This is a genomic window from Janthinobacterium sp. P210005 (assembly GCF_036231865.1).
GTDB lineage: Bacteria > Pseudomonadota > Gammaproteobacteria > Burkholderiales > Burkholderiaceae_D > Janthinobacterium > Janthinobacterium kumbetense.
In genome coordinates this window covers 1,316,721-1,374,391 of the sequence record NZ_JAZARC010000001.1, presented here as the reverse complement: position 1 = coordinate 1,374,391, position 57,671 = coordinate 1,316,721, and the positions used below count along the sequence as shown (strand labels likewise).

The 57,671-nt window shown below is 61.2% G+C and carries 44 protein-coding genes and 1 tRNA gene (2 of these 45 cut by a window edge); 26 read left to right on the top strand and 19 right to left on the bottom strand.

All coding sequences use genetic code 11. The features are described from left to right. Positions 1–65, top strand: partial view of a propionate--CoA ligase gene (locus tag VPH40_RS05975; RefSeq protein WP_328572970.1) — the 3' end only. It extends 1,822 nt beyond the left edge of the window; 65 of the gene's 1,887 nt are visible here — the last part of the coding sequence; its start codon lies off the left edge, out of view; the stop codon is at positions 63–65. A gap of 44 nt (positions 66–109) precedes the next feature. Here the strand turns inward: VPH40_RS05975 and VPH40_RS05970 are convergent, their stop codons facing one another. Beyond that, complete coding sequence (locus VPH40_RS05970) at positions 110–823, bottom strand: S24 family peptidase (protein ID WP_251348237.1); 714 nt, start codon at positions 821–823, stop codon at positions 110–112. Positions 824–972: 149 nt separating this feature from the next. On the opposite strand from VPH40_RS05970, the gene VPH40_RS05965 reads away from it, so the two are divergent. The 18 genes from VPH40_RS05965 to VPH40_RS05880 all read left to right on the top strand — a co-directional run bounded on the left by VPH40_RS05965 (position 973) and on the right by VPH40_RS05880 (position 22,140). Next, complete coding sequence (locus tag VPH40_RS05965; RefSeq protein ID WP_305062233.1) at positions 973–1,383, top strand: hypothetical protein; 411 nt, start codon at positions 973–975, stop codon at positions 1,381–1,383. A gap of 24 nt (positions 1,384–1,407) precedes the next feature. Beyond that, complete coding sequence (locus VPH40_RS05960) at positions 1,408–1,950, top strand: hypothetical protein (RefSeq protein WP_289897415.1); 543 nt, start codon at positions 1,408–1,410, stop codon at positions 1,948–1,950. 335 nt (positions 1,951–2,285) lie between these two features. Further along, the gene (locus VPH40_RS05955) at positions 2,286–3,491 is read left to right on the top strand and encodes a phage tail tube protein (protein WP_305052511.1); all 1,206 of its coding nucleotides are present in this window, start codon (positions 2,286–2,288) and stop codon (positions 3,489–3,491) included. A gap of 76 nt (positions 3,492–3,567) precedes the next feature. Further along, positions 3,568–4,020, top strand: a complete 453-nt coding sequence (locus VPH40_RS05950; RefSeq protein ID WP_099667435.1) for a hypothetical protein — start codon at positions 3,568–3,570, stop codon at positions 4,018–4,020. Between the two features lie 8 nt (positions 4,021–4,028). Next, positions 4,029–4,364 (top strand): phage tail assembly chaperone, encoded by a 336-nt coding sequence (locus VPH40_RS05945; protein WP_328572969.1) that lies wholly within the window; start codon positions 4,029–4,031, stop codon positions 4,362–4,364. Positions 4,365–4,479: 115 nt separating this feature from the next. Next, a complete protein-coding gene (locus VPH40_RS05940) occupies positions 4,480–9,054 on the top strand; it encodes a tape measure protein (protein ID WP_328572968.1) in 4,575 nt (1,524 codons plus the stop codon). After that, complete coding sequence (locus tag VPH40_RS05935; RefSeq protein ID WP_328572967.1) at positions 9,051–10,520, top strand: hypothetical protein; 1,470 nt, start codon at positions 9,051–9,053, stop codon at positions 10,518–10,520. Before VPH40_RS05940 ends, VPH40_RS05935 begins: the two co-directional genes overlap by 4 nt. After that, entirely contained in the window at positions 10,517–12,445 is a 1,929-nt protein-coding gene (locus VPH40_RS05930; protein WP_305062230.1) for a hypothetical protein, read from the top strand. Before VPH40_RS05935 ends, VPH40_RS05930 begins: the two co-directional genes overlap by 4 nt. Then, positions 12,445–12,933, top strand: a complete 489-nt coding sequence (locus VPH40_RS05925) for a DUF4376 domain-containing protein (protein WP_328572966.1) — start codon at positions 12,445–12,447, stop codon at positions 12,931–12,933. Before VPH40_RS05930 ends, VPH40_RS05925 begins: the two co-directional genes overlap by 1 nt. Beyond that, positions 12,930–13,760 carry a hypothetical protein gene (locus tag VPH40_RS05920; RefSeq protein WP_328572965.1) on the top strand — a complete coding sequence of 277 codons (831 nt, stop codon included), beginning with the start codon at positions 12,930–12,932 and terminating at the stop codon, positions 13,758–13,760. Before VPH40_RS05925 ends, VPH40_RS05920 begins: the two co-directional genes overlap by 4 nt. Beyond that, positions 13,760–15,592, top strand: a complete 1,833-nt coding sequence (locus VPH40_RS05915; protein ID WP_328572964.1) for a hypothetical protein — start codon at positions 13,760–13,762, stop codon at positions 15,590–15,592. Before VPH40_RS05920 ends, VPH40_RS05915 begins: the two co-directional genes overlap by 1 nt. Before the next feature lie 183 nt (positions 15,593–15,775). Then, positions 15,776–16,630, top strand: a complete 855-nt coding sequence (locus tag VPH40_RS05910; RefSeq protein ID WP_328572963.1) for a hypothetical protein — start codon at positions 15,776–15,778, stop codon at positions 16,628–16,630. Further along, positions 16,631–18,430 (top strand): hypothetical protein, encoded by a 1,800-nt coding sequence (locus VPH40_RS05905; protein ID WP_328572962.1) that lies wholly within the window; start codon positions 16,631–16,633, stop codon positions 18,428–18,430. A gap of 68 nt (positions 18,431–18,498) precedes the next feature. Then, positions 18,499–18,927 carry a hypothetical protein gene (locus tag VPH40_RS05900; RefSeq protein ID WP_099667445.1) on the top strand — a complete coding sequence of 143 codons (429 nt, stop codon included), beginning with the start codon at positions 18,499–18,501 and terminating at the stop codon, positions 18,925–18,927. Positions 18,928–18,941: 14 nt separating this feature from the next. After that, positions 18,942–19,439, top strand: a complete 498-nt coding sequence (locus VPH40_RS05895) for a glycoside hydrolase family 19 protein (protein WP_328572961.1) — start codon at positions 18,942–18,944, stop codon at positions 19,437–19,439. Continuing rightward, a complete protein-coding gene (locus tag VPH40_RS05890; protein WP_328572960.1) occupies positions 19,436–19,762 on the top strand; it encodes a hypothetical protein in 327 nt (108 codons plus the stop codon). The genes VPH40_RS05895 and VPH40_RS05890 overlap by 4 nt, the downstream gene beginning before the upstream one ends. A 155-nt stretch (positions 19,763–19,917) precedes the next feature. Then, the gene (locus VPH40_RS05885) at positions 19,918–20,082 is read left to right on the top strand and encodes a hypothetical protein (protein WP_180278751.1); all 165 of its coding nucleotides are present in this window, start codon (positions 19,918–19,920) and stop codon (positions 20,080–20,082) included. Positions 20,083–20,640: 558 nt separating this feature from the next. Then, positions 20,641–22,140: a nucleobase:cation symporter-2 family protein gene (locus VPH40_RS05880; RefSeq protein WP_328572959.1), complete on the top strand. Its 1,500-nt coding sequence runs from the start codon at positions 20,641–20,643 to the stop codon at positions 22,138–22,140. Positions 22,141–22,181: 41 nt separating this feature from the next. Here the strand turns inward: VPH40_RS05880 and VPH40_RS05875 are convergent, their stop codons facing one another. The 11 genes from VPH40_RS05875 to VPH40_RS05825 form a co-directional block, all read right to left on the bottom strand. After that, on the bottom strand, positions 22,182–27,224 hold the full coding sequence (locus VPH40_RS05875) for a diguanylate cyclase domain-containing protein (protein WP_328572958.1): 5,043 nt from the start codon (positions 27,222–27,224) through the stop codon (positions 22,182–22,184). 60 nt (positions 27,225–27,284) lie between these two features. Beyond that, entirely contained in the window at positions 27,285–27,959 is a 675-nt protein-coding gene (locus VPH40_RS05870) for a phage baseplate assembly protein V (RefSeq protein ID WP_328573339.1), read from the bottom strand. Continuing rightward, positions 27,960–28,082 carry a hypothetical protein gene (locus VPH40_RS05865; protein WP_328572957.1) on the bottom strand — a complete coding sequence of 41 codons (123 nt, stop codon included), beginning with the start codon at positions 28,080–28,082 and terminating at the stop codon, positions 27,960–27,962. Between the two features lie 245 nt (positions 28,083–28,327). Beyond that, complete coding sequence (locus tag VPH40_RS05860; RefSeq protein ID WP_328572956.1) at positions 28,328–29,287, bottom strand: DUF4435 domain-containing protein; 960 nt, start codon at positions 29,285–29,287, stop codon at positions 28,328–28,330. Then, positions 29,287–30,627 carry an AAA family ATPase gene (locus tag VPH40_RS05855; protein WP_328572955.1) on the bottom strand — a complete coding sequence of 447 codons (1,341 nt, stop codon included), beginning with the start codon at positions 30,625–30,627 and terminating at the stop codon, positions 29,287–29,289. The genes VPH40_RS05860 and VPH40_RS05855 overlap by 1 nt, the downstream gene beginning before the upstream one ends. A 396-nt stretch (positions 30,628–31,023) precedes the next feature. Then, the gene (locus VPH40_RS05850; protein WP_328572954.1) at positions 31,024–31,491 is read right to left on the bottom strand and encodes a phage virion morphogenesis protein; all 468 of its coding nucleotides are present in this window, start codon (positions 31,489–31,491) and stop codon (positions 31,024–31,026) included. Beyond that, entirely contained in the window at positions 31,488–31,739 is a 252-nt protein-coding gene (locus VPH40_RS05845; protein WP_328572953.1) for a phage tail protein, read from the bottom strand. Before VPH40_RS05845 ends, VPH40_RS05850 begins: the two co-directional genes overlap by 4 nt. Before the next feature lie 179 nt (positions 31,740–31,918). Beyond that, positions 31,919–32,005 (bottom strand) — tRNA-Leu (locus VPH40_RS05840). A gap of 102 nt (positions 32,006–32,107) precedes the next feature. After that, positions 32,108–34,405: a TonB-dependent receptor gene (locus VPH40_RS05835; RefSeq protein WP_099668469.1), complete on the bottom strand. Its 2,298-nt coding sequence runs from the start codon at positions 34,403–34,405 to the stop codon at positions 32,108–32,110. A gap of 400 nt (positions 34,406–34,805) precedes the next feature. Beyond that, positions 34,806–35,201 carry a nuclear transport factor 2 family protein gene (locus VPH40_RS05830; protein WP_328572952.1) on the bottom strand — a complete coding sequence of 132 codons (396 nt, stop codon included), beginning with the start codon at positions 35,199–35,201 and terminating at the stop codon, positions 34,806–34,808. 11 nt (positions 35,202–35,212) lie between these two features. Continuing rightward, on the bottom strand, positions 35,213–35,425 hold the full coding sequence (locus VPH40_RS05825; RefSeq protein ID WP_010399127.1) for a hypothetical protein: 213 nt from the start codon (positions 35,423–35,425) through the stop codon (positions 35,213–35,215). Between the two features lie 267 nt (positions 35,426–35,692). Between VPH40_RS05825 and VPH40_RS05820 the strand changes: the two genes are divergently transcribed. Next, entirely contained in the window at positions 35,693–37,030 is a 1,338-nt protein-coding gene (locus VPH40_RS05820; RefSeq protein ID WP_180278752.1) for a polysaccharide deacetylase family protein, read from the top strand. A gap of 30 nt (positions 37,031–37,060) precedes the next feature. Here the strand turns inward: VPH40_RS05820 and VPH40_RS05815 are convergent, their stop codons facing one another. The 3 genes from VPH40_RS05815 to VPH40_RS05805 all read right to left on the bottom strand — a co-directional run bounded on the left by VPH40_RS05815 (position 37,061) and on the right by VPH40_RS05805 (position 38,865). Beyond that, positions 37,061–37,564, bottom strand: coding sequence for a DUF2939 domain-containing protein (locus VPH40_RS05815; protein WP_180278753.1), 504 nt, complete (start codon positions 37,562–37,564; stop codon positions 37,061–37,063). Between the two features lie 125 nt (positions 37,565–37,689). After that, positions 37,690–38,136, bottom strand: coding sequence for a DUF2939 domain-containing protein (locus tag VPH40_RS05810; RefSeq protein ID WP_328572951.1), 447 nt, complete (start codon positions 38,134–38,136; stop codon positions 37,690–37,692). A 36-nt stretch (positions 38,137–38,172) separates the two neighbouring features. Next, positions 38,173–38,865 (bottom strand): hypothetical protein, encoded by a 693-nt coding sequence (locus tag VPH40_RS05805; RefSeq protein ID WP_251348258.1) that lies wholly within the window; start codon positions 38,863–38,865, stop codon positions 38,173–38,175. Between the two features lie 227 nt (positions 38,866–39,092). On the opposite strand from VPH40_RS05805, the gene VPH40_RS05800 reads away from it, so the two are divergent. Further along, positions 39,093–39,932: a hypothetical protein gene (locus VPH40_RS05800; protein ID WP_328572950.1), complete on the top strand. Its 840-nt coding sequence runs from the start codon at positions 39,093–39,095 to the stop codon at positions 39,930–39,932. Positions 39,933–39,946: 14 nt separating this feature from the next. After that, positions 39,947–42,145 (top strand): acylase, encoded by a 2,199-nt coding sequence (locus VPH40_RS05795; RefSeq protein ID WP_328572949.1) that lies wholly within the window; start codon positions 39,947–39,949, stop codon positions 42,143–42,145. 12 nt (positions 42,146–42,157) lie between these two features. Here VPH40_RS05795 and VPH40_RS05790 read toward each other — a convergent pair whose 3' ends face one another. Continuing rightward, complete coding sequence (locus tag VPH40_RS05790; RefSeq protein ID WP_305052393.1) at positions 42,158–43,339, bottom strand: trans-sulfuration enzyme family protein; 1,182 nt, start codon at positions 43,337–43,339, stop codon at positions 42,158–42,160. After that, positions 43,336–44,727 carry a pyridoxal-phosphate dependent enzyme gene (locus tag VPH40_RS05785; protein WP_442906616.1) on the bottom strand — a complete coding sequence of 464 codons (1,392 nt, stop codon included), beginning with the start codon at positions 44,725–44,727 and terminating at the stop codon, positions 43,336–43,338. Before VPH40_RS05785 ends, VPH40_RS05790 begins: the two co-directional genes overlap by 4 nt. Positions 44,728–45,031: 304 nt before the next feature. On the opposite strand from VPH40_RS05785, the gene VPH40_RS05780 reads away from it, so the two are divergent. Then, positions 45,032–45,580: a thymidine kinase gene (locus VPH40_RS05780; RefSeq protein WP_099667472.1), complete on the top strand. Its 549-nt coding sequence runs from the start codon at positions 45,032–45,034 to the stop codon at positions 45,578–45,580. 126 nt (positions 45,581–45,706) lie between these two features. On the opposite strand, the gene VPH40_RS05775 is transcribed toward VPH40_RS05780, so the two are convergent. Both VPH40_RS05775 and VPH40_RS05770 read right to left on the bottom strand, forming a co-directional pair. Beyond that, on the bottom strand, positions 45,707–45,979 hold the full coding sequence (locus VPH40_RS05775; RefSeq protein ID WP_099667473.1) for a putative signal transducing protein: 273 nt from the start codon (positions 45,977–45,979) through the stop codon (positions 45,707–45,709). A 51-nt stretch (positions 45,980–46,030) separates the two neighbouring features. Next, positions 46,031–48,001, bottom strand: coding sequence for a methyl-accepting chemotaxis protein (locus VPH40_RS05770; protein ID WP_328572948.1), 1,971 nt, complete (start codon positions 47,999–48,001; stop codon positions 46,031–46,033). 521 nt (positions 48,002–48,522) lie between these two features. Here VPH40_RS05770 and VPH40_RS05765 point away from each other — a divergent pair. The 3 genes from VPH40_RS05765 to VPH40_RS05755 all read left to right on the top strand — a co-directional run. After that, positions 48,523–50,790, top strand: a complete 2,268-nt coding sequence (locus VPH40_RS05765; RefSeq protein WP_289910528.1) for a carboxy terminal-processing peptidase — start codon at positions 48,523–48,525, stop codon at positions 50,788–50,790. A gap of 528 nt (positions 50,791–51,318) precedes the next feature. Then, complete coding sequence (locus tag VPH40_RS05760; RefSeq protein ID WP_328572947.1) at positions 51,319–52,986, top strand: ShlB/FhaC/HecB family hemolysin secretion/activation protein; 1,668 nt, start codon at positions 51,319–51,321, stop codon at positions 52,984–52,986. 34 nt (positions 52,987–53,020) lie between these two features. Then, positions 53,021–57,671, top strand: the 5' portion of a protein-coding gene (locus VPH40_RS05755; RefSeq protein WP_328572946.1) for a YDG domain-containing protein. Its footprint extends 1,436 nt past the window's final position; 4,651 of the gene's 6,087 nt are visible here — the first part of the coding sequence; the start codon lies at positions 53,021–53,023; the stop codon falls past the right edge of the window.

The following is a 57,671-nucleotide window of genomic DNA, read 5'->3' as shown; positions in this document are numbered from 1 at the left end:
CGGGCGACCTGACGTCGATGGACGATCCGGCAGCGCTGCAGCAGATCCAGGCGGCGCTGGCGTAAGCGCCCTGCCGCGAGCGAAGTTTATCAATCGATAAACTTCGCTTTCAAATCCGGTCGCTTTCCTTGCGCACGACCCTGCCCACGATCAGGCATTCATTGCCGCGGCACAGCTTGCGGTGGTATTTGCGCTGGTCCGGGTTGTCCGACGTCAGCCACCATTCGCCGATATCGCGCGCCATGCGCTTGACCACCGGTTCGCCTTCGTAATTGATGGCAAACACGATGCCATCGGCAGGCCGGTTGTCGGCCGTATTGATGATCACCACATCGTCCTCGTACAGGGCCGGCTCCATGCTCTCGCCCTTGACCTTGATTGCCACCAGTTTGTCCGGGTGGTAGCCATTGCGCTCGACCCAGCTGCGCGGCACGCTGATGGTGCTGCCGTCGTGCGTTTCCGGTTCGATGGCAAAGCCCGTGATGCCGGCCGACAGGCGTAGTTTCACCTTGCGGATCGGGTAAAAGCGTTCATCTTCGCCATCTTCCACGACCACCGGCTGCACGCCGGCCAGCGCGCGTGCCGTCAGCGCCGCCTGGTCGGGCGCCGCGCCCTGGTCGAAATACATGCCGTCCAGTTGCAGGTCCGCTTCCAGCTTGCGCGCGATCTTTTCGCTGAAGGCGCGCCCCTCGCGGTAGGTGGGCGAGAGGATTTGCGAGATGCGCGCCTCGCTCCAGCCGCTGACGTCGGAAATTTTCTTGCGCGTGTTGTCGTAGTGCTCGCGGATCAGGGCCAGCAGGCGGTCGCGTCTGTATTGATACATATTCATCTCCACATTAAACCTGAAATTTACCGTTTGATAAATTACCAAATGCTTGACTTTAACATTAGCGATTGATAAAGTCCACTCGTTGCCTGTCGCAAACGCACTACAGCGTTTGCCGGCGGGCAGCACCACGGGAGGTCAGGCAGATGTTGAACAGCAGTCAGTTGGTTGAAAGCAGGACGGCGCCACGGCAGGGGCGCCAGTTACAGGGGCGCAGCAAGAAGTCGCAGCTGCATATCGCCCGCATCGCGCAGTACATCCGCGAGCAGGGCCAGGCCAGCGCGGCGCAGTTGTCCGCCTTGCTGGGACTCGATGCGGGCACCATGAGCCGCTATCTGCGCCACATGTGCGGCCTGGGACAGATCCACTTGGCGCAGCGCCATTGCACGGAACCGGGGCGCCAGCGGCCTGCCCTGTACGCGCTGGGGGAGCAGGACGACGACGTCGATGGCTGGGCCGAATTGCCGCCGCAAGTGCGCCGCACGGCCAGCTGGGCGCGTGGCGCGGCGCGCCGCGATCCGCTGGTGGCGGCCCTGTTTGGCCCGGCGGGTAACTGAAACAAGAATCAACGAGGAGAAATCATGGGGTTTGCAGAAAAATTCATCGCATCGCTGTCGTCGCAGAACCTGCGCGACGATGCCGTCCACCACGACCTGGACGTGATCGCGGCCGCCGCGCTGGCCGGCGACATGGGCGCCTTGCTGTGCCGCGTCAAATACGCGGACGGCACCGTCAGCCGTCTGTTCGAGGGCAATGCGGGCAACCTGGCCCAATTGTTGCGCGCCTGGACGGCGGCCGTGACGCAGAAGGGCCGCGCGCGGCGCTGGGTCAAGGCGCAGACGGCCTGGGATGCGCAGGCGGCCAACACCTTGTATCGCCGCGTGGCCGAAGCGTCGCTCGCGCATTGGCTCGACAGCAAATGCAAGGTCTGCCACGGCACTGGCGTCGTCGCTGCCATGCAGGCTGGCGCGCCGCTCGTCTGCCAGGCGTGCCGCGGCGCCGGCGAAGCGGCCATCAGCTGCTCCGGCGGCTTCGAGCTCGAACGCATCAAGGATATGGTCAGCGAACTGGAAGCCATTTTCCAGTCGCACGGCGCCCGCGCCATGCGCCGCCTCGGTCACTAAAAAGTTTTTGCAATATGCCTGGCGCTGAAAAAAATGCCCCTACAATAGAGTCTCGATCACGCAGCAACGGCAACACAGTTAACACCCGCAGTACACCACATGCTTCTCCACTCGTAATAGACGCGCTTTCGGCGCGACACCGATAGGGGAAATCAGCGCAGCGAACGGCCTTCATGGCCCCTTCGCCCACCTTCCGTCCGGTATGGCCCCGCGCCATCCGGACGCCAGCCCGCCGCCTCACCGCGTGCGGGCTTTTTATTTTCCTGGTTATCGGCAGTTCCCCCCTCAAGACCGCAGATGCGGTCTTTTTTTTCATCCCACGAAAGGTATTACTTATGGCATCGACAGCAAACGGCATCGACAGCTTGATCGTTATCAGCAAACAAAGCGCCGAAGGCAGCAAGGCTGCCGCCGGCGGCGGCCAGATTTATCCCCGCGTCACGGCCACTTTCGACACGGAAGCGGACAAATACGCAAGCGCCGAAATCGACGCCAGCCAGCAGCAGGGCGATACCCGCCTGGGCAACTTCCGCACCACGGGCGCCATCAAGGCCGAAGCGGCGTGCGGCACGTATGCGCCGCTGATGGCTGCGCTGCTGCGCCGCGACTTCACGGCAGGCGGTGTGGCTGCCGCGCAAACGACCATCGCCGCCGTCGCCACCGGCCTGACGCGCAGCGCCGGCTCCTGGCTGGCGGAAGGTTTCCGTGCCGGCAGCGTGGTGCGCATCACCGGCATGACGGCGCCGGCCGCTGCCAACAACGCGAAGAATTTCTTCGTCACGTCGGTGACGGCCACCAACCTGAATGGCCAGTTCATGGACGGCTCGGCGATGATCGTCAAGGCGGCCGGCGACTCGGTCGGCGTGGCGGCAGTCGGCAAGCGCAGTTTCACCCCGTTGACGGGCCACACCACCGACTGGTTCACGGCCGAAGTGCAGGATCCGAAGATCGGCGTGCACCGCAGCTTCGTCGACCAGCTGGTGAGCAAGATGGACATCGCCGTGCAGCCGAACGGCATCACCAGCCTGGACTTCACCCTGATGGGCAAGGCGGAAGGCCCGACCACGGCCGTGCCGTACTTCCCCACGCCGCTGGCCGCGCCGGGCACCGGTAAATTCTCGGGCGCCACGGCGATGCTGTCCGTGAATGGCATCCCGTCGCAGATCTGCACCGGCATGTCCGTCTCGCTGGACGGCCAGGTCAAGGTCGACCCGGTGATCGGCTCAAAGTACGCCACGGCCGCCTCGCGCGGCAAGGTGATGGGTTCGGGCCAGTTCACGGTGCTGCTGCAGGACGCCACCTACCTCGACTACTTCAAGTCCGAGACGGAAATCCCGCTGGCCTACGCCATGGCGTCGGGCACGGCGCCCACCGCCGACGTGCTGGCGCTGGCCATGGGCCGCATCAAGATCACCTCGGCCAAGATCGACGACGGCGAGAAGAACAAGATCGTCACCTGCGCCTTCGACGTTCTGCGCTACAAGGGCGCCGACGCGCAGCACGAAGCGACCACCTTGAGCATCCAGGACAGCGCACTGTAAGCGGCTGACGCCTGCACCGGGGCCGCCGTGATGGCGGCCCTTTTACTTTTACCCCAATCAAGAAAGAAAAATACATATGAACAACGCACAAATGATCGCCTCGGCTGGTTTTGATATCTCCCTGTTGAATGATGGCAACAAGGCTGTGGACCAGGTTCACCTGGTGTCGGTGTTGTTTGACGAAGACGGCGCGCACAAGGCGGGCTTTGACATCGTCAGCAAAAATTCTGACCAGTATCGTGCCGTGATTCGCGAAACGTCGGTGGTGGCGATCAAGCGCTCGGTGCAAAAAAGCAAGCAGATCGATGCGAAGACCGATGAAGGCGCGGCGGAATTGTATGACCTGGCGGAAAACCGCAACATGAAGATCGCCATCGCGGTGGTGGTGGGCATGCCGGGTTTCGTCGACAAAGGCGTCCCGGTACAGCCTTCCCCGGCTTTGCTGAAGGCGATTTTTGAAAAAATGCCGTCCTGGCAGGAAAAAGTGCTGGCTGCACTCGAGGCGGACGGCAATTTTTTGACGGTCTAGCCGCCGCCTTGCTGCTCTTTGCCGACGAACAGTTCGAGCGTTCGGCAATGGCGGCCGATGGCAATGCGAAAGGCGAGCACCTGGATGCCGCGAAGCGCCATCCACTCTACCGGGAGCCGCAGGCTCCCGTTCGCGCGCAACTGCCGTTTGAACTGGCGCATGTGTGGCAGTTTTTCGTGCAGATGAGCCGCAAGCGGCAAAACGGCATGGCGGCCAACCCCTTGAGCAGCCTGGATATCCTGGCATGGCAACTGCGGCATCGTGTCCGTCTGACGGCATGGGAAGAGGAGCTGGTCGATCAGCTCGACGCTGCCTATATCTCCCATCAAAACAGTTCGCTTTAGCCCTGGTTTTGCCCTGATTTTTACAGCAGAGGTGACACGGAAAACACAACAGCCGTCGCGAAGGTGGCCTCGATTGCATGGTCACCTTTGCGGTGGCTTTTTTTATGGGTAAATTATGACCGTTGAAATTGAAACATTACAGATACGCATCGATACGCTCAATGTGCGTATCGCGGCAGATGACCTGGAACGCATGCGCGAGGCCAGCGAGCGGGCTGCCAAGTCGACTTTCAAACTCGAAGATGTCACGAAAAAATACACGGAGATACTCTCCAACCTGGGTATTTCCAACAATATCGGCCAGATCGTCAAACTGTCTGATGAATATACGAAACTGACAGCGCAACTGCGCATGTCGACCAGTACCACACAGGAATATGGCGAGGCGTACGACAATGTCAAGCGCATTGCCGCCTCGGGGCAGACGGACCTTGCCGCCACGGCAGGGTTGTATGCCCAAATGAACGATGCGACCAAGAAACTGGGTATCAGCCAGGCCGAAGTGGCCGGCATCACCGAGGCGCTCAATCTTGGCGTCAAGATCAGCGGCGCCTCGGCGGCCGATTCCGCCACCGCCTTCAAGGGGCTGTCCAGCGCCTTCGCCGATGGCGCCCTGAGCAGCCAGCAATTTAACGATATCAGCCAGGCTGCCCCCGAAGTCATGGCGGCCATGGCCGCCGGCCTGGGCGTGTCGAAAGAAGCGCTCGCCGGGCTTGCCGGCGCAGGATTGATCACCGCCGACGTGATGGCCGTCGCACTGCCGAACGCGCTGGGAGAGTTGCGCAAGGAAGCTGTACAGTTCGAAACCATCGGTGGCAGCTTTACAGTCCTGAGCAATAACGTGATGGAGTTCACGGCGAGACAGGCGGAGTCGACCGGCGCCGTGCGCCTGATGACGAGCGGCCTCGAATTTCTGTCGAATAACCTGACCCTGGTCGTTGGCGTGCTCGAAACGCTGACCACCGCGAAATTTGGTTCCTGGGCTGCCGGCGTCGTCGTGGCTACGTATAGCAAGGTCACGGCCAACCGGGCCTTGCTGGCATCCACCCTGGCGGCGGCGAATGCCGACGTGACGGCGACCGCCGCCACCTCCGCACTGGCGACCGCACGTGTTGCTGAATTACAAGCGACGATACGCGCCAGTCAGGCCGACGTGGCGCTGGCGCTGACCACCAATGGTCTGATCCCAGCCCAGGCCCGTGCCACAGTTGCCGCCGAAGCCCATGCCGCTGCATTGGTGGCGCAAACGACCGCAACGCGCGCCGCATCGGTGGCTGCAGGAGTGCTGAAGGGCGCCTTGGCATTCATGGGCGGTTATATCGGTTTGCTGGTGACTGTCGTAGGGTTAGGTGTTACTGCCTGGAATATGTGGGGGAGTTCGTCGAAGGACAACGCGGAGAAAGCCGTAGAACCCATGCGCAAGAGCACCAAGGAAATCGTTGCTGAACTCGACAAGCAGATGGTCCAGCTTGCAAAGCGCAATGAGCTGGCAAAGCTGGGCGTTTCGGAGAAAGGACTGAATACCCCGGCTGGCGAACGCATGCTGGAGATTTCGACGGAAATGGATGCCGTGCGCAATCGCACGGGAAAATACCAGTCCCTGGACAAGGCCGGGGTGGACAGCAACCTGGCAAGGCTGCAGGGCGAACTGGATATGGTGCACGGCAAGCTCAAGCAGCTTGAGCAGCAAGAAGCGCCCGGCAAACCGAAGAACGGGCCCGCTACAGGCATGCCGGCGCTTCCCGCTCCGCCCACGCCTTTCGAATCCATGATGAAAGAGATGCACGGCAAGGCCCGCGACCTGAAGCGCGAAGCTGCCGGTTATGCCGAGATGAACGAGGCGCAAAAGTTCGATTTTCAGTTGAAGGAACTCCGCGAGAGTCAGACGAAAAAACTGACTGCGTCGGAGCAGGCGGGATTCGAGGTTGCGCGTAAGGTGCTTCAGGCCCGCGTTGATGAGATCGAGGTGGGCAAGCAAGCCAAGGCTGTGACTGAGCAGGCGCTGGCAGACGCGAAAGCGCTGTCCGATACACGGACGCAGGCCGTCGCCGATGCCGTCAAGGAAGCCGAGGCTGGCGAAAAGCTGGTGGTGGTGTATGGCATGAGCAAGATCGCCATCGCGCAAAACGAAATGGCGCTGCTGAAGGAACAGCGCGCCGCGCTGGTGGTGGGCAAGGAAAATGCGGCGCAGATCGAGTATTTGAATGCCTTGATCGATGCCAAGCAGCGCAGCATGACGGCGACGGAAGAATTGGCCGCCAAGGAGGCGTCTGCCGCGGCGGCCAAGAAGGCTTCCGATGACTGGGCCGCCAGCGCCAAGGACATCGAAAAGTCGCTGACTGACGCCTTCATGAACGGCTTCGAAGGCGGCAAGAACCTGGCGACCATGTTCAGGGACAAGTTGAAGAGCATGTTCAACAACCTCGTGCTGCAACCGATCATGTCGCCGATCGCAGCCGGCTTTGCCTCGTTCCTGAATCCGGGCGCGGCGCAGGCGCAGGGCAGTTTGGCCAACGGTGGCGGTATCCAGTCGCTCCTGAGTTCGGCGAAGGGCATCTACGATTCGCTGTCCAGCGGACTTTCCGGTATTGGGAACTCGGTGGCCGATGGCGTGCAGCGCGGTATCAACATGCTGCAAGGTAATTCTTATTCTCCGTTTGTCAGTGCCAATGGGTCTCTCGCCACCGGTGTGGGCGCGGCGGCAAGCGTCGCCGCCGGCGTCATGGGCGGAGTATATGGCGGCAAGATGATTTCGGGCGAATATGGCCGCAATGGTGTGGTCAATGCCGGTACGGCCGTTGGCGCAGCACTGGGAACCGTCGTCTTTCCCTTGGTGGGTACGGCGATGGGCGCGCTGGTGGGCGGCTTGCTGGGCGGAGCAGCGAACCGCCTGTTCGGCATGGGCGAGAAAAAGGTCAGCAGTGCCGGTATTTCGGGCAACCTCGGTGCCGATGGCTTTACGGGCGAGAGCTATTCGAACTGGACCCAGAAAGGCGGTCTTTTCCGCAAGAATAAGAAAGGTACGGACCGCTCTGAAGTCGATGCCGAGCTGGCGGCATCGCTAGGCGATACGTATGCGCAGATGAAGGCGGTGACGGGCGCTTTCGCCAGCACCTTGGGCGTCAACACGGATAGCCTGGCCACGCGCACGCAGTCGCTCAATATCGTCATGACCAAGGACGACGCGGCGAACCAGAAAGCGATTGCCGATTTCTTTACGGGCGTCGGTGATACCATGGCAAAGGAACTGGTGCCATCGCTGTCGCAACTGAGCATGAAGGGCGAGTCGGCGAGCGCTGCGCTGCAGCGCCTGGCAGGCCACTACGCTGTCGTTGATGGCGTGCTGGCTACCCTGGGCAGCACCTCGCAGCAGGCATTCGGCGCCGTTGGCGTGGCCTCCCTGGCGGCACGTGAACAGTTGGTCAAGGCTGCCGGTGGCGTTGAAGCACTGGGCAATCGGTCTGCATTCTTTGCCGAAAACTACCTGACCGAAGCCGAGCGCCTGGCGCCCGTGCAAAAACACGTGACGGAACAGATGGCGGCCCTTGGCTATGCGAGCGTGACCACGCGCGCGCAGTTCAAGGATACGGTATTGCAACTGGTCAATTCCGGCGCATTGGCCACCAAGACGGGGGCCGACCAGTATGCGGGCCTGATGGCATTGGCCGATGCGTTTGCGAAGACGCATGCGGCGACGGAAGACTTGACCAAATCGGAGCAGGGCATTGCCGACGAGCGTAAGGGCATCCAGGAAAAGCTCGACCAGATGACGATGACTTCGGCGCAATTGCGTGCCAAGGAGCGTACTGCCGTCGATGCCACCAACCTGGCCTTGTATGACCAGTTGCAGGCGCGGCAGGACATTGCCAGTGCCTATGAAACGGAGTCTTCGGCCCTCAAGTCCACCATCGATCGCCTGAAATCGTTTGGCGACGGCATCCGCTCGTTCAAGGATTCTCTGTTGTTGGGCAGCCTGTCGACCTTGACGCCGATGCAGAAGATGGCCGAGGCGCAGCGTCAGTATGAAGAGACGCTGGCGAAGGCGAAGACGGGCGATGCTGCGGCACAGTCGGCGCTGACAGGTACGGCCACTGCGTATTTGACGGCGAGCCAGGTCGTGAACGCTGCAAGCGCGAGCTATGCGGCCGATGCGGCCAGGGTCCAGGCCGAACTGGCTGCGCTGGCGGCGATCACGGGCACGCAGTTGAATGACGCGCAAAAGCAGCTGACGGCACTCGATACGCAGGTGGGGCAGTTGATTAACCTGAACAAGACGGCGGTCGGTATCGAGCAAGCGGTCGCTGCGCTGGGTGCGGCGTTGCGGGCAGGCGGGCAGACCGATATCACGGGCGGCATGCGGTTTGCGCCTGCTGCCGGCATGTCTGTCGCCGCCTCTTTCGGAGAAGCCGCGGTGGAAGCGCCGGCCGTCTTCGACCCCGTGCGCTACTCGTCGGCCGCGAACGTCGGTTCCGACGTCTTGGTCGCCGAAATCCGCGGCCTGCGCGAAGACAACCAGGCCATGCGAGCCGAATTGGAAGGCTTGCGCGCCGACCAGCGGGCGCAGACGGGCGCCACCATCCAGGCTACCTTTGAATCGAACGCCAACGCCGCCAGGATGGTGGTCGATGGCGTGGATAAATCGTCCAGGGCATCCGCCTGGGCCAATGCAGTGAAAGGAGAATACGCATGACCGATGCGCAATTTCAGGAATGGCTGCAAAGCTCGTCGGCCATCCGCATGGTGCTGATCGAGGCGCAGGTGAATGTGGACGGCAGCGAGGTGACGCGGTATATCTCCTCCCGGCCCTACGTCACCGGGCCGGTTGAGGTGCCGGCGAATACTGCGTACCAGCCGCTGGCCAAGGGCGGCCTGGCCTTCACGGAACAGGTCAGCCTGTCCGGCGAGGCGGGGCTGTCGGGCGGCGACATCGAACTCGATAACGCCGACGGGACTCTCGATGGCTGGCTGGATGACGTCTGGATGAACCGGCCGATCAAGGCCTGGGCCGGCGATGCATCGTGGCCGCGCGCCGATTTCCAGCTGGTCTTCGACGGCATCATCGCCGACGTGGCCAGTGCGGGGCGCGAGTCGATCAACCTGGTACTGCGCGATAAGCTGCAGCGCCTGAATACGCCGATCTCCGAAGCCAAGCTGGGGGGGGCGACGTCGAACAAGGACAGCATCCTGCCGATACCGTTTGGCGAGTGCCACAACGTGGCGCCCTTGCTGACCAATCCGGCCACCCTGGAGTACGGTTTTCTCGGCGCGGTCGAATCGACGTTCGAGGTGCGCACCAACGGCAAGCCGATCGCCGTGGCCTTGAATGACCAGGCGGGCCGCTTCAACCTGACCACCGATCCGTTTTCCACGACGATCACGGCCAGCGTGCAGGGTGACAAGGGTGGCGGCTACGCGCCGCGCATCGCCCCGCTGGTGCAGCGCATCGCCACCGCCTATGGCAAGGCGGCCGACCGTTTTACCCTGGCCGACCTGGACCTGGACAACCTGGCCGCCTTCGACGCGGCCCACCCGCAACCGGTGGGACTGTATGTTGCGGACCGCACGAACCAGGCGCAGGCCATCCAGCAACTGGCGGCCAGCGTGGGCGCCCAGGCGATCATGTCGCGCACCGGGCAGCTGCGCCTGGTGCAGATCGCGCTGCCGGCTGCCGGCGTGCCGATGGAAATCGGTCCGGAACAGATGCGCGAGCGCTCACTGCGTCCCGCGCAGCGTGTGCCCGTGACGGCGGCCGTGAAGATCGGCTTCGACCGCAACTACACGCTGCAGGCAGCCCTGACGACCAGCATTCCGCCCGCGCATGCGGATTTGTACGCCACGGAATGGCTGACGGAGACGGTGGTTGACGAGGCGGTGCGCGCACGCTATCGCCTGAGCGACGACCCGGTGCAGATCGATACGTGCCTCAAGACTCGGGCCGACGCCCGCGCGGAAGCGCAGCGGCGCTTGGCCTTGAACAAGGTGCCGCGCACCATTTATGAATTCGATGGAGAACCCGAGATGATGATGCTGGAACTGGGACAGCCCGTACAACTGCGCGCTGAACGCTTTGGCTTGCAGGGTGGCGTACCGGGCGTGGTGGTGATGCTGTCGCGCTTCTGGCTGACGGGCAGAGTGACGGTGGGGGTGCTCGTATGAGCGCCATAGTGGGGGAGCGCGACAGGCTGCTGCAGGCAACGGCAGAGCGTTTCAGTACCGTTGCCGATGGCAAGGCGATCCTGATGTCCGCCAGCACGCCCGTCTTTCGCGTCAATAGCGCCGGCGAGGGAGCACCCGGCTCGATCGCCATTACCGCCAAGCCGGTCAATGTGGTGGGCGATATCGTGTTTTCCGTATCCGCCGGCACAGCCTTGCAGGTGAACGGCAACGTGGCCACGGTCGATTTTGCCAACATGACTACCGATACGGCGCTGGTGCAGGCACGTATCCGTGAATTCGGCGTCGATTACCTCGCCAATTACATGGTCAGCAAGGTCTTCGACGGCGCCGCCGGCGAGACGGGCCTGGCGGGATTGAACACGGGCCAGGCCTTCGCTTACAAGCGTGCTGCCGCTGCGCCAGCCGATACGCCGGGCGACGTGATCTTTACCTTTGCCACGGCGGCCATCACGACGCCGGCCGGCAACGACCTGGCCAATGGCTGGTCGAAGAATATCCCGGCCGGCACGGCGCCGCTGTACGTGCGCGTGGCAGCCGCCAGTTCGCGCAATACGACGGACAAGATCGCCGCCAATGAGTGGGCGGCGGCGGTGCAACTGGCCAAGGATGGCGTCGACGGTTTGAACGTGATTTCCGTGCCCATCTATCAGCGTGGCGCGACCAATATTGCGCCGCCGCTGCCCACGGCCGTCTGCACGTTTACGTTTGCCACGGGCAAATTGGCGGGACTGAACAATGGCTGGTCGACCCAGGTGCCGTCGGCGGGCGGCGCCTATCTGTTCATGTCCGGCGCCACGGCCGTTTCAAGCGCGGCGACCGATGACATCGCCCCAGGCGAATGGGCCGCTGCTGCGCGCCTGGCCGCCGATGGCGCCCCCGGCCAGCGCGGCACGGTGACGGTGACGGCACCTGGCTATTCCATCTGGTCGGATGCGTCGGCCGTGTATGAACTGGGGCGTGCAGGCTATGGCGCACCTATGAATCGCGACGTGGTGACCTTGTATGACGCGACGCATGCGGTGACGAAGTTCTACGTTGATGGCGCCTGGATGGTGTTGGGCACGGTGTTGAACGGCAGCTTGCTGGTCGATGGGACTGTGGCGGCGAAGGCGATTGTGGGCGACACGCTTGGCGCCATCAGGGCGAACCTGGGGAGTGTGGTTGCTGGCGATTTGTACGGCACGACGCTGCACGGCGGGCCCGGCTATCCGACCAATTCTTACGCCTGGCCCAGCAATGGAGGTATGGGTTTTCACCTAAGCGAGCAGGGGCTTTTGATTGGAAACCTGCATACCGGTCGCTATGTCCAGATCGCCAGTAGTGGGTATGTGGAAATGCCTGGTCTGGTCGTCAATGAAGGAAAAGCCGAGTTTTCAGGCGAACTTAAGTCGGTGAAGGGAACCTTTTCCGGCGACCTCTCGTCGGCGCGCGTATCAGTCGGCACAACAGACAAAGCAACTGCGTTTTTCGAGCCGGAGTTTCCATCTGTTTCGCTACAGTCGTCCGCATCCGGGGTATACATCGAGGCTTCGTCGCTCAATTCCGCGGCTGTATTTAGCACGCCGGAAGTACTGTTCAAGCACAACGCGCCAGGGTGGCCTGCCGCGCGCCGTATTCGCTCCGGTCCGGTGTTTTTCTCGATCATTTGTACAGCGGTGGTCGACGATCAGCTGAGCATCTGGTACCGCGTCAATGACGGGGAGTGGATGTGGATGAGTGGTGTTGAGGAACGGCAGGGAGGCGATGCTCCTGCTGCGACTGGCTACGGGCTTACGTTGAATATTGGAGTCGGTGGCACGGTCCAGTTCGGCGTTTCCGCTACCAATGCATCGCTCAGAGCTGCGGACATGAGGAAGCTTTATCTTAAACAATGTCAGGCGACTGTGATCGCAAGGAACTTTTAATGGAAACCATCATCGTTAACAGTGACGGCACTCACACAAACGAGCGCACAGGAAACACGATACCGCCCCAACCCAGCGAGCATCACGAATACGATGCGGTGGCAGACATGTGGATAGATGCAAGAACGCTCGATGGCGTCAAAGTGCGCACTTGGGAGCGCATCAAGGCGGCACGCAGCTTGGCTGAAACCGCAGATTTCATGTGCGATGGCGTCTTGTACCAAGCGGACAAGGACCGTATCGTGGGGGCCACGCAACTGGCTTTGATGGCGCAGGCTGCCGGCCAGCCATACAGCATCGACTGGACCTTGTCGGATAACACCCATTTGACGCTCGATGCTGCCGGCATGATCGGCGTCGGCGCCGCGCTGGGGGCACACGTTGCCGAGGCGTTCGCTATCGCCCTTTACTTGCGGGGGCAGATCGCCGCCGCCACCTCGTTTGACGCGCTTGATGCCATCGTTTGGCCAGCGCAGGGGGATGCATGAGCAACTTGCGCATTATCTATGACAACGCCGCCGACCGTGCAGTGTTGACGGCATCGAGCCAGGCCGGCACCTTGGGGCCGGCCAATTTGCAGCGCGAGGGAAAGTCTCTGGTAGTGCGCTCAACCGGCGCTGCGCTGACCATCACGGCAACGTGGCCGTCACCGGAAATTGTCGGCGGCGTGGCCCTGCCGTTTTGCAACCTGACTCCAGGGGCGACCATCCGCGCACGCGGCTACATCGAGCCTGGCCACACTGCGCCTGCATTCGATACGGGCCTCATGCCAGCGTGCGAGTATGCGCGGCTGGGCATGTGGGACTGGGGCGCATTGCCGCTGGGCTTGAATGCCTACAGTTACGGCGGCGGTACGTACGCCCGCTGCTGGTTCCAGATGCGCAGCATCAGGAAGCTGGTAATCGACCTGGCCGACCCCGACAATCCTGCTGGCTACATCGAGGCCGCGCGCCTGGTAGCTGGCCCTTACTGGAGCCCCGAGCAGAACGCGTCGTATGGCGCCGGTATCACGCCGGTCGATACCAGCAGCCAGTACCGCAACGGCGCAGGCGAACAGAAGGTGGAGCGGGGCGTGATGTACCGCAAGCTGTCGCTGGCGCTTGATCACATGACGCCGCTGGACCGGGCCGAGTTGTGGCGCATCGTGCGCGGCAACGGCCTGTCGCGCCCGCTTTTTGTCAGCCTGTATCCGGATAGCGACGATGTCGAGCTGGAGCAGGCGCACCAGGTGTATGGGCGACTGGCCAACCTGGCCGCCATCACCGCGCCATCTTTCCAGGCATATACCACCAACATTGAAATTGAGGAGTTGTAATGAGCGATTTTTTTTACTATGGCCAGAAAGACACGATCCAGCGCTTGAATGAACTGGCTGGACGGGGCGCCGTGGTGGCGTCGTATGCGCCAAAGGTGGGCATGTCGCCTCTCGCTGGGCCGAATGGCTATATGAATCCGGCATGGCTTGATCCTGCGATTCCTATCAGATCAGGCGCACCTATCGGTGCTGGAACGACTGCCAAGTATGGCTTTAACTTTTTATCGCAAGGAACTGCGACCACTCGCTGGCTCCTTATCGCCACAATTAACGAAGAAGGTGAAGGGGCATATGCGAATCTTCTTATTCGCGGCGTATTCAATAATCTCTGGGCGGCGTCTACCTCAACCCCATTTACCATATTTATGGGCGTGCGAGGCGGTTTTTACGTGGACTGGCATATTGAAGGTCCGGTAATTTGGCAATCTCGGATTATGGTTGTGCGACGCGCCGATGGAAAACATGATGTTTATGCCTTTTTTGATGGTGGTGTATTTTCAACTATTTCATTCGATTTGACTGGGATAAATACAACAACGTATGCAGTACCTGTTGAGACTAACTCGACGCCAATTGGAACAATAGTATTCGATTCAGCAACACAGCCAGGAAACCCGGTTTACATTGCACCACGGTGGAAGGGCGCAACTAACGGCAAGGGGCTGCAGGTTAGTGAGCAGATTGCGGTAGGTGACGGGTCGATTACTACATCGTTCTTATCTCCGGGTGGCGTTGGTATGGCGGCCGCACAGGCTCGCGATAGCTTACGAATTGGAGTTGGTGGAGTAGCAGGAACTACTTACCCTGGCTGTTTCAGCTGGTTTACATCCGCTGGTAATAACAATGGAACACCAAACAACCTGTACAAAACCAGTTACAGGATGGCTCTAAAGGCATATGACACGGAGTCAAATTACTGGAGTAATGATCTAATATCGGTACTTGGGACAGGTGCAGTATACATTCCATTACTTAAGGCAGGATCGGCTGATACTGGCGGTACACATGTCATTGATCTTGGTGGTGTTCAAAATTCTGATATTTTTACTATCAATACTTCGGTTGGGTTTAGAAAGTGTTCCGGTGATTGGGGCAATACATCTGGTGCGGCGATGATCGTAATGGCTAATACTATTACTGGGCGTAGTAGTAATAACAAGGGCACTGTCAATACAATGGGCAATGACTATGCCGAATACATTTTCAAAAGCTCAATTTGTGGCATCATCGCCCCTGGTCAAATAGTCGGCATCACCGCCGACAATAAAGTCACCGACCAATGGTCCGATGCCGTCATGTTCTCGATCAAATCGACAGCGCCCTCGTTCGTCGGTGGTGATTCCTGGGCCAACGACGTAGGGTCGCGCCCATCGCCCCAGGCAGGGCCAGCACCAAGCCAACCGCTGCGCCGCGAAGACGTGATCACGCAGCAGCCCGTGCCCGGCACCAACCCACCGGAATATGAGGACGTGGTAACCGAACCAGGCGACACCGATGACGAGTGGGCCGAAAAGCTGACTGCCTTCGCAACTGCACTGGCGGCTCACAACACCGCCTTGCAGCAGGACGCCACAGCCATGGCCGCCTTCGACGCAGCCCTGGAAACCGAGCGCCAGAAGGTCGACCGCATCGCCATCGCCGGCCGCGTGCCGGTGAACGTGTTGGGCACGCTGCCGGGCGACTACATCGTGCCGGTGCAGGACGGCGCCGGCATCAAGGGCATCGCCGTGCACGAGGACGATCTCAGCATGAAGCAGTACCTGCATGCAGTCGGCCGCGTGATCTCGATCGAGCCGGACGGCCGGGCTTATGTGATGGTCAAGGCCGTGTGACCAGGCAGTAATCCCTCTCAAACCCGCTTCGGCGGGTTTTTTTATTTCCTTCACCAGTACCGGGATAGTCGAGACGATGCTGTCGAAGCGGTGCTGGGAATTTGCCGCCACCGAGCCTATCGGCGTTGCCACTGGGTTTATTTCACCAATCACTTACCTCATTCTGGAAGGGGCATTGCTGCCATGAGCAATCTTCGCATCATCTACGACAACGCCGCTGACCGCGCGGTGCTGACTGCATCGAGCCAAACCGGCGAACTGGGTCCGGCCAACCTGCAGCGCGACAGCAAGAATGCCGTGCTGCGCGCCAGCGGCACTGCACAGACTATCACCGCCACCTGGCCGACGCAGGAGTCCATCGCCTGCGTGGCGCTGATCTCCACCAACATGACCAGCAGCGCGCGCATGCGCGTGCGCGGCTATGCCCAGCCGGGCGACGCCGTGCCGGTATTCGATACAGGCAGCATCTTCCCGTGCCCGGCTGCCGTGCATGGCTCCTATCCCTGGGGCGTTCTGCCGCTCGGCTGGAACGCCTATCAGTGGGGTGGTGTAAACACTTGGCCCTGCGGCGGCGGCTCCGACGGCGTGACATGGTTCGCTCCTGTGCGCGTGCGCCAGATAGTGATCGACGTGTCTGCGCGACAAAGCCCGGAAGGCTACCTGGAAATCTCGCGGCTGGTGGTGGGCAACTACTGGTCACCGCAATACAACGCCGAGTATGGCGTCCAGTTGCAGACGCAGGATAGCAGTGAAAATTACCGCACGGGTGCAGGCAACCTGAAAACTGCGCTGGGCACGAGCAGCGACAAGCTGAGCATCAATCTGATGCACCTGACACCGATGGACCGCGCGCGCTTCATGCGCATCCTGCGCGAGAACGGCAAGGGCAAGGCGATGCTGTTCAGTTTGTTTCCGGAAAACCCGGATCCGCTGCTGGAGCAGGACTACATGCTGTATGGCAAAGCCAGCAATAGCGATGCGGTAACTACGCCGTACTTTGACACTTATTCTGCACCACTACAAATTGAAGGAATTTAAATGGCTGACAAATTTTATGACGGCATGCCCAACGTCAACGAGAAATTGAATGAAATGGATCGGGCGTTTGCGGCGGGGCCGTACAACGCACTGCCTTTAACTGGCGGCACCATGTCGGGACCGATCACGACGCCGAGCTTCATGACCATGGCGGTGCGTGGTCCTGGTCAGCAACAGAATGTTGGTCTAAGCAATGGCTGGTGGCGTATTGCCAAATTCAATGTGGCCGCCTTGAGCGGCGAAGCCACTATCCGGATTTCCGGCGCGACCTCGTATTCATCCTACGAAGGTTCTTCCAATGGCATCGAAACGGTGATTTTGTTGCGCTGTGATAATGACGGTAAGATTCGCGGCTCCTGGTATAGCACCGGCGATGGCAAGCATGCCGATATCCAGGGAGTAAAGATAGGCAGCGATGGCGTCATTTATGTGGGCGCGGTGCAGTTTTCCACGCTGTCCTGCTATATCGATTCAAATATGTGGTTTCAGCAAAAACTGGAATTCCTTGGTACCGAGCTGCCCAAGGATTCGTGGGATGCCATCGCAGTATATGCGCTGAGCGTTGGCGGCGCACCAGCCATGACAGTAAGGCCGGGAGCCGTCGAATTACAGACTAATTCGACGTTGAATGGCCCTAAAACCATTCATGTAGGTCTACGCGGCGGACAGCAAAGTAGCCTGCTGGTGCCAAACGGCGGCAATCCATTGTTGCCCAACACATATTACGAAGTGGGCGCGTTGGGTGTCGGCGGCATAGCCGGCGCTGCGTTTCCCGGTCGCTTCCTTTGGTCAACTTCCGCAGGAACCGGTAGTCTTTACTATCAAGGCTACAAGATGAATCTGCGGGCCTATGACGAAAGCAGCGGGAATCTCTCCGCACCCTTGCTGGGCGTTACCGGCACGGGCCAGGTGGCGTGGCCGGGCAATATGCGGTGCGGCCCCGCTTCCACGGGCGCGGCGGCGCGTGATCTCCATACGATTTACAAGGATACGATGCCGGCGGGGGAGATACTGTACGTGGGCCGCACTGGCGAACCGGCGACGGCCACCCTGGCGGTGCTGGCTGGCGCCGGTACCGCATCATGGGCAGGGAGCACCGCCGTGCTGTATGTGGGCCTCCAGACCACCGGCCGCAGCATCAATGCCGCCGGCACGATCAATGCCAGTGGCGCCGACTATGCCGAATACATGTTGAAGTCTCCTGCATGCGCCATCGTCGTCGCAGGACAGGTGATCGGCATCGGCGCAGATGGCAAGCTTACCGATCGCTGGGCTGATGCCATCTCGTTTGCCGTGAAATCCACCGATCCCTGCATGGTGGGTGGCGACAAATGGTCGCAGCGGCTCGGTCCCCGTCCGCCATCCGTGACGCGTGTACCCGATAGCGTCGAATCGCAGCTGGTCAGCGAGGCGCAACCTGCTGTCGAAGCCGTCTACGATGGCCTGACCCTGCTCACGCCAGCGATTCCCGCCAAGGCTGCCGTATACCGCGAGGTGCCGCTGGCAGGCGATACGGATGAAGAGTGGGCTGTTCGGCAGGCTCCCGGGCTTGCCTTCGATGCAGCACTCGAAGCGCTGCGCCAGACGGTCGACCGCATCGCTTTCGCCGGTCAGGTGCCATGCAACGTCCTGGGAGCCACTTCCGGACAGTTCATCTTGCCGGTACAGCAAGGCGAGGGCATTGCGGGCATTGCCATCAATGAGGAAGATATGACGCTCCAGCAATACATGCGTGCCATCGGCAAGGTCATCGCCATCGAAGATGATGGACGCGCCCGTGTCATCGTGAAAGTGGCATAAAGACTGCGCTTGCAACATCCCAACCCGCTTCGGCGGGTTTTTTCATTTCCACCACCTGAAAGGCAATCATGGCCCTCGAAACCACCGCCGCCGGCGGCGCATTGATCAAACTGTTTGGCGTGCCCGTGCTGGCCGGCGCCGCCGCCACGTCGCTGGGCTTCATGTTCATGTGGCCCCAGTCCACCAAGGAGGCATTCATTCGTTTTTGTTCCAGCATCATCATTTCCACCTTTCTCGGTCCCGTGCTCGTGGCCGCCGTGCTGTCGTGGTGGCCCAGCCTGTTCGACAGCGCGAAGACCGTGGCGGGGCTGTATGGCGGCGATCCGGCCACGGGGTTTTTGTTCATCGCCGCGCCGCTGATGGTGGCGGCCGGCTTGCCCGCCTGGTGGGTGCTGGGTGCCTGCGTGCGCTGGTTCGACAAGCGGCGCGGCAAGGATATCGGCGAACTGGCGGCCGATGCGGCCGCCACCGTCAAGGATGTGCGGGGCATGCTGTGACAGGCGCGCAATTGATGCAGATCATGCCGTTGGCCGGCCGCCGCGCTATGCTGTTCCTGGCGCCCTTGAATGCGGCGATGGCCGAATTCGGTATTGATACGCCGCTGCGCCAGGCAGCGTTCCTGGCACAGGTGGGCCACGAATCGGGACAGCTGCGCTATGTGCGCGAGCTGGCCAGCGGCGCGGCTTATGAGGGGAGGGCGGATCTGGGCAATGTGATTGTCGGCGATGGCGTGCGCTTCAAGGGGCGCGGCTTGCTGCAGGTGACGGGGCGCGCCAATTATGCGGCGTGCGGCGTGTCGCTGGGCCTGGACTTGCTTGCGGCGCCGCAGTTGCTGGAGGAAACGATGTTCGCGTGTCGCTCGGCGGGCTGGTTCTGGCAATCGCGCGGCTTGAACCGCCTGGCCGACGCGGGCGACCAGGAAAGGGTGACGCGCCGCATCAACGGCGGCGTGAACGGCCTGGCCGAACGTCTGGCCTTGTATGCAGCAGCGCGCAAGGTGCTGGCATGAAGCCGTCGTTGAGCATTATGGCCATGCTGCTGTTGCTGGGGGCAGCCGTGTTTTGCGCCCAGCGCTGGGGCCGCGAAGCCAGTCGCGCCGCGTGCACGGCGCAAGTGCAGGAGGTGCAGGGCCTGTTGCGGCGCCAGACCCAGGCGCTGAATGCGATGCGGGAAGAGGGCGCACGCCGGTCGGCGCGGGTGCGGCAGGCGCTGGCCACGGCGCAGGCCGGGCAGGCAGATGCGCAAGCGGCAGCGGCGCGCATTCTGGCGCTGCAGCCCGAAGGTGACGCCTGCCGTGCCGCCGAGGCGCTGATCGCCAGCGAAATGCCATGAGGCCGTCGCCTGCGAGTGCGGGGTGGAGTGCGGGGTGGCGGGCCGGGAGGAAGGCAGGGGGGCGGAGTGCCGAGTGCGCCGCCGCGCTGTTGCTGGTGAGTTTATTGACCGGCTGTGCGGCATGGGCGCCGGCATCAAAGGTGGAGACTTGGCCGGTGAGCGTGCCATGCATTGCCACGCGCCCTGCCGCTCCTGCCTTGCCGGCGGTGCCATCCCACGGCATCTTCGAGCAAGTGCAAGCCTTGCTGGCGCGCGAGCAATTGCGTGCCGCCCATGTGCGCCAGCTGGAAACGCTGCTTGATGCCTGCTCTGGTGGCTAAGCGCCTATCCCGGTAGGACGCGTCTTCTGCTGGCAGCGCATCAGGAGCGTGGACATGGCGTGAGGGGGGGCGCGTGGCGAGCCACGCCACGACGATCAACGCAGTCCCCGCTTCCGAGAGGCGCCAGCAGGGGATGTATGCATCTACTGGGATAGGCTCTCAGCACCAGTCGCCAGGTTCCAGCATCAGACTCCAGTTCCCAACTCCAACTCCAACTCCAACTCCAACTCCAACTCCAGCCATCCGCCATCCGCCATCCGCTATCCGCGACCTGCCAGCCCCGCCACCTTGTGCCGCCTTCTGGTGCAGGTGCGGGGCGGCATGCGAGAAAACGGTGCATCCATCGTTAAATTGCCTGATCTCTGGCGATTTTCGGCACGATTCCTGTATACAATCGGTGCTGGCACGATGCGTGCATGGCATACCTTGGTCGTCCCATCCAAGGAGCTTCGCATGCCTCATCCGCCGTCAGTGTGTTCCTGTCGTCCCGTTTCTCTCTTGCTTTTCCCTTTCACCTGCGCCCATCCGGGCCGCGGTAACCCAGGAAATGGAGCGTAAATGGCCACTCCCCGTCTGAAATCCATCCACCGCAGCGTGCCCGGCACCGTGCCTGCCGCGCCATCGCCCGTCGATGAAATCCTGCCGACCGGCAAACTGTTTACGCTGGGCTTGCAGCACGTGCTCGTCATGTATGCGGGCGCCATCGCCGTCCCGCTGATCGTCGGCCGCGCCCTCAAGCTGCCGCCCGAGCAGGTGGCGGCATTGATCAGTGCCGACCTGTTCTGCTGCGGCCTCGTCACCCTGATCCAGTCCCTGGGAATAGGCAAGTACTTCGGCATCCGCCTGCCCGTCATGATGGGCGTGACCTTTGCCGCCGTCAGTCCCATGCTGGCCATGGCGAACAATCCCGCCCTGGGCATCACGGGCATCTTTGGCGCCGTGATCGGCGCCGGCGTCGTTTCCATGCTGATCGCTCCCTTCATCAGCCGCCTGCTGGCCCTGTTTCCACCCGTGGTTACCGGCAGCATCATCGCCGTGATCGGCGTGTCGCTGATGCGCGTGGGCGTCAACTGGACCATGGGCGGGCCGCCCGCCATGGCGCAAATCGCCGATCCCGCCTTCCTCAAGATGGCCGCTGCCGCCACGGCGGCCGGCTTGCCCGCGCCAGCCGGTCCCGTGCCCTTGATCGCCAATCCCGGCTACGGGGCGCTGGATAACATGGGCATCGCCTTCTTCGTGCTGGCCGTCATCTTGCTGGTGGCCAAGTATGGCCGCGGTTTCCTGTCGAATATCGCGGTATTGATCGGCATCATCGCCGGCACGGCCCTGTCGTTTGCGCTGGGCAAGGCCGATTTCGCCAAGGTGGCCGGTGCCAAGACTTTTGCCATCGTTACGCCGTTCCAGTTCGGCATGCCGACCTTCGACGTGGTCGCCATCGTCACCATGAGCCTGGTGATGATCGTCGTCATGATTGAGTCCTTGGGCATGTTTCTGGCGCTGGGAGAGATGACGGACAAGCGCATCACGCAGGACGACATCAGCCGCGGCTTGCGCGTCGATGGCCTGGGCACCCTGATCGGCGGCATCTTCAATACCTTTCCCTACACCTCGTTTTCGCAAAACGTGGGCCTGGTGGGGGTGACGGGCGTGCGCAGCCGCTGGGTCTGCGTAGCGGCCGGCCTTATCCTGCTCGTCATGGGGGTGATTCCGAAGATCGCGCAGACGGCCGAAGCCGTGCCGGCGTTCGTGCTGGGCGGGGCAGGGCTGGTGATGTTCGGCATGGTCGCCGCCACCGGCATCCGCATCCTGGCCGGCGTTGATTACAAGAGCAACCGCAACAACCTGTTCATCGTGGCCCTGTCTATCGGCTTCGGCATGCTGCCGCTGGTGGCGGAACAGTACGCGCAGCACATGCCGAAGGCCCTGTCACCGCTGCTGCACAGCGGCATATTGCTGGCCGCCATCGTCGCCGTGCTGCTCAATCTGTTCTTCAACGGCTTGGCATCGCAGGAAAAAGCGCGGGAGCAGGCGCGCGAGCACACCCATGGCAGCGAGTAAGGCGCCGCCAGCGCCGTGAAAAAGGGCGCGGGGCGCATGCGTCAGCCAGGCGGCAGAATCCTCAGCACCACGCAATTGCGCCCCGCATCCTTGGCCTGGTACAGCGCGGCATCGGCCAGCCGCAACAGGGCGTCAGGATCGGCGGCGCCCGGCGCTGACTGGACCGCGATGCCGACGCTGATCGTCACCTGCTGCGCTTCCGTACTCGCGTGGACGATGTCCAGGTCTTCGATGGCGCGCCGCAGCGCTTCGCCGATCTGGCGCGCTTCGTCCGCGCCCGTGTTCGGCAACACGATCGAAAACTCTTCGCCGCCGTAACGCGCCGTCAGGTCGCCTGCGCGCCGCATGCCGGCCGCCAGCGCCTGCGCGACCCGGATCAGGCATGCGTCACCGGCCTGGTGGCCGTGGCGGTCGTTAAAGAGCTTGAAGTAGTCGACATCGAGCATGACGACGGCAAGCGGCTGGCCGACGCGCGTGGCACGCGCGCATTCGGTGCGCAGCACGTCGTCGAAATGGCGCCGGTTCGACAGGCCCGTCAGGCCGTCGGTGATGGACAGGGTCGCCAGCTTGCGGTTGGCCTCTTCCAGTTGCCCGGTGCGCTCGGCAACGCGCCGTTCCAGGCTGTCATGCAGCCTGGCGCTGGAGATCGAGATCATCGCCTGCGCGCCGAGCATGCGCAGGAATGCGACGCGTTCCTCCGTAAACGAGGCGTCGGCCAGCCGGTTCTCGAAGTACAGGATGCCGTCGATCCGGCCGCCGTGCCGGATCGGCAGGCACATGACGGCGCGCGGCAGGTGCAGCTGCACGTACGGGTCGGCGGCAAAGCGAGAACCGCCCGTGATGCAGTCTTCGATCACCTCCGCGCCAGTGCGGATGACGTAGCGCAGCAGCGACAGCGGGAATTGCGGGTCGCTGGCGGCGTTCAGGTCCAGCGGGCGCGCTTGCAGGACGGTGACGCCATCGCCGTCTATATTGGCCTCCAGTTGGTAGCTGCCTTCCGACAGCAGCAGCAGGCGCGCTACCTGCCCGCCGGCGTTTTCGCACACGATGGCAATGAGGCGTGTCAGCACGTTGCGCAGGCCGACTTCGTTCGACAGGATTTGTGCCGCCTTCAGCAGCGACACCAGGTCGAGCGCGGAACTACCGTGCGTGTGGGAGACGGAATGCCGCTGCGTGCCGCGGCCATCCATCCTTGACAGCAGCGCGGCATGGCGCTCCCGCAGCTGCGCCACCTTGCCCTCCGCGCCCCACTGGCCGTAATGCGCGATGGCGTCCCCGATGAAGACGGCTGCCACGCGCGGCTGCCCCTGGTCGCACCAGCATTCGCCGCACAGTTCATTGCCCAGCGCTTGCATGTTGACGTAGCCTGCCAGGCCAGCCGCGTCGATCGCCTGCTGGTAAAGGCGCGTGGCCAGCTGCAGATCGTCCCGGTAGCGTGCCATCTCGGCCATCACCAGCAGGTGCTTGGCCGCGCTGTTGTCCGAGCCTTGCCTGGCCCACTCGGCGAGACTCGCTTGCAGCGTGCCGATCACGGCCCGCAGATCGCCCGCATCGGTGCGCGCGGGAGCGCGCCGCAAGGCGCGGATCAGGATCAGCGCGGCATAGAAACTGCACTCGACCACCTTGGCCTGGCCGCGCATGATCTGCGTGACGATGCCGAGCTGGCCGGCCAGCTGTTCGGCATCGGCGTTGTCGAACAGGTAGGCGTTGCGTATCTTCCCTTGCAGGAAGTAGGCGCGGTACAGGTGCGAGTCGCCATACCGTGCGAGGAAGCCTGCCTCGCTGAACGCCGCATCGTCGTAGCTGTCATGGCGCGGCAGGAGGCCCGTCAGGCACTTGATCGGCTGGACCGCGGCGGCGACGCAGCAATCGGCCATCGCCTGCTGGCCGTTGGCGCGCATCAGCGCCAGGTCGTGCTCAATGTCGTGCATCAGGTGCGGCAGGTAGTCGCCGAGGATGATCCGGTCGGTGGCGCGCACGGCGGCCACCACGCCGACCTGCACGAAATCGGCGATTTCCAGCGCCCAGCCAAACGCTTCCTCGTACAGGGCGTCGGAGCTGCGCAGCGGCTGAGTCCAGTGGTTGCTGAGCGCGCCGAACATCAGGCCCGTGAGCGTGCGCGTCTGCAGATTGGCGCGGCGCCTGGCCAGCGCCATCGCCATCGCGCCGAAGTGGTAGCCGCGCGCGATGTCGCCGCTGTACAGCGCCAGCATCATCGCGTAGCCGACATACGCGACAGCGCTGAAATCGCTGCTCCCCCGCTGCATGGACAGGCGCGTCATCGACACCACCATCAGCGCGCTGAGATCCTGCTGGCCGGCGTAGTAGCTGGCCATCCACAGGCCCTGCATCATCTGCATCGCGGCCACCGCGTCCGGCTCGCACATGTCGGCGGCCGCCAGCAAGGTCTCGGGCGCATGCGCGCCAGGCTGCCGCCCGATGTCGGCGAGAATGTCGGCGAAGCGCGCCTTCATGTGCGCCACATCGTGCGGAATGTCGATGTCCAGCTGTGCCAGGCCGTCGCGCTGCACGGCGATGGCGTCGAGCAGGCGGCCCTGCAACTGATACTGGTGCGCCTGGATGGCAATGCAGCGTACCTGCTGCAAGGGGCTCAAGATACGGGTGCGCACCAGTGGATAGATCGCCTCGGCGGCATCGAACTGGCCACACAGGTAGGCCGCTTCGGCGGCGCCCAGCTGCAGCTCGAGCCAGAGGCCGGCGTGGGTGTTCCATGCGTCCGCCGGCAGCAGGTCGAGACCGATGCGCATGTGCTCCAGGGTGGACTGGAACGCGGCGGAGCGCCGCGCCTTGACGCCGGCCTGGAGATTGAGCGTCGCCAGATGCACGCGCTCGCCCGCCTCGTCGATCAGCGCGCGGCCGGCGTTGAGCTGCTCGACGATGTCGAACAGTGTCTCGTCCTGGCGCTCCGGCGGCGTATGCCGCAGGAGCAGGCGGCCGATGAGAAGATGGTTGGCCGCGCGCGCGCCGGCATCGGCGACCAGGTAGGCTGCCTGCTGCACCCGGTCGTGCAGGAAGCGGTAACTGACGCCGCTGTTGCCCGCGGCGGTGTCGCCATTGACGTATTTATAGCGTTCGTCGAGCGGCTGGATCAAGCCTGCCCTGAGCGCCGGCCACAGGTCTTGCTGCGTTTGCCGGGGAGCGCGGTCCACTGCCAGGGTGAGCATGTCGAGCGTGAAGCGGTTGCCGCTGGAGGCGGCCAGTTGCAGCAGGTGCTGCGTCACGCCGGGCAGGCGGCGGATTTTCTCCAGCAGCACCTCGACCACGTTGTCGGCGTATCCGGCCTGTTCTATCGCGGGCAGGTCCCAGTCCCAGCAATCGTCGGCGGGCCGGTAGCGCAGGTGGCCCGCCTCGTTGAGCGCGGCGAGGAACTGGTTGAGGAAGAAGGGATTGCCGGCCGTCTTGCGGTAGCAAATGCTGGTCAGTGGCGCGCAGTAAGGCGCCGTCACGCGCACGGTGGCCGACACCATTTGCGCCACCTGCGGCTCGGTCAGTGCGCTCAGTAACAGCGTCGACAGGCGCACGTCACGGGCGAGCAGCTTGTCGCGCAGCGCGCTGAGCGGATGCGCGGGGCCCACTTCATTGTCGCGGTACGCGCCGATGAACAGCATGCAGCTCTTGTCGCAGGAGACCATCAGCAGCTCGATCATCCGCAGCGTGGCCGCATCGGCCCATTGTAGGTCGTCGAGGAACAGCACCAGCGGATGCCCGGCGCAGGCGAAGACTTCGACGAAGCGGGGGAAGAGGCGGTCCAGGCGCAGCTGGGCCTGTGCCGGCGCCGAAGCGGGCAGCGGGTCGGTGGGGCCGACGATCAAGGCCAGCTGGGGAATCAGCTCGACGATCACGCCCACGCCGCTGCCCAGGGCTTCGTGCAGTTTTGCGGACCATTGCCGCAGCGTTTCTTCCGGCTGGTCCAGCAACTGGCGCACCAGCCCCTGGAAGGCCTGGATCAGCGAGGCATACGGCACGTCGCGCTGGAGCTGGTCAAATTTGCCGGACAGGAAGCGGCCGCGCCGGGCGATGATGGGCTTTTGCACTTCGTTGACGACCGCCGACTTGCCGATACCCGAATGGCCGGCCACCAGCAGCATCTCGCACGTGCCGGCGGCACTGCGCTCAAACGCCGCCAGCAGCGTGGCGATGGCATCCTCGCGCCCGTGCAGCGTTTGCGGCACGAGGAAGCGGCCGTCGTGGTCGGACAGCTTGAGCGCCTGCGCCGGCTTGTTCGCGCGGCAGGCTTCGAGGTCGCTGCGCAAGCCTTGCAGGCTTTGGTAGCGCTGATCGGCATTTTTTTCCAGCAGCCGCTGGATGATCGGCAGCAGCTGGCCAGGCAGGCTTGCCAGCGCCGGGTGCGACCAGTCCGGACTGCGCGCAATGTGGCAATGCACGAGTTCCATCTCGTCGCCCGTCTCGAACGGCGCCTGGCCGGTCAGTATTTCGTACAAGGTGGCGCCGAGCGCATAGAAATCGGCGCGCCAATCGACCCGCCGGTTCATGCGCCCCGTCTGCTCCGGCGCCATGTAGCGCAGCGTGCCTTCCAGGGTCTGGAGGTTGACGATGCCATGGCTTTCGCAGGGCAGTTCACAGGCGATGCCGAAATCGATCAGCTGCAGCAGGCGCCGTTCGGCATTCCACACCAGATTGGAAGGATTGATGTCCTTGTGGATCACGCCCTGACGATGGACCTCGTCCAGCGCCGCGCACAGTTGCAGCGCGATGTCGAAAAAATCGTCCAGCGCCAATGCGGGCTGCGACGGCGTCCTGCGCGCCGCCACCTGCGCGCGCAACACCTGGTCGAGCGCCAGGCCGCCGGTATCTTCCTGGATCATCGTCCAGTGCCCGCCGTGCAACTGCAGCGCCAGCGGATGCGCCACGCCAGGATGGCGGCAGCGGCGCGCGATCGCATATTCGCGCTTGAATTGTGCCAGTTGCTGAAAGGAGGGGAACGGCTGATTCGGCATCTTGACGATCAGCGCAGTGCCATCGGCGGCCCGGGCGCGGTAAACCCGCGAGCGCGTACCGCTGTGCAGCTGTTTGATGATCTCGTGGTCGAAAAGGGGGCGCATGGGCAGGGCTTAGCGGTACACAGACGGTTGCGGGAGCCTTGAGGCGCACATCTCGGAGTACTAGTTGATTGCTAGTATTATATCAGTAGGGAGTTGCGGGGGAGGGCGCGGGGTGATGGGGGCTGTTGTAAAAACGTCAGCGGGGGCAGGCACTGAGGGGGAGCGATGAGGGGATGCGGCACCAGCGCAGCCTGGACATGGTTGCGGCCTGCCCGACTGGTCGCTGCCGGCCCTGACGCCGCCGTGTGGGTGCTTGGCCAGGCTGATGGCGCCGGCCATCACGTCCTCGCTGGCTTTGACTGTCCCTTGTATGGCCATGGCCACGCCGCCAGCGGCGCCGGCCTTGGCGTTCACGCCGCCGTTCAAAGTGGTGGCGCCTTCCACGGTGGTGGACTGCATGACGATCAGGTTTTTCATGACGGTCAGGTCGCTCGTGCAGATGGTGCTGGGCGCGTTCGACGTCACCTTGTCGGCGGTGATTGTGGCGGTGCCGCCGGGCAGCGTGGCCGTCAGGGTGTGGGTCGCGTGGTCGTGCTGCACCACGGCGCCGTCCGGGTAATGGGTGGAGTGGATGGTGGGGCTGGATTCGGGTGCGTCAAATTCCTGCGAGTACAGGGCGGGCACGATGATGCCGCGCGTCAGGTCGCCGCCAGGGGAAAAGACGATGACTTGTTCGCCGGCAGTCGGCGCCGACCAGGTACGCGTGCTGCCGGCGCGCCGTGTAGCCCATTTCAGTCATTCAGTGGTGAGTGTTGGCCCGAGCCGCACACGCGCCTTGGCTCCTTTGACCTCGGCAATGGTGCCCAGGCGGATCAGGTTTTGCAGCAAGCGGAGGAGGTCGGACAGGTCGGCGTTCATGCAGTGCATGTTGCCGAAGTCCGCGTGCGGATGCACGCGGGGGCGGGTTGATAAGGCCGTTAGCGACTAAGGAAGATATTGATCCATAAACTTATTTTCCAAGTAGAAGTTACGATGGCCATTGAGTTTCTGGCAAGAAGAAGACGGATTCAAATTTAAAAATCTTGTGCGTCCTTGCCTACTTTTAAATGCCAAAACACTTCTACAATTTTCTTTGTGTATTACTTTGAAAGATGAAATTTTTATCACATTAGAACTGTAGGTGGAGGAAAGGCAGCAAAATTATCCAGGAAACTTTTCAGGCAACCGGGTGTGCTGGCATATTGTGATAGTTCAGAAATGCAATTTTCTTTAGAGAGTGAAATTTTTACATTGCCAGATTTGGAAAATATTTTTGGATTTTTTGAACATCTATCTGATTTCAAGAGTGAAAGCCAATGGCGAAGAAATTCCATTTGTTGTTTTCCCCGAAATTGCGTTTGCCACTTTTCCTTTGGCAGTGTTACCTCAGCTTCTAAAAGTGCTTCCTTATCAAAGTGAATTCCTTGAGCGTCTTTAAAAATAGTCGCAGGATTTTCTGTGTCATATGCCACGACAACAGAGTCTAAATCTATCTTTACTAAATCGGATATTTTTACATTTGATAAATTTAATTTAATTTTCGCTGCGCCATTTCGTTCCATTATTCGATGGGCTTTTGCGTAATAATTAAATTCACTTACTGCGTAACAAAATATATCAAGTAAATCTAAATACATGGCGATAACTTTGTTAAAGTCCCCTGATTCTTCACCAAACTCAGATATGTTAAATTCACTGGCTATTATGTTTCTAACGGCATAATCTGTTGTGTAATAATTTTCTATCGAATACCCCGCAGTTTTATATAATTTTCCTTTGCCAGAGTAATCAGTCCAGTGATCGTAATCAGAATCTATGAAGCAGGCGTATCGGAAGCCGGAGTATATTGGGTGTTCGGATATGCAGTTATGAATTTCTAGAACTTTAGATTTTCCTCCTGCATTTACGCCACGCCAAGATTCTTGATCTAAAATGCAATTCAAACGTGGGGAATAATATTTACTATCTTCCCCTTCAAATATGCAAACATATGCATCTGGCATTTTTGAGAAAATGCGGGTTACCTCCATAAATTTCACAGAGTACGACTGGACCGAAGCCTTCATTTTTTCAATCCTATCCATTAGCGCTCCCGAATGTAATGCGAGAGATCTACTGTATATCGTGATAATTGATTCTCAAAAATAAAAGGTGAATGTGTGGTGGCAAAGAGAAAGGCGCAGCGGCCAGAGTTTACGACATCGGGCAATAAGGTTTTTTGCCATTCCATGGAAAGCGACAATTCTGGTTCGTCAAAAAATATCGCAAAATTTTCTTCTTTCTTTAAATATAAACTGCAAAATAGTGAAATAATCTGCTTCTCTCCAGATGAGAGATTTTCAATGTCCACATCGCGATTATTTTTTCTGCGAACAATTTTTACTGATACCAAACTTTCATTGTATACAAGTTTCTTATCGCCTAAGTATCTATTGCAGACCTCTACAAAAGCTTGGATGGCTTTATCGTTGTCTTTTTGTTGCTCATATACCTTTACAAGATTCGAAAGGAAATATATTAATGGATCGTGGTCCTTAAATATTTCTTTGGTTTCTATTAGGCGTAAAATTTGCTTTTTTTGTTGTGAGCTGATGTTAACCCCGATGCGATCTAAGACAATTTTAATTGCTTCAGGATCTTGTATGCTACGCTTTAAACTGTCATCAACTTGGAAACCTTCAACTAGCTGCCCAAGCATTTCACCATTAACTTTGGAGAACCATTCAACAGATGAGGATAGTATTTCACTAGTTAACTCTTGGATGCGCCTGTCCACATCAATCATTCCAAAATTTATAAAGTCATCATATATATTATCCGCACGACCGTCATTTTCCTCCATTCCCCCTCTTATCTCACGGAAATCTTGTTCTACTCGACGATATGTAGGTAAATAAAGGACATTAAATCCAAGTTTATCTTGAATTTGTTTTAGTATGGCTCTTGCCTTTGCAAAATCTTGGCCATTATGAATAGAGTTTCTTATTTCTGAAAGATATTCAAGAAATGTAGACGCAGGTATCTCTGATTTTTTTCTAGCGAAAAGGAATAAATTTGACCGTCGGAATTCAGTAACGCCAGAGGTGAGGAAACTCTCAACCAGAGTGAGTGAATCTTCAACGCCTAGTACCCTTTTTAAATGATCGTAAAATGGGTTTTTTTCCATAAGTTTACTGGAGACTACTAGCATTTTTTTTTCGACGATATATTTAGTTTTATCATCGAAAAAAACTTCAATACTTTCGAAAGATAGCTTCCGAAGTCTGGAAATATTTCCAGAGGCGAGTGCATAGAGAGTATTAAGTACAGTGGTTTTGCCATAACCATTTTCGGCAACAAGAATTTTAATGTTGTCAAAAAATGGAATATTTATGTCCCGCTCACCGTATAATCCATTAATTTTAAAGCGTTGCAATGATGGCATATTTTTAATTCGTTATTTTAAAGTTGGAGGGGAAGGTTTCAGACCAGTCATGATCCAGTTCAACTATTATTGATAAAATTATACAATTTGTAATGACTGAAATTCTATCCAATTGTCACAAGTTGTGTGATGGATATCATATGTGGGAGTTTTTTAGACATTTGGATAAATTTAGCTGATTTTTATTTTTTATAAAAGAGCCGATTTTATTGGTTTTGTTGTTTTTCAATCTTTATGACGGCAACAACACAACATATATCTGCCAGCTACGGTTCGTCGAAAAATCTAATGATATTTTTGTATCGAATTGTCAAATACTTCACTAGTTATAATTTCCAAGATAAAAATATTGTCAACTAAGTGATTTTTTATAATTAGCTTTTGCTTCGGTACATCTTAATTTTTTTCTATGTGATGTAGCAAGGACTGGCGGATGAATGTGCGATCCGATTCACTTAAACCAAGCAGTTGCCGCACTAGGAATTTATGGATTGGCCCCTTTTTGCCCACTCGCTCCTGCAGCCCAAACTGATGCACATGCGCCACGCGTGCCACCCAGCCAAAGAACCCGACCTCGATCTGGTCGCCGGTCGCCTTTACCTTCAGGTGTTTGGCGGTGCGCATCTTGGCGAACATCGTCGCCTTTTGCCGCTTGATGCGCCCATTCTTTTCCTTGAATTCCTTGCGCCGCTTGCGCGCCGGATACGCCGCGCTATCCGGCCCCTGCTGTGCCTTGATGCGCTGCGCCTGGCTGCGGCGCAGGTCGATGGCCACCTTGTGATTGAGGGCGCGGCGCTTGGCCGGCTGCAGCTTGGCCAGCAGGGCGCCGGCCCAGGCCTCCAGCGCGTTCAGGTCGTCGCTCATGGCGTCGCCTCGGGCGTGCGCCATTCTGCCAGCAGGGTGTCGCCGTCATACAGCTTCCAGAACTCGTCCGCATAAGCCGGCATGTGCTGTATCTCGGCCAGGTGCTTGATGTCCAGGCGGCCCGCTTCGCGGGTCTTGACGGTCACGCGCTCGGTCAGGTCCAGCTTGATGGAAATATCGACCGTTTCATGGTTGTTAAAGTCCACCTCGAAGGCCATGTCATGCTTGCGCGTTTCCTCGTTGGCCATTAGGTCAATGATGGCGTCGGCGTCGCTCGCGTAATCACGGCGTAAATTTGGCGTAATCGCTACTGGTTTTTGTCGGGTTTAATCTGTGTTAAGGGAAATGTCGGGACGTAAAAAAAGCCACTAACCCGTTGATTGTATTGGGTTTAATGGCTTTTTTGATGTTTCTGAATTCTGTGCGCTGGTGCCCGGAGCCGGAATCGAACCGGCACGCCCTTACAGGCGGGAGATTTTAAGTCTCCAGTGTCTACCAGTTTCACCATCCGGGCAGCGCGGCGAGATTCTAGCACAGGTGATGCCCATAATGCCATCTTGTGCCTGAGCCAGGCTGTCCGGTTTGCGCCGGACAGCCTGGTTTTATCTGCCTGCCGTCAGAACGTCGCCTTGAACTGCACCCCGTACGTGCGCGGTTCGTTGATGATGCCCGTCAGGTTGTCAAAATCGATGGCGCCCAGCGACTGGATCTGGTTGGTGATGTTGCGGCCGTATGCGGAGATTTCGTATTTGTCCCATTTGTAGCCGACACGCAAGCCGCCTTCCAGCAATTCCTTGGCTTTGTATTCCTTCGCTTCATACAGGAAGAAGTTGTAGCTGGTGCGATAGGCCCAGTCCGTGTAGGCGTAGAACTCGCCATTGGCGACAGGGATGCTGTATTTCAGGGTGAAGTTGGTCTGCCACTCCGGCGCGCGGGGCAGCGGGTTGCCGTCGATGTAGGCCGTGCCCTTGAACGGACCGACGGGGTCGGTGACGGTACAGCCGCTGGCCGGGTTGTTTTGCGCATTGCCGCAACTGAGGACGAACAGTTTCTTGTCCTGGATTTCCGTGTGGTTGTAGCTGCCGCCCAGGGTCATGCTGAGCGAATCGCTGAGATTCGCCTGGAAATCGAGTTCCACGCCGCGGCCCGTGGCCTTGTCGGCGTTGATCAGCTGGTTCATGTTGACGGCGCCGCTGCCGGCCGTCAGCTGCTTGTCCTTCACGCGGTACTGGAACACGGCCACGCTCAGGCGCGCGCGCTTGTCGAACAGGTCTTGCTTGATGCCCGCCTCGACGGACAGCGCTTTCTCGGCGCCGGCAAACGAAGGGCGGTCGGCCAGGCCGTTCAGGCGGCCCTGCATCGACGGCGCGCGGTAGCCGGTGGCGATGCGCGCGTAGGCATTGGTTTCCGGCGTGAGCACATAGGTGCCGCTCAAGTCCCAGCTGACGTTGTGCGAGGTGTCGTGCAAGTTGAAGGGGCCGGCCGTGGTCGCTTCCACGCGCTTGGCCGAGAAATCCTTCTTGTCGCTCGTGTAGCGCAGGCCGGCGCGCAGTTTCAGGGCGTCCGAGACCGTGTAGTTGAGCGAGCCGAAGGCCGCATACGACTTCGAACTCTGGTTTTGCGTGGCGTAGGCGCTGTTTTGCGGATTGCCGGGCGCCAGGCTGTCAAAGCTGATGCTGTCGATCTGGATATCTTCCTTGAAGTAGAACAAGCCGCCTATCCATTGCAGCGGGCCGCGGGCAGACGATTCGGCGCGGAATTCCTGCGAAATCTGCTTGTGGTTGGGAATCACGTCGGCCGTTTCCACGACGAAGGGGATGAAGCCGGGACCCATGGGCGGGGCGTACACGGCGCCATAGCCGCCGTCGACGTCGGCGCGGCTGAAGAAATCGAGTTTTTCGTAACCGGTGATCGAATGCAGGGTGACGCCGGGCAAGTCCCATTTCAGGCGCATGCTGCCGCCCTTGGTTTTCAGGTGCTGGCGGTTGATGCCGTCGGTCGGGTAGGAGTTGTAATCGAAATTGTCGACCAGGTCATTCGTGCCCTGTTTCAGGATGTTGGCGCGGAACAAAGTGGCCGTGCCGTCGAGGTTACGCGCGTGCACGTTGAACAGGGCGGTGAAATCGCGCGTGGGCTTGACCAGTACCTGCAGGCGGGCGGCGCTGTCTTCATAGCCTTCGAAGTCGCGCGTGCCGGTGGGGCGCGGGTTGTGCACGCGGTCGTCGCGGCGCTGCGTCTGGCCGGAAAAGCGCAGGGCCACCGTGTCGCTGACGGGCACGTTGAACGCGCCTTCCAGGTTTTTCATGCCATCCTTGCCGAAACCGCCGCTCAGGTAGCCTTCCGTCTTGAAGACGGGTTTGGCGGAGTCGAACTTGATCACGCCGGCTGGCGAGTTGCGGCCGAACAAGGTGCCTTGCGGGCCGCGCAGCACCTCGACCTGATCCACGTCAAACACGGGAAAACCCTTCAGCATGGCGTTTTCCTGCACCACGTCGTCCATCACCAGGCCCACCGGTTGCGAGGCGTTCAGGTCAAAGTCGGTATTGCCCAGGCCGCGAATGTAGAAACGGGGAAAGGTGCGGCCGTAATCCGATTCGACGGAGACGCTGGGCGAACGGCTGTTGAGGAAGCGGATGTCGGCGCCGCCGGCCGTCAGGGTGTCGAGCTTGTCGCCCTTCAGGGTGGCGATGGACATGGGCACGTCCTTGATGTTTTCCGCGCGCCGCTGCGCCGTCACGATCACCGTTTCCAGCTGGCCAGGACCGGCTTGCGCCACCGGAGCGGCCGGCGCGTCGGTGGCTGGCGGCGGGACGCTGTCCTGCGCCATCGCCTGCAGGGGGAAGGCGGCAGTGATTGCCAGGGCAATCAGGGTGTGGCGTATTGTGCTGGCGCGTGTGCTGGCATGCGGTGTCATCATGAAACGGCTCCTGTCGGTGAAGGTTGTTGGGGCGCTGCAAGCTGGCGCTGGCCAGCTGGACGAAAAATCATGCTAGCACGGAAAGTTTTGGTATTCATGCCATTTTTCAGGCCTGCTCATTCAGATGTTTTTCGACTGAATACGCGAATAAAATCGTATTTGTCGTCAATATTGGGCGGGTGCATAGTGGAGTGCCGGCAGGCTTGCGCGAGCGCAAAGTGGCCTGGCGTGGCGATGGAGGTTTCCTGCGGAAACGCAAACAGAGGGAGGGTTGTTGCCGTGCGGCCAGCGCCCAGTCACTGGAAATACAACAGCTGCCGCGGATTTTTTTCGGCAGGGGCGTGTTGTTGCTGCGCGACAGGGGATAGTACCGGTGGCGGCTATCCCCGTGTGCGGATCAGCCGGGAATGGGCGTGCCCTGGTGAAAAATCATTTGCCAGCGGCCATCGCGCCACTTCCATAGCGAACTGCGCAAGCTGGCGCTGGCGGGCAGGGCGCCGCTGGCGTGGCGCTGCGAGCGGTAGCTAACCAAGGCCACATCGTCAGCCAGCAGGCGGGCTTGAAAATCGCTGATGCTGCGCGGACAAAAATCTTCTGCCGGCAAGTCCGCCAAGGTCGCGGCGCGTGTCCAGAGCTTGCCCGAGCTGCCGAATTCGACGAACTCGTCTGCTAGCAGCGCTGCCAGCCTGGCGTTGTCGGCGCGCACGGCCCGGCTTTGCAGCGCCGCTTCCAGCGCCTGCAGCTGCGCCGCCAGGCGTGTGCCGTCCTGCGTCTGCTCCTGCGTGTGGTCCATTGCCAAGGTCTTCAGATGGGAAACGCGCCCGCGCCCGACACATTCAGGCAGGCGACCTTATCGCTGGAAAAATACTTGATTTGCCCCAGGCCGATGGCGTAGCAGCCGTCGCTGAGCGGGGAAATGGGGCCTGTGAGTTTTTCACCGCTGATCAGGGTAACCACCCAGGGCGTGGTGGCCGGTTTGCCCGCGTGGGCCAGTGCGTGTTGTACCAGGTCTGACATGGAGCCTCCGATGGAAATCAAAGCTCGATGATAGCAGTGCCGCGCGGGCTTGGGCGATGCCGTGCCGGCCTGGCGCATGGGCTGCGCCATGGCCGCCGCGGCAGGCATGACCGGGCGTTATTATTTATTTGCATAATGGCAATTAAGTGATATAGTTGACAAGCACCCCTGGCGAAAAAGCTTGGCAAGGCAATGTTGATTGATCCTTTTCTGCCGTGCAGCGTTTGTTCCGCCGGCGCCGCGCGCACTACTTTTGAAAGCCGCACCATGTCCAGCCAGTACCCTGACGCCCCGCCCCGCTTTTCCATGCCCCCGCCGCCGGTCACCAATACGCCGCTGGAATTCATGCCCACGCACGATCTATCCTTTTGGGACAGCGATGTGACATCGGGCTGCATGGTGTCGCTCGATGCCGCCGTGTCGTTCAAGGATGGCTACCCTTCCTTGCGCATCGACCTGCCAGCCGGCTTGCCTGCCGGTACCGTCGTGAAAGTGGGCACGACAGGCGCTGCTGGCAAGGGCCAGCCGCGCATTCCGTTCAACTGGGATTTGCAACGCTTTTCCTTCGCGCTGCGCTCGACGAATGCCGCCATCATGCAGACGGGGGGCATGATTTACCTGGGCAACAGCGATTACAGCAGTTTCTGGTCCGGCTTCCTGAATGCCTTGCATTACGGCGGTTCCGCCGCCGCCGACACCTTGATGTTCGTCAACAATGAGTGGTGGGTGCCCAAGCTGGCCACGCCGCTCGATAGCGAGGGCACGCCCACGGCACAAAACCTGTCGCGCGGGAAATTTACCGTGCAGCTGACCGCCGCCACGACGCAGCCGGAAACCATCTGGCTGGGCATGGTTGCGGCGTTGCCGAAGCGTAAATTGCCCACCGTCATCTTGTCCTTTGACGATGGTTATGCGTCCTGGGATACGTATTTGATGGAGCGGCTGAAATATTATGATTTGCCGGCCTCGTTTGCCATCGTCACGTCCCTGCTGGGGCAGCCCGATTACATGTCGGCCGAGCGCATGAAGGTGCGCTTCGACGATCCGTCGCGCCTGTTCGACTTTACCCTGCACCAGAGCGTGCACGACAATGTGGCGGTCCAGGGTTCGGCCCAGTACGTCACTGCGCTGCAGGTGGGGCGGGACAAGATGCGCGCTGCCGGTATCGGCGGCGACGGGCCATCGCACCATGCGTGGGTCGAATCGCTGTGGACGAATACGGCCATCAACGCCATGCGCGCCGCCGGTTTCCTGTCGGCGCGCGGCGCCGGCTATACGGCCGAGCGCGGCTTTGACCAGATGTTTTTCACTGGCAACGACAAGGATGCCTACATCCTCAACACCTCCACGGTCAACCTGACAAACGACGCCAGCTTTGCGCAAGTCCAGGCGGCGATCCAGACGGCGGTGGGCGACGACAGCTTTGTGTTTGTCAACGGCCACGATATCGTCAGGACGCCAACGTCCGACTACCAGACTTCGTATGCGGTCATCGATGAATTGCTGGCATGGCTGGCGGGGCAAGTGGCTGCCGGCGCGCTGCAGGTGGTGTCGCATAGCCGCTGGTTTGCCGATACGACGGGCAGGGTGACGGACCGGCGCTGATCGCCCCGGGAGCAGGGCTGCGCCGGCGCCTCAGGCGTCGGCCAGCAAGTTCTTCGGCAGGGCCACCGACACCAGCTTCCAGTGCCACAGGCCGTCGCGCGCCAGGGTCAGTTCGCCGATATGGCTTTTGCTGTGGGCGCGCTGCACCACGACGCTGTCCCAGGAGGTGTAGCGCAGTTTGTAGTCGGGCTTGGTATTGCGCTTGCGGCCGCTGATGTCGCTGACCTTGGCGAGCGGTTTTTCGTAGCGGTCATTGAGCTTCATCAAGGCGACGATGCCCTCAGGCATCAGCATGGTATCGAGCAAGGGGTCGATGACGTCGGGACTGATGTCGTCGGCCACTTCGGGCGCCGAAAACAGGGTGTGCAGTTGTTGCCCGAGGCTGCCGCGCAACTGGGGCAGGTCGATATGCGCAGCGAGGGCCTGGGTATCCTCGTCCATCGTTGCCGTGCGAATCTTGTTCATGGTGAAATACGGGCTGCCATAGAAGACGCCGGCCAGCGCGACCAGTGCCACTACAGCGAGAAGCATCATTCTTTTCATCGTGCGATCTCTCGGATGCCTGGCGACCCGGTGCGCCTGAAGTGTTGGCATTCTACATAATATTTCCCAAAATCAATATAGAGGTTTAAGTAAGTGTTGTTTTAGATCAAGTTTCTTTAAAGTAATTCCGGCGGCAAGGTGATGTCCGTCAGTTTCCAGTCCCAGATGCCATGGCGGCGCAGCAAAAACTGGCTGGCGGCGGGTCCGGCGCCGCTGCGCCGCAGCACCACTTCGTTCCACGAGCGGTACGCCATGCCGAAGTCGTGGCGCTTGCCGTCCGCCCCGTGCTTGCCATGCAGGATCAATACCGTGATGCCGGGCGGCGAGACGATGGTGTCGAGCATTTCCTTGAAATCGTCCTCATTGGTCGTTTCGCCGGCCGCCCGCAGCTGGCGCGCCACGCTGGCGCGCACGGCGGGCAGGTCGGCCTGCTGCGCCAGGTTTTCCAGGCGCACGGATTTCGCCGCGATACTGATGCGGTACATGGCGATATAGGGGCTGACCCAGGTGAAGCCGATGGCGGCGACGGTAAAAATGAGTGCGGTGGCGTACTTTCTTTTCATGCTATGGCTCGTTGGGTCGCAGCTTGCACGCGGGGGTCAATAGCCGCCAAGGATCTGGTATTCCAAACCTTGATTTCCTGCGCTGCGTATCTGGATCCGGATTTTCCGGAAGGTGACTTCCGCGGGAAAACTGGTGATCTCAAACGACAAGTCTTGCGAAAACGACGGCCGTGCCAGGTCGCCTGCATATTCTCTGTAGGCAATGCGCAAGGTGTGATTGCTGTAGCCCTGGTATAGCAACTGCGAATTGATGGACCTGTCGATAGGCGCGGTTTCCACTCCCGGGCCGAATTTGATGCCGGGGTTGACATCTTCGTGCCACCACATCAGATCGCTGGCGACCATCACCTGGTCCAGCAGGCCATCATTGTTGCGGTCGGCAAAACAGGCATTCCTGGTCATCCCGGGCAGCAGCATGTTGAAGACCTGGCGTTCGGTGCAGTAAGCGGGCTTGCCTTCAATATCGGCGCGGTACAGGAAGTCGCCCTCGATGACGGCAACACGTCCTCCGCCGATGGACACGGCGCGTCCATCGTAGATCTGATACCCCGTTTTGCTTGTGTACTGGAAGGTGGACAATAGTGCTTCACCAGCAGTGACCTTTGAAACGATGTTCAGTTGCGGATCATGGCCGATGCGCTCCATCGTGCGGGTCGTCTCGCGGACTTCCATGGTGGCACATCCGCTGAGTAGCAGCGCAGCGATGGCGACGCGGTATAACTTTTTCATTGATTTCCTTGTTTGTCTTGGGCGCGCTCATGCACAAGCCGGCGCGATTAAGGGGAAGGGTAGCTAAATATTGCCAAATGATAAGTTCAGTTGCCTATGAAAGAAAGGGAAAATGCGCTTTTTTCCATTGTGACGGACGATGGCGGACCTCGATCAGCTGCATGGGCGGCGGATGGTGTAGCATTCGTGCCGGCGCGGACCATCGCGCCGCAATATTGAGGACAACCATGAATATCACTATCAATCAGGTGCTGCAGTCGTATATCGACCCGCTCACCGCCAGCGAGTACGCGGCGCTCGAGCGCAGCCTGCTGGCCGAAGGCTGCCGCGATGCGCTGGTGCTGTGGAACGACGTGCTGATCGACGGGCATAACCGCTACGCCATCTGCCGCCAGCACGGCATCGAATTCAAGACCATCCAGAACACCAGCTTTACCTCGCTCGACGACGTCATGCTGTGGATGATCGACAATCACCTGGCGCGCCGCAGCGTGTCGGACTTCCAGCGCGGCGTGCTGGCCCTGCGCAAGAAGGAAATTGTCGCCGCGCGCAGCCCGGCGCCCGTCAGCGCCCAGGATGCGCCGGACGGCGAAAACGCGCCGAAGGCACCCATGAGCACGCGCGAAGAGGTGGCCAAGGCGGCGAGATTGAGCAGCAACCAGATCAGCCAGATCGAGAAGATCCAGAAGGCGGCGTCGCCGGAACTGGTGGAAGCCGTCCGCTCGGGCACGATCTCGATCAATGCGGCGGCCACCGTGGCATCCCTGCCGCCGGAAGAACAGGTGGCGGCTGTCGCCGGCGGCAAAAAACTGCTGCGCCAGGCGGCCAAGGAAATCCGCGAACAGCGCGCCGCCACGCGCACGCCGCGCGAGCCGAAGGCGCCCCACGTGTCGCAGGATACGCCGGAAACGGGCAACGAGCCGTGGGCCGAGAACGCCTCGCAGGCGCCGTCCGAAGCGGAACGCCTGCGCGGCGAGATCGCCAGCCTGAAACAGAAGGTGGCGCAGCTGCAGGCGGAAAATGTGGAGTTGAACCAGCGCATCGCGGCCCTGATTGACGCATCCTGATCTGGAGTTTTGGCATGTTACATAGCAGTGCCCTGTTTGCCTCAGTTGCTGTCGCCAGTATTCCCGTGCTGGCCGCACCCGCTGTTTCTGTCAAGGACATGGCCCGCTGGCAGGCGCAGGCGGCCAATGTCAGCATCGCGCGCGATACGTGGGGCATTCCCCACGTGACGGGAAAGACGGATGCGGATGCCGTGTTTGGCCTGATGTATGCGCAGGCCGAAGACGATTTCCCCCGCGTGGAACTCAATTACATCAACGCCATGGGGCGCCTGGCGGAAGTGGAGGGCGAGCGGGAGCTGTACCGCGACCTGCGCATGAAGCTCTTCATCGACCCGCTTGAGCTGCAGGCGCAGTACCGCGCCAGCCCGGCGTGGCTGCGCAAGTTGATGGACGCCTTTGCCGATGGCCTGAATTTTTACCTGGCCACGCATCCGCAGGTCAAACCGCGGCTGATTGCGCATTTCGAGCCGTGGATGGCCTTGAGTTTCAGCGAGGGCAGCATCGGCGGCGATATCGAATCGATCAACCTGGCGCAGCTCGAAGCGTTTTACGGCCAGCAGGCCAGTCCTGCCGCCGTGGCGCTGGCCAGCATCGAGACCGGGTTGGATTCCGAGCCTAGCGGCTCGAACGGCTTCGCCATCGCGCCCGCCATCACCAAAAATGGCCATGCGCTCTTGATGATCAACCCGCACACCTCGTTCTACTTCCGTCCCGAAGTGCAGGTCACCAGCGACGAAGGCTTGAACGCGTATGGCGCCGTCACCTGGGGCCAGTTCTTCGTCTACCAGGGTTTTAACGACCGCCTGGGCTGGATGCATACCTCGGGCGGCGGCGACGTCATCGACGAATACCTGGAAAGCATCGTCGACAAGGACGGCGCCTGGTTCTACCGCTATGACGGCGGCTTGCGGCCCTTGAAAACCGTGCCCATCACCTTGCCCTACAAACTGGCCGATGGCGGCATGGCATCGAAGACCATCACCGTCCACTACAGCCACCACGGCCCCATCGTGCGCGCGCAGGATGGTAAATGGGTGGCCGTGCGCCTGATGCAGGAACCGTTGAAGGCTTTGATGCAGTCGTACGCGCGCGCCAAGGCGCGCGATTATGCTGCGTTTTATCAAACGATGGAATTGCGCACGAATTCGTCGAACAACACGGTGTATGCGGATGCGGATGGCAATATCGCTTACTTTCACGGCAATTTCATCCCCGTGCGCGACCCGCGCTTCAACTGGAAGCGGCCCGTCGACGGCAGCGACCCGGCCACGGAATGGCAAGGGCTGCACACGGTGGCGCAAACCATCACCCTGTTCAATCCGAAGAATGGCTGGATCCAGAATACGAACAACTGGCCGTATTCGGCGGCCGGCGCCCACAGCCCGCGCCAGAGCGACTATCCCGCCTACATGTCCGTGTATGGCGAAAACGCGCGCGGCCTGCATGCCGTCAAGGTTTTCCAGAACCAGAAGGATTTCACGCTCGACAAGCTGATCGCCGCCTCGTACGACAGCGAACTGACGGCCTTCGAAGCGCTGTTGCCGCCCCTGTTCGCGGCATACGATGCGCTGCCGGCGAGCGCCGCGCACAAGCTGGCGCTGGCCGACAAGGTGGCCTTGCTGCGGGCCTGGGACTGGCGCTATGCGCTGGACTCCACCGCCACCTCGCTGGCCGTGTTCTGGGGCCAGGAGCTGGCCGAGCTGGCAGGAAAACAGGCGCGCGAGCAGGGCGTGCCCGTCGTCGATTTTCTGGCGACGGACAAGGTCACGGCGACGCAGCGGCTGGCGGCATTGGCCAGCGCCGCCGATAAACTGCAGCGCGATTTCGGCAACTGGCAAACGCCGTGGGGGGAGATCAACCGCTTCCAGCGCCTGACGGGCGACATCGTGCAGCCGTTTGACGATGCGCAAGCCAGCCTGCCCGTGCCTTATGCGTCGGGCAACTGGGGGGCGCTGGCCGCGTATGGACAGAGCAGCAAGAGCACCACGCGCAGGATTTACGGCGAGCGGGGCAACAGCTTTGTGGCGGCCGTGGAATTCGGCCCCCGCATCAAGGCGAAAAGCATCCTCGCCGGCGGCCAGAGCGGCGACCCGAAGTCGCCCCACTTCCGGGACCAGGCGGCCATGTATGCGCGCGGCGAATTCAAGGATGTGCTGTTTTATCCCGAGGACGTGGCGAAGCACCTGGAGCGCAGGTACCACCCCGGAAAATAGCTGCCGGGCGTATCAAATCGCGTCGAGCGCCGTGCGCAGGTCATGGCGCAAATCCTCGATATCCTCGATCCCCACCGACAGGCGGATCAAGCCATCGCCGATGCCCAGCCTGGCCCGCTGCCCGGCCGGGATGCTGGCATGCGTCATCAGGGCAGGGTGCTCGATCAGGCTTTCCACGCCGCCCAGGCTTTCGGCCAGGGCGAACACCTCGCAGCGTTCGAGGAAGCGCCGCGCGCCCGCCAGATCCGTATCGAGGTCGATCGAGATGATGCCGCCGAAGCCATCCATCTGGCGCCGCGCCAGCGCGTGCTGCGGGTGCGAGGCCAGTCCCGGATAAAACACCTTGCGCACTTCCTTTTGCTGTTCCAGCCACTGCGCCAGGGCCAGGGCGCTTTCGCAATGGCGCTGCATGCGGATGGCCAGGGTTTTCACCCCGCGCAGGGCCAAAAAGCTGTCGAACGGCCCGGCAATCGCGCCCACGGAGTTTTGCAAAAAGCCCAGCTGCTCGCGCCATTCCGCCTGACGTTCTTCCGCGCCGACGATGGCGATGCCGCCGATGATGTCCGAGTGGCCGTTCAAATACTTGGTGGTCGAATGCACGACGATATCGAAGCCGTGCTCCAGGGGGCGCTGCACCAGCGGGCTGGCAAACGTGTTGTCCGCCACGGCGAGGATGCCCCGTTCGCGGCAGATGTCGGCAATGGCCCGCAAATCCGCCAGTTTCAGCATGGGGTTGGTGGGCGTTTCCACCCATACCATCTTCGTTTCCGGGCGCAGCGCGGCCAGCAGGTTTTCCGGATTCGTCAGGTCGACATACGTGAATTCATGACCGGCCGAGCGGCGGCGCACGCGCTCGAATAAACGGTAGGTGCCGCCGTACATGTCGTCGCCGGCGACGATGTGGCTGCCCGCGTCCAGCAATTCCAGCACGGACGAGATGGCGGCCAGGCCCGAGGCGAAGGCGAAGGCCGCACTGCCGCCTTCCAGGTCGGCCACGCAGCGCTCCAGCGCCCAGCGCGTGGGGTTGTGCGAGCGGCCGTAGTCCAGGCCTTTATGTACGCCGGGGCTGTCCTGCACGAAGGTGGAGGTGGCGTAAATGGGCGGCATGATGGCGCCCGTCGACGGGTCGGGCGACTGGCCGGCGTGGATGACGCGGGTGGCGAGGCGGCTCTTGCGGGGCGTTTGTTGGCTCAAGATAGTGTCCTGCGTAAGTGGTTGAGAAGGTCGAAGCGGGTGATCAGGCCATAGAAGGCGCTGTCGTCGGCGACGACGGCCGTCAAGCCCCGGTCCAGGGTGGCGCGCAGGGCGGGCAAGCCGCTGGACGGCGCCAGGGTTTCGATCTGCGTCGTCATGGTGGCGCCCACCAGACCCGCGAAATGCGCGGCGTCGCCGGAGACGTGCAGCAGCAAGTCCGATTCGTCGAGGATGCCGACCAATTGGCCGCCGTCGATGACGGGCAGCTGCGCCAGGTCGCTGGCGCGCATGCGGTTGAAAGCCGTGAGCAGGGTGTCGCCCGGCGCCACGCTGACCACGTCGCCCTCGTCGTAGCGGCGTCCGATCAGGTCGCGCAAGTCGCCGGACAAGGCGCGCTGCAACAGGCCCTGGTCGCGCATCCAGCCGTCGTTGTAGACCTTCGACAGATAGCGCGTCCCCGTGTCGCACACGAAGGTGACGACGCGTTTGGGCGTGGTCTGTTCGCGGCAGTACTTGAGCGCGGCGGCCAGCAGGGTGCCCGTTGACGAGCCCCCTAAAATGCCTTCGGCGAGCAGCAGGGCGCGCGCGGAATCAAAACTTTCCTGGTCGCTGATGGTGTAGGCCTTGGTGACGCTGGCCATGTCGGCAATCGAGGGAATGAAGTCTTCGCCGATGCCTTCGACGGCCCACGAGCCGCTCGTGTCCGACACCTTGCCCGTGTCGATGTATTCGGTGAGGATGGAGCCTTGCGGGTCGGCCAGCACGAATTCCAGCTTCGGCTGCGCCTTGCGGAAGTAGCGCGTCAGGCCCGTCAGGGTGCCGGAGGAGCCGACGCCGACGACGATGGCGTCCACGTCATGGCCGCTTTGCTCCCAGATTTCGGGCGCCGTCGTCGTTTCGTGGGCCAGCGGATTGGCGGGATTGTTGAACTGGTCGGCAAAGAAGGCGCCTGGCAGTTCGCGCGCCAGGCGCGCCGCGTAATCCTGGTAGTACTCGGGATGGCCCTTGCCCACGTCCGAGCGCGTGGTGTGCACTTCGGCGCCCAGGGCTTTCAGGTGCAGCACTTTTTCCGTCGACATCTTGTCGGGGACGACAAGGATCACGCGGTAGCCCTTGATGCGGCCCACCAGCGCCAGGCCGATGCCGGTGTTGCCAGCTGTCGCCTCGACGATGGTGCCGCCCGGCTGCAAACGGCCGTCGGCTTCGGCCGCTTCGATGATGGACAGGCCGATGCGGTCCTTGATGGAACCGCCGGGATTTTGCGATTCCAGTTTCAGGAACAGCTGGCACAGGCCCGTGTCGAGCCTGGTCACTTCGACCAGTGGGGTGTTGCCGATCAGCTTGTATAGCGCTGGCGGCCGGGATGGGGATGGCATTCGATCATTCATGGTGGCTCCTGTCAGAGAAACAGCCGCTCCGGATTGTGTCCCGAGCCGCCTTCCGTGCCGCGCAGTGTAGGCGGGTGCACGGGTGCGGCGAACGAATGTTTGCATGCTTGCATATGCGGCTTTCGCATATCAGCTGCAGCGCGGCTACAGCGTGCGCGCTTCGAGTATGCGCCGTTTTCAGCCCGCATGCCGCGCCAACGGCACGACTATTAAGCTGCCGCAAGCCCGCCATTGCGATTTATAATCACGCCTCGAAAAGGAACTAAACAGTATCCTGAAAACCAGACGAACAGGGCAGGCGGCAGTGGCAAAACTTTATTTCCGGTATTCCGCGATGAACGCGGGCAAGTCGACGGCCTTGTTGCAGGTCGCGCACAACTATGAAGAGCAGGGCCAGCAGGTGCGCCTGTACACGGCCGCCATCGACAGCCGCTACGGCGTGGGAAGGGTCACTTCGCGCCTGGGCCCGCAGCGCCAGGTCGACATCTTCCATGCCGATACGAATTTCCTCGATGCAATTCCCCAGGTCGCTTGCCTGCTGGTTGACGAAGCGCAATTTCTCAGCACGGCACAAGTGCAACAATTGCACCAACTGGCGCAAGTGAAGGGCGTGCCCGTCATCTGCTACGGCTTGCGCACGGATTTCAAGGGCGAACCGTTCCCCGGCTCGGCCTATCTGCTGGCGCTGGCCGACGATATCGAGGAATTGAAGAATATCTGCACTTGCGGCAAGAAAGCCACGATGAACATCCGCGTGGATGAGCAGGGCCGCCGCATCAAGGAAGGCGAGCAGATCAGTATTGGCGGCAACGAAAGTTACCGCCAGGCGTGCGGACGCTGTTTCTATGCCTGATTTACAACGCCTAGCAAAACCGTAGCGAGCGGAAGGAAGTTGTGGTTGAGAAGCGCAACTGTACGAAGGTACAGTGAGCATCGCAGACCGCAAATTACGACGCGCAGTAGGTTTTGACAGGTGTTCTTATTCGGCGACGGGCGCGCCTACATCGGCATCATCCGCCAGCGCCAGGTCGCCCCGCTCGAAGGCGGCGAGGATGTCATTCGCGCGCGCCACGTCGTGTTCGCGCACCATCACGCGGGCGCCGCCGATGGCGGCCGCCAGCAGCATGTCGGCCTGCATGTGCTGGTCATCCGTCAGCAGCACGTCGATGCCGGCGGCGGCCAGGCAGCCGCGGATGACGTGCGCATCCGTGGGGATCATCAGCCGGGCAATTAAAACGTAGTCGTCGTGCATGGTGCCTCCTGGCAAGGTAGATTCATCCCCATCTTAGCACCGGGCCAGTCCTTACAGCTTGAACACGCCTACCACCTGGTTCAGTTCCTGCGCCTGCTCCTGCAAGGCGTCGGCCGCCGCGGCCGCTTCTTCCACCAGGGCCGCGTTCTGCTGGGTCACCTGGTCCATCTGGGCGATGGCCTGGTTGACTTGCTCGATGCCGCTGCGCTGCTCTTCGCTCGCCTGGGCGATTTCGGCCATGATGGTGCTCACTTGCTGCACGCTGGCCACCACCGTGTCCATGGTGGCGCTGGCCTGGCTCACTTGCGCATGGCCCAGGTCCACCGTGCTGGCGGACGCCTGGATCAAATCCTTGATGTCTTTCGCCGCTGCCGTCGAGCGCTGCGCCAGGGTGCGCACTTCCGTGGCGACGACGGCAAAGCCGCGTCCCTGTTCACCGGCGCGCGCCGCTTCCACAGCCGCGTTCAAGGCCAGGATATTCGTCTGGAAGGCGATGCCGTCGATGACGCCGATGATGTCGGCGATCTTGCCCGACGAGCTGCGGATGGCATCCATGGTGCTGGCCACTTGCGCCACGGCCGCGCCGCCTGCCGCTGCCAGGCTGGACGAGTCATGCGCCAGCCGGCTTGCCTGTTGCGCGTGATCAACGTTCTGGCGCACGGTGGAGCTCAGTTCTTCCATCGAGGCGGCCGTTTCTTCCAGCGAGCTGGCTTGCTGCTCCGTGCGGCTCGACAAATCCAGGTTGCCGCTGGCGATTTCACCGGACGCCGTGGCGATCTGCCCGGCGCTGCCGCGTACATTGCTGACCACTTGCGACAGGTTGTCGCTGATGCGGTTCATGGCGAGCAGCAGGCGGCCGATTTCGTCCAGGCTGCTGGTATCGAGGTGCACCGTCAGGTCGCCGGCGGCGATTTGCGCGGCGGCCGTTTCGGCGGCGGCCAGCGGGCGCGACACGAGGGTGCGCACCAGCCAGTACAGCAGCAGGGCGAAGACAAGCAGGGCGATGAAGCCGGAAATGGCCAGCTGGTTGCGCATCTGGCGCGCTTCCAGGGTGATCTCATCCGTGAACGTGCCGCCCGCGATGATCCATTGCCAATCCTTGAATTGACGGTAAAACAGCTGCTTTTCGCGCGCGCTGGCACTCGTTTCGCCCGGCGCCGTCCACGTGTAGCGCATGGCGCCATCCTTTTGCGCCAGCATGTCCTGGATGAACAATCGGCCGTCGCTGGCCTTGAACTCGAGCGCGCTCTTGCCTTCGCTGTTCGGGTGCAGCACCAGGTGGCCGTAATTGGCGCCGGGCGCCGTGTCGACGATATAGATGTAGCCCGTCTGGCCGATCTTGACCTGGCGAATCTTCTCTTTCAGCATGGCCAGATTCTTGCTGATATCGAGGCCGATGAACAGCACGCCCACCACCTTGCCGCCCGCATCGCGCACGGGGTCATATTGCGTGATGTATTGCTTGCCAAACAGTGTTGCCATGCCAACGAAGCGCTGGCCGGCGCGCAGCGGCGCATAGCTGGGATGGTTGTGGTCGAGCTGCGTGCCGACGGCCCGTTCGCCATCCTGCTTTTTCAGCGAGGTGCTGATGCGCACGAATTCATCGCCATTGGCGGCGAAGATGGTGGCGATCACGCCCGTTTGCGCCGTGTAGCGGTCGACCACGACCGTGTCGAGGTTGAGCACCTTGCCGCCGTTGGCCAGGGCGGGCGTGGCCTTGCCGGCCACGGCCACCATCGCACCCGCGTCGACCGTGAACGGGCCGGGAAATTCGGCAGCGAACAGACGCGCGAAGCTGGCCGCCTCGTTGACCATGGCGGTATGAAATACTTCCGTGGTCGTCATGACGCTATTGAGTTCGCTGGTGACGGCCGCTTCGGCGCGCTGTTCCAGGGCATTGGAGGTGCGGATGCTGGTCAAGGCCGTCAGGCTGGCGAGGATCAGGCTGACCAGCGCAAACGTGAAAATGGTGATCTTGCCGCCGACACTCCAGTGGCGGGGGGAGAAGGAAATTGTAGGCATAGTGTGAGTCTGGCAAAGGGTAATCAGCTCGGCCATTCCTGGTCATGACATGACACGCGGGGAGGGGATCTGGTGGGGAATGCGTTTGAAACGGAGGCGCGCAGGCTGTCGGGCCGCGCACAGGCAAGCTGAATTTCAGGGCGCGATGATAGCATGTTGCTTGTGTTTTGTTACTAAGTGTTTCCCGCAGGAATCATTTCTTTTGCGTAAAAACATCATCTGCGTCAAGAATTGCAAAGACTGGCTATTGACTTTTTTGATTTCATTAATGAATGTTTCTGTTCGTCACTGGCGGATGATGCGATTTTTGTCACGAATGTTTCACTTTGTAATGAATGACACGCTGCCTTTAATCCGCGTTTAAGCTTCCAGGAAGAAACTGATATTCCATGGGAGACTGCCAGGCCGTATCCTGTAGAATAATATGCAGACCAGTCGTGTATTCCCCTTACTGTCTTGCTGGCTGGCGCATGCCTATCTGCGCCGCCTGGAATTGATTCAACTAATTTTCGGAGAAGCCGATGAAGAAGCAAATGATGCTGGTCACCCTGGTGCTTGCCCTGTCAGCCCACGCTGGCGCAGCCCAGACGGACAAGAGCGCCGCTCCTCCGCTACCCATGAAGCCGCTGGCCCAGCAAACGCAGGCCGCCTTGTGGGCATCGCGCGTATTGACACGCGTCCATTACAAGGCCATGCCGCTCGACGACGCCATGTCGGAGAAAATCTTCGATCGCTACTTCAAGTCCCTGGACGCGGAAAAACTGTTTTTCGTGCAAGCCGACGTCGACCGTTTCGCGCCGCTGCGCACCAAGCTCGATGACGCCATCATCAATGAAGACTTGACGGCGCCGTTTGCCATCTACAACCTGTACCAGCAGCGTTTCGACGAGCGCATGGCGTATGCGCGTGAATTGCTGAAAACCAAGTTCGACTTCACGGCCGACGAGAGCTACCAGCTCGACCGCGAAAAGGCTGCCTGGCCGAAGAATGACGAGGAAGTGCGCGACCTGTGGCGCAAGCGCGTCAAGAACGACTGGCTGCGCCTGAAACTGGCGGGCAAGGAAGACAAGGCCATCCGCGAGACCCTGGACAAGCGCTATGAAAGCTATACGACCCGTTCGCGCAAGCTCAACAGCGAAGACGTGTTCCAGATTTTCATGAATTCGTACGCCATGTCGATCGAGCCGCATACCAATTACCTGGGCCCGCGCGCGTCGGACAACTTCGACATCGCCATGCGGCTGTCGCTCGAAGGCATCGGCGCCGTGCTGCAGACGCGCGACGAATACACGGTGGTGCGCGAAGTCGTGCCGGGCAGCCCGGCCGGCCTGTCGGGCAAGCTGAAAGTGGGCGACCGCATCGTCGGCGTGGGGCAGGGCGAAAGCGGCCCCATCACCGAAGTGCTGGGCATGCGCATCGACGACGTGGTGCAGCTGATCCGCGGCGCCAAGGATTCCGTGGTGCGCCTCGACATCCTGCCGGCCGACGCCGGCCCGGACGCCAAGCACGTGGTCTTGCCGCTGGTGCGCAAGAAAATCAGCATGGAAGAGCAGGCGGCGAAGAAATCGATCATCGAAGTGCGCGATAACGGCGTCAAGCGCCGCATCGGCGTCATTTCCCTGCCGACGTTCTACCAGGATTTCGAAGCGCGCCGCCGCGGCGACAAGGACTTCAAAAGCGCCACGCGCGACGTCAGCCGCTTGCTGGCCGAGTTGAAGAAAGACAAGGTCGACAACGTCCTGATCGACTTGCGCAACAACGGCGGCGGTTCGCTGAACGAAGCCGTTGAACTGACGGGCCTGTTCATCGACAAGGGCCCTGTCGTGATGCAGCGCAATGCCGAAGGCAAGGTCGAAGTGGAAAGCGATACGAATGCCGGCCTGGCCTGGGATGGCCCGATGGGCGTGCTGATCAACCGCGGCTCGGCTTCCGCTTCCGAGATTTTCGCCGCCGCCGTGCAGGACTATGGCCGTGGCGTCATCATCGGCGAAGGCAGCTTCGGCAAGGGCACGGTGCAGACCTTGTTCAACCTTGACCGTTTCGGCGGCAGCGAGAAAGCCCGTTTCGGCGAGCTGAAAATGACCATCGCCCAGTTCTTCCGCATCAATGGCGGCACCACGCAGTTGCGCGGCGTCACGCCCGACATCAAGCTGCCAGCCATGTCGGACGCGGAAAACTTCGGCGAGTCGAGCTATGACAATGCCCTGCCATGGGTCGCGATCAAGCCGGCGCCCTACATACCGACGGGCGACCTGAAGGAGATCGTGCCGCTGCTGGACAAGAAACATGATGCGCGCGTGGCCAAGGACAAGGATTTCCAGTACTTGCTCGATGACATAGCCCTCGTCGTCAAGCAGCGCAAGGAAAACCAGATTTCGCTCAATGAAACCGTGCGCCGCAAGGAGCGCGATGCCCAGGAAGCGCGCGCCAAGGCCCGTGAAAAACGCCTGATCGCGCAGATTTCGAACCCTGCCGACGACCTGGTGGTGATTCCGGATCCGAAAGACGTGCTGAAGGGCGCGAAAGCGGCCAACAAGACGGCCAAGCAGATCGCCGCCGTGAAGGGCGCCTTGCGCACGGACGACGGCTTGCAGGGCGACGAACGGGCGCTGAGTGCCGAACTGGACGCTGAAACGGCCGCGAAGAGCGCGAAGGACGTGCTGTTGAACGAAGCAGCGCGCATCCTGGCCGACGAAGTTGCGCTGATCAAGGCCGATAGCCGCATGGCGTCGAAGGTCTTGCCATATGGCGCGGACGGCAAGGCGACGCCGGTGACGGCAGCGAAATAAGGCTTGTGGTCGCGTAAGAAGCCGGTTCCTTGCGGAGCCGGCTTTTTTTTTGCGCCATCAGTTATCTGTCTGGCGTATTTCTATCATTCCAACAATCAATTGGATTGATATGCCGCGACGCAGCATAATGCACCCGTCTCCTCTATTCTCCTCCAAGAAAATAGATTCAGCCCGCTCCCGCAGCGGGCTTTTTTTTGCCTTGCTTTTTGCGTGGCGCCCGCCGCGTTCCCTCAAGTCCGCCCTCCGCATGCCGCTGCAAGCGTTCAATCCCGACTGAAATTGTCGGGAATCGCTCAGATTTGCTCCGTTATACATTTTCCATTCTTGTTATATTCCCACAAAGAAATTTTCTTTGGCTTTCTGTAATGGCAGCGCGGTCTAGCGCGGCAGCAAAGCGCGTTATCCGCCACGCAGTGCGCTGTCCCATGGCTGCCTGCGCCTGATGCATAGCGCCCGATGCCGGCACCGCATGCTTTTTCCTTCTTTATTCATTCCGTCATGCCGCCAGCGGCGACCGAGAGGCTTATCTTGCGTTGTAAACTTCTTCCCCTGACCCTGCTGCCCTTGCTGGCGCTGATACAGACCGCCTGGGCCGTCGATCCCCCCAGTGCGGGCAGCCAGTTGCAGCAGATTCCCGTGGCGCCCTCGCTGCCGAAAGCGCCGCCCGCCATCCGCGTGCAGCAGGGCAACGTGCCCGCCGCCACGGTGGGCGACAGCACGCGCATCACGGTGCAGCGCCTGCAGATCACGGCACCGCCAGTCTTCACCGAGAGCGAACTGGTGGCCGCCTCGGGGTTTACTGCAGGCAGCGAGCTGACCCTGGGCGAGCTGCGCGCCATGGCGTCCAACATCGCCAGCTATTACCAGAATCGCGGCTATTTCCTCGCGCAAGCCTATCTGCCCGCGCAAGATATCAAGGATGGCGTCGTCACGATCAGCGTGTTGCCAGGCCAGTATGGCCAGGTGCAACTGCGCAACCAGAGCAATCTGTCCGACGGCCTGGCCGGCACCGTGCTGGCGGGCCTGGACGGGCAGGTGATCGCCACGGCGCCGCTGGAACGCCGCTTGCTGCTGCTGTCGGATTTGCCGGGCGTGCAGGTCAGCTCGACGCTGGCGCCGGGCGCCTCGCTGGGGGCGTCCGACCTGATCGTCGACGTGCAGCCGGGCTCGCGCTTCAACGGCAGCATCGACCTGGATAACCAGGGCAACCGCTACACGGGCCGCAACCGCATCGGCGCCACCCTGAATATCAATGAACTGGCCGGCATCGGCGACGTGGCCACCGTGCGCGCGTTCACCTCGGCCGACGGCCTGAACTATGGCCGCCTGGCCTACCAGGGGCAGGCGGGCTTGCTGCGCCTGGGCGGCGCCTACACCTATATGGACTACAAGCTGGGCAAGGAATTTGCCGTGCTCGACGCCAAGGGCACGGCGAAGATCGCCAGCGCCTATGGCAGTTATCCGCTGATCCGCTCGCGCAGCAACAACCTGTATGCACAGGTCAGCTATGACGACAAGACTTTCCAGGACCGCACGGAGTCGACGGGCAGCGTCAACGACAAGAAGGCCAAGGTGTGGATGCTGAATCTGAATGGCGACAGCAAGGATGGCTGGGGCGGTGGCGGCGCCAGCACGTATTCGCTGACCTTTACCACGGGCAAGATCGATATCGAGACGCCGGCAACCTTGGCGCTCGACCGCGCGACGGTGAACAGCAACGGCCACTTCAACAAGCTGGCCTTCAACGCGGCGCGTGTGCAAAGCCTGGGCGGCGAGACGAGCTTGTTCGGCACCGTCAGCGGCCAGGCGGCGTCGAAAAACCTCGATGTGTCGGAAAAGATGGGCGTGGGCGGCGTGGGCGGCGTGCGCGCCTATCCGGGCGGCGAAGCGTATGGCGACCAGGGCTATGTGCTGAATGTGGAGCTGCGCCAGAACGTGACGGCGTTCACGGCCTTTCCCGGCCAGCTGCAAGTGCTGGCCTTTGCCGACACGGGCACCGTCAAGCTGAACCGCGATGCCTGGAGCGCCGGCGACAACCGCCGCACCCTGAGCGGCGCGGGCGTGGGCGTGACGTGGACGGGCGCCAACGCGCTCGTGCTGAAGGCGTATTACGCGCACAAGCTGGGCAATGCCAAGGCGACCTCGGCACCGGATGCGGCAGGCCGCTTCTGGTTGCAAGCCGTCAAGTACTTTTAAATATTAATACAAGCTAAAACATCAGGACACTGCCATGAACCGCATCTACCGCTCCATCTGGAACCAGGCCATCGGCGCGTACGCCGCCGTTTCCGAAAACGTCAAATCCGCCGGCAAGCGCTCGATGCCGGGCAGCAGCGGGGGCGGCGCGCATTTCGCCCTGACCGGCATGGCGGCGGCGCTGATGCTCGGCTATGGCTCCCTGGCCCTGGCGGGGCCGGCGGGCGGCACGGTGGTGGCGGGCCAGGCGACGATCAACGGCGCGCCGGGCAATACCGTGATCCAGCAGGGCAGCCAGCATGCCGTCATCAACTGGGCCAGTTTCAATATCGGCAAGGGCGAATCGGTGCAGTTCCAGCAGCCCAACAGCAATGCGGTGGCCCTGAACCGCGTGCTGGGCAGCGACGGCACGACCATCCTGGGCAAGCTGTCGGCCAACGGCAAGGTGTTTATCGTCAATCCGAACGGCGTGCTGTTCGGCCACAGCGCGTCCGTGAACACGGCCGGCCTGGTGGCTTCCACACTGGATATCAGCAATGCCGACTTCATGGCGGGCAAGTACCAGTTTTCCGGCAATGGCAGCGGTAAAGTCTTGAACCAGGGTAACATCAGCGCGCCGGGCGGCTATGTGGCCTTGCTGGGCGCAAACGTATCGAACGAAGGCACGATCCAGGCGCGCCTGGGCTCGGTGGCCCTGGCGGCGGGCAGGGCCATCACGCTGGACGTGGCGGGTGATGGCTTGCTGAACGTGGCGGTGGACCGGGGCGCCGTGGGCGCTCTCGTGAATAACGGCGGCTTGATCCAGGCCGATGGCGGCAGCGTCGTCCTGACGGCGCAGGCGGCGGGCGACTTGCTGAAAACCGTCGTCAACAACACGGGCGTGATCGAGGCGCACAGCATCGACACGCGCGGCGGCACGATCAAGTTGCTGGGCGACATGCAAAGCGGCACGGTGAACGCGGCCGGCACCCTGGACGCCAGCGCGCCTGCGGGCGGCAATGGCGGCTTCATCGACACCTCGGCCGCGCACGTGAAGATCGACGACGCGCTGAAGGTGAGCACGGCCGCGATGAAGGGCACGACGGGCATGTGGCTGATCGATCCGACCGATTTCACGATCGCGGCATCGGGCGGCAACCAGACCGGCGCGTTTTACAGCAATGCGCTCAAGTCCAGCAATGTCACCATCGCAACGGTCGCCAGCGGCGGCGCGGCAGGCGATATCCATGTCAACGACACGATCAGCTGGTCGGCCAACAAGCTGACTTTGACGGCGCACAATAATATCAATATCAATGCGCCGCTGCGCGGTGCCGGTACGGCCAGCCTGGCGCTCGAGTATGGCCAGCGCGGCGTCGCCGCCGGCAACCTGTCCACCTACAACGTGAAGGCGGAAGTGGACTTGCCATCGGGTAATAGCTTCAGCACCAGGCAGGGCACGGATGGCGCAGTGATCAGCTATACGGTGATCAACAGCACAGGTGCGGCTGGCAGCCTGAGCGCAGCCGATTTGCAGGGCATGAATGCCAACCTGGGAGGCAACTATGCGCTGGGCCGCCATATCGACGCCAGTGCCACGCTCGACTGGGACGGCGGCAAGGGCTTCGTGCCCATCGGCAACACAGGGACGCCATTCCTGGGCAGGGTTGACGGCCTGGGCCATGACGTCACGGGATTGTCCCTCACCCGGCTGACGGACTATGCCGATGTCGGCATGTTTGGCGCCATCGGCGCGTCGGGCGTGGTGCGCAACCTCAATCTCGTCAACACTCGGATACAGGCGCCGGAAGGCAAGTACGGGCAGATCCGGATGGGCATGCTGGCGGCAAGAAACGCGGGCTTGATCGATAACGTCAGTGCGTACGGCGAACTGAAGCTGACGGGGTATATTTACGCGGGCGGCCTGGTGGGCGTGAATGGCGGCGTGATCAACAACAGCCGCAGCAGCGGCAGTATCGAACACACTCCCAATTACGGTGGCGGAGCTGCCGGGCTGGTTGCTGAAAATGAACGTGGCGGCAGCGTCAGCAACAGTAGCAGCAGCATGAAGGTGACCGTAGTCAAGGGCACGGCCGGCGGGCTGGTGCTTGAAAACGCTGGCACCATCGCGAAGAGCTTTGCCACGGGCGACGTCGCGGGCGATGTCTTTACGGGCGGCCTGGCGGCATTCACCTCAGGCAATATCAGCGACAGCCATGCGACGGGCAGCGTGACGGGCAGTTCCATCGCCGGCGGATTGGCTGGCCGGCTGGGCGGGATGATCAGCAACAGCTATGCGACCGGCAATGTCTACTCTTCCGGCGATGTGCAGTCCGAGCAGGGTTTTGGCGGCCTCGTCGGTGATGTTTATGCGGGCAGGATCAGCAACAGCTATGCCACTGGCAGCGTCAATGCGGGCAACTATGCGGGCGGCATCGTCGGCCGGAACCGGGGGAGTGTGGACAATGTCTATTCCTTCGGCGCGGTCAATGCGCAGCACGATAACCGGGGCGGCATCGTTGGCTACAATGATTTCGGTGGCAACGTGAGCAATGCCTATTACAACAGCAGCGCCAACCACGGCCTGACGGGCCTGGGCCAAGGCAATGGCAGAACGAGCAATATCGTCGGCTTGACGGACCTTGCAATGGGTGATCCTGCAAGTTATCCAACATTCAATTTCACGACGACGGCTGGCGCCACGGGCAACAATTGGGTGACGGTGGGATCGAACGGCGGCATGAACGGCAAGGGCGGCACGTTGCCGATGTTCAGCGGCGAGTACTCGACCACCATCAATTCCGCGCACCAGCTGCAACTGATGGCGATGGACAAGACGGCAGCCTATACCCTGGGCAGCAGCTTCAGCGCGGGGGCGACGGCCGGCGGCGATATCTGGCTCGGCAAAGGCTTCGTGCCTGTCGGTGACGCCGCGTCGCCGTTCACGGGCAGCCTCAATGGCGCCGGCCACATCATTTCCGACTTGCGTATCTTCCGGCAGGGGAGCGCTGCAATCGGCCTGATCGGCATTCTCGGCAAAAATGGCAGTATCTCGGATCTGGGCTTGAGCGACGCCCGGATCACCGGCGGCAGCGATGTGGGCGCGCTCGCCGGCGCGAACGCGGGCAAAATCAGCGGCAGTTTCGTTACCGGCAATGTCACGGGCGATGCGCAGGTCGGCGCCCTCGTGGGCAGCAATACGGGCGAAATTGTCGACAGTTACGCGCTGGGCAGCGCGACGGGCGGCGTGAATGTGGGCGGCCTGGCTGGCGACAGCCGCGGCGGCAGCATCCGTAACAGCTATGCGGCCGTTGCCGTCAGCGGCGCAGCGGGGGTTGGCGGGCTGGCAGGCGGCGCCTCCGCCGCCGATGCCACGGGCAGTTACTGGGATACGCAGATCAGCGGGCAGGCCGGCAGCCAGGGCGGCACGGGCTTGAGTTCGGCCGATTTGAGAAAACTGGCCAACTACAACGGCAGCAACGGCGCGGGTAGCCCGGCGTGGGACTTGAACAATACCTGGGTGATTTACGAAGGACAGAGCACGCCATTGCTGCGTTCCTTCCTGACGCCCCTGGTGGTGACGGTGTCGCATAGCAGCAAGGTCTATGATGGCCTCGCCAGCGATCCCGTCACCGTAAGCTATTCCAGGGTGGTCGATCCTTCCCTGCTGCAAGGCTCGTTGACATATGACAATGCGTCCGGTAGCCCGGTCAATGCCGGCAATTATGTGGTGCGGGCCAGCGGCGTGTATTCCACGGCCCAGAATGGCTACCTGATTAGCTATGTCGATGGCGGCGTGACCATTACGCCACGCCAGATCAGCCTGAATGGCGTTTCGGCGGGCAACAAGGTGTATGACGGCAACACCTCTGCCGTGCTGGCTGGCGGCAGCCTCAGTGGCGTGCTGGGCGATGACGTGGCCAAGCTGAGCTTTTTGCTGTCCGGCTCGTATGCCAGCAAGAATGTCGGCAACAATCTCGCCATTACGGCCAGCGTCACGTTGGGCGGCAGTGCGGCCGGCAACTACACGCTGGCGCCAATCGGCGACTTCAGCGGCGCGATCACCAAAGCCACCATCAGCAGCGTGACGGGCATCAAGGCCGATGACAAGGTGTATGACGGCGGCCTGGGGGCCAGTCTGAGCGTCGCTTCGGCGGTCTTGCACGGCATGGTGAGCGGCGACAGTCTTGCCGTGGTCACTGCCAGAGGCAATTTCGCGGACAAGAATGCGGGCAGCGGTAAAACGGTGTATGTCAGCGATATCGTGCTGGCTGGCGCCGACAGCGGCAACTATATCCTGGCCGCCACGGACGCCGTCATCACGGGCACCATCCGGCCCAAGGCGCTGACGCTCGGCGGCGTCGCCGCGCAAGATAAAGTCTACGATGGCAATGCCGACGCGCGCGTGACGGGCGGCACATTGAGCGGTTTCGTCGGCTCGGAAAACGTGATCTTGTCTGGCCTGAGCGGCTATTTTTCGGACAAGAACGCCGGCAACGGCAAGGCCGTGACGGTGGGCGCCGTGCTGGCCAGCGATACGGGGCTGGCCAGCAACTACACGGTGGCCAACCCGGACGGCTTGACGGCCAGCATCACGCCCAAGGCCCTGACGGTGACGGGCGCGGTGGCGGGCGACAAGGTCTATGACGGCACGCGCCTGGCCAGCGTCAGCGGCGGGGTTCTGTCCGGCCTGGTCGAAGGCGAAC

Excerpts from the sequence above, each read along its gene's own strand:
- VPH40_RS05910 (WP_328572963.1), top strand. The coding sequence starts at position 15,776 with ATGAGCAATCTTCGCATCATCTACGACAACGCCGCTGACCGCGCGGTG.
- VPH40_RS05805 (WP_251348258.1), bottom strand. The coding sequence starts at position 38,865 with ATGAAAAAGTTATACCGCGTCGCCATCGCTGCGCTGCTACTCAGCGGA.
- VPH40_RS05770 (WP_328572948.1), bottom strand. The coding sequence starts at position 48,001 with ATGCCTACAATTTCCTTCTCCCCCCGCCACTGGAGTGTCGGCGGCAAG.
- VPH40_RS05850 (WP_328572954.1), bottom strand. The coding sequence starts at position 31,491 with ATGAGCGACGACCTGAACGCGCTGGAGGCCTGGGCCGGCGCCCTGCTG.
- VPH40_RS05855 (WP_328572955.1), bottom strand. The coding sequence starts at position 30,627 with ATGCCATCATTGCAACGCTTTAAAATTAATGGATTATACGGTGAGCGG.
- VPH40_RS05915 (WP_328572964.1), top strand. The coding sequence starts at position 13,760 with ATGAGCGATTTTTTTTACTATGGCCAGAAAGACACGATCCAGCGCTTG.
- VPH40_RS05930 (WP_305062230.1), top strand. The coding sequence starts at position 10,517 with ATGAGCGCCATAGTGGGGGAGCGCGACAGGCTGCTGCAGGCAACGGCA.
- VPH40_RS05955 (WP_305052511.1), top strand. The coding sequence starts at position 2,286 with ATGGCATCGACAGCAAACGGCATCGACAGCTTGATCGTTATCAGCAAA.
- VPH40_RS05830 (WP_328572952.1), bottom strand. The coding sequence starts at position 35,201 with ATGGACCACACGCAGGAGCAGACGCAGGACGGCACACGCCTGGCGGCG.
- VPH40_RS05775 (WP_099667473.1), bottom strand. The coding sequence starts at position 45,979 with ATGCACGACGACTACGTTTTAATTGCCCGGCTGATGATCCCCACGGAT.
- VPH40_RS05825 (WP_010399127.1), bottom strand. The coding sequence starts at position 35,425 with ATGTCAGACCTGGTACAACACGCACTGGCCCACGCGGGCAAACCGGCC.
- VPH40_RS05920 (WP_328572965.1), top strand. The coding sequence starts at position 12,930 with ATGAGCAACTTGCGCATTATCTATGACAACGCCGCCGACCGTGCAGTG.
- VPH40_RS05960 (WP_289897415.1), top strand. The coding sequence starts at position 1,408 with ATGGGGTTTGCAGAAAAATTCATCGCATCGCTGTCGTCGCAGAACCTG.
- VPH40_RS05970 (WP_251348237.1), bottom strand. The coding sequence starts at position 823 with ATGTATCAATACAGACGCGACCGCCTGCTGGCCCTGATCCGCGAGCAC.
- VPH40_RS05765 (WP_289910528.1), top strand. The coding sequence starts at position 48,523 with ATGAAGAAGCAAATGATGCTGGTCACCCTGGTGCTTGCCCTGTCAGCC.
- VPH40_RS05950 (WP_099667435.1), top strand. The coding sequence starts at position 3,568 with ATGAACAACGCACAAATGATCGCCTCGGCTGGTTTTGATATCTCCCTG.
- VPH40_RS05895 (WP_328572961.1), top strand. The coding sequence starts at position 18,942 with ATGCAGATCATGCCGTTGGCCGGCCGCCGCGCTATGCTGTTCCTGGCG.
- VPH40_RS05865 (WP_328572957.1), bottom strand. The coding sequence starts at position 28,082 with ATGAACGCCGACCTGTCCGACCTCCTCCGCTTGCTGCAAAACCTGATC.
- VPH40_RS05925 (WP_328572966.1), top strand. The coding sequence starts at position 12,445 with ATGGAAACCATCATCGTTAACAGTGACGGCACTCACACAAACGAGCGC.
- VPH40_RS05875 (WP_328572958.1), bottom strand. The coding sequence starts at position 27,224 with ATGCGCCCCCTTTTCGACCACGAGATCATCAAACAGCTGCACAGCGGT.
- VPH40_RS05785 (WP_442906616.1), bottom strand. The coding sequence starts at position 44,727 with ATGAATGATCGAATGCCATCCCCATCCCGGCCGCCAGCGCTATACAAG.
- VPH40_RS05890 (WP_328572960.1), top strand. The coding sequence starts at position 19,436 with ATGAAGCCGTCGTTGAGCATTATGGCCATGCTGCTGTTGCTGGGGGCA.
- VPH40_RS05935 (WP_328572967.1), top strand. The coding sequence starts at position 9,051 with ATGACCGATGCGCAATTTCAGGAATGGCTGCAAAGCTCGTCGGCCATC.
- VPH40_RS05965 (WP_305062233.1), top strand. The coding sequence starts at position 973 with ATGTTGAACAGCAGTCAGTTGGTTGAAAGCAGGACGGCGCCACGGCAG.
- VPH40_RS05905 (WP_328572962.1), top strand. The coding sequence starts at position 16,631 with ATGGCTGACAAATTTTATGACGGCATGCCCAACGTCAACGAGAAATTG.
- VPH40_RS05810 (WP_328572951.1), bottom strand. The coding sequence starts at position 38,136 with ATGAAAAGAAAGTACGCCACCGCACTCATTTTTACCGTCGCCGCCATC.
- VPH40_RS05845 (WP_328572953.1), bottom strand. The coding sequence starts at position 31,739 with ATGGCCAACGAGGAAACGCGCAAGCATGACATGGCCTTCGAGGTGGAC.
- VPH40_RS05860 (WP_328572956.1), bottom strand. The coding sequence starts at position 29,287 with ATGGATAGGATTGAAAAAATGAAGGCTTCGGTCCAGTCGTACTCTGTG.
- VPH40_RS05940 (WP_328572968.1), top strand. The coding sequence starts at position 4,480 with ATGACCGTTGAAATTGAAACATTACAGATACGCATCGATACGCTCAAT.
- VPH40_RS05795 (WP_328572949.1), top strand. The coding sequence starts at position 39,947 with ATGTTACATAGCAGTGCCCTGTTTGCCTCAGTTGCTGTCGCCAGTATT.
- VPH40_RS05820 (WP_180278752.1), top strand. The coding sequence starts at position 35,693 with ATGTCCAGCCAGTACCCTGACGCCCCGCCCCGCTTTTCCATGCCCCCG.
- VPH40_RS05880 (WP_328572959.1), top strand. The coding sequence starts at position 20,641 with ATGGCCACTCCCCGTCTGAAATCCATCCACCGCAGCGTGCCCGGCACC.
- VPH40_RS05900 (WP_099667445.1), top strand. The coding sequence starts at position 18,499 with ATGGCCCTCGAAACCACCGCCGCCGGCGGCGCATTGATCAAACTGTTT.
- VPH40_RS05815 (WP_180278753.1), bottom strand. The coding sequence starts at position 37,564 with ATGATGCTTCTCGCTGTAGTGGCACTGGTCGCGCTGGCCGGCGTCTTC.
- VPH40_RS05800 (WP_328572950.1), top strand. The coding sequence starts at position 39,093 with ATGAATATCACTATCAATCAGGTGCTGCAGTCGTATATCGACCCGCTC.
- VPH40_RS05835 (WP_099668469.1), bottom strand. The coding sequence starts at position 34,405 with ATGACACCGCATGCCAGCACACGCGCCAGCACAATACGCCACACCCTG.